The sequence below is a fragment of the Gammaproteobacteria bacterium genome, from assembly GCA_030949385.1.
Classification (GTDB): Bacteria; Pseudomonadota; Gammaproteobacteria; order JAUZRS01; family JAUZRS01; genus JAUZRS01.
On the sequence record JAUZSP010000007.1, the window covers coordinates 346029 to 399860 of the forward strand.

The following is a 53832-nucleotide window of genomic DNA, read 5'->3' on the forward strand; positions in this document are numbered from 1 at the left end:
TGTGTCAAGTCTGGATAATAACAATAAAAATCAACAAGATATTTTACAAAAGCTGGTTAACAACCTACGCGCCATTATTGTCGATACCGGCAGTACGGTGGAAAATAACAGCGACATCAACACCTTTCCTCATCAGACCGAAGTGATCGTTGAGAGTTTTATTGACACCATCATTCATCTGCAAAAAAACAACAATACGCTGCAAAAGCAAATTGATCAGGTCACACTAAAATTCAATGCAATCCAACAACTACTGCATCACGACAGCTCTGAAATCCCTCTCACCGAAGAGGTGTTTAAACATAAATTTTATCAAATCAACAGCACCGTCAAGGGCATACACAGCAACATCAATACGATTCGTTCACTGCTGAAAGAGCTCAACCAAACGGACATCACCATCATCAAAAAGGCACAACTGGACGTACACAGCATGTGGAATAAAACCAGCCAATTTAATCAAGAAATATCTGCCTATTCGCACAATCTCTCTCAACTCGGTGAAGAGATTCAACAACACATCCTCAACAGCGTCACTTCACTGCAATCGGAAGACGTCATCCTGCAACTAACCGAACACATGGTCAAACGATCACAGCAGATGGAAACCGCACTAAACAGCCTACAACGACTGCATCAAGCCGCAAAAAAATGACCCCTTTCCACAAAGCGAAGCAGAACGATTGGCCCGTTTTAAAAATTTGAGCTGCACTCTAAAACAAAATTTTTCCAAACTCACCAACAACCCTGTGGCGCAAAAAAACATGACCCCAGGCGAGATCGAGCTGTTTTAAACCCCCGCGATGTCACCCCAAAGGTATTTGTGCAGCTGAATCTGAAAACGCACATTAAGACGATCACGCACAATCCAATCGGCCAACTCGGTGGCCGACAGTTGCTCCGCCGAAGGCGAAAAAAGTACCTCACAGCGCTGATCCAAACCGTATTTTTCCACTTGTTTTTTTTGCCCACAGATAATCCGTTTCATCACAAAGAACAAATTTAAGCTGATCGTGTTGGGTCAAAAACTCAATGTTCTCATAGCGATTTTTTGACTCTTCACCCGATGCCGGTGTTTTCAGATCCATTACTCGACTGATGCGAGCATCCACCTTGCTGATGTCCAATGCACCACTGGTCTCCAAGGACACCAACAAACCGTGGTCAGCTAAACTCCGTAAAAAAGGCAAACAATTGGCTTGCGACAGTGGTTCACCGCCCGTGACGCACACCTGCTTCACACCATAAGAGAGCACGTTTTCCAACAACGCCTCCAGTCCATACCACTCACCACCTGTAAAAGCGTATTCTGTATCGCAATACGTGCAACGCAAAGGGCAGCCGGTCAGGCGAACAAACACCGTTGGTAACCCCGCACTGCGCGCCTCTCCTTGCAAAGATAAAAAAAGTTCACTGATTTTCAGACGTGCAGGTTTAACACGATTATTTGCTTTAGACATTCAGGAAGTGCTCAATAAAAAAAGTAAGCCTCACTCAGAAAAAGTGAGGCGATGTTTCATAACCGCAGAAATTTAATGCCCCGACTCACGAATCATCAACAGACGCTGTTCGGCCAAACGCACCACCGACGGCGTTGGGGCATCTTCGATCAGTTGACGCAACCACTTTTCTGCCTCAGACATCTCTTTCATTTCATAATAGGTGTAGGCTACTTTCAGACGGGCATCCGCTACCTTTGAGCTGTCGGGATAATTATTAATCACCGCGTTAAAATGCTCCAACGCTGCTGAAAAATGACGAATCACATAATTGGTTTCACCCAACCAATACTCCGCATTGTCCGCATAGGGCCCCGTTGGGTAGCGGCTCAAAAAGCTCTGAAAGGCTTCAATCGCACTCTCATAACGACCGTTTTTTAACTGCTCAAAAGCATCTTCGTAGTCACTTTTTTGCTTACGCTGCAACTCAGGCAACAGAGCTGTTTTTGTTTCAGCAGCCGCCACCGGTTGCAACACCGTGGCGCTAGCCGAACCCAACGCCGTCGCCGAGCGCCCCCCCAGCTCAGCCACTGACGCACCTTCTCCAGCATCAACCACCGCAGCTAAAGGCGGTGATGGCGCACCCAATTCCAGATCACGCAGACGACGATCACTGTCCTGATAAAGTTCACGCTGGCGTTTGCGCATGGACTGTAAAACATGATCCTGTTTTTCCAGCTCACCGCGCAAGGTACGCAGCTCACTTTTTAACAGATCCACATCTTGGTTTAGTTCTACCAAGACACGACTCTCTAACAAACGCTCCAGACGCGCCAAACGTTCTTCAAAGGTCAACGGTTTTATTTTCTGTTCTGCCATCAATGACGGTGAAAAAAAAGTACACCACAGGATGGGCCAAATAATTATCTGTCTCATGACAACTGCCTTCAACTCACTGTTAAGGTTTTTTATAAACCAACTCGACCCGACGATTTTGTTGCCACGCGGTTTCATTATGCGCGCCCGCTTGTGGCATCTCTTCACCGTAACTCAAAACCTGCAATTGACGGCTGTTCACACCCTCAAGCAACAACACTTTACGCACCGACTGTGCACGTCGTTCCGCCAAAGCGATATTATACTCTCGCGAACCACGCTCATCAGCATGACCGTCCAAACGGACTTTAATGTCAGGATAACCGGCTAGAAAACGCCCATGCACTCGCAATACTTGCATAAATTCTTCCGCTATCGCCGCCCGATCAAATTCAAAATAGATCAGCCGCTGCTGCAATACACTGTCAGGATCATCCAAAGCGGAACGCGACAGCTCACAAGGAGGCAAACAGCCCCCCGTCACCAACGGGGCAATCACTGCCGCACCCAACGGACTGTTGTCTTCCAAAGCTTGACCGCTATCAGGCCCGCTCGTCTGTGGTTGCAGTGGCTCACTTACATCGGATTTAACATTTTTTTTGCCGCACGCCAGCAAGGTCGATAACAGCAACAACAGCAGAGTCGCTTTAATCATCTCTCTCATGTTCATATTCCTTATTTTAAATAGGGTGACCAAGCCGGTTCACGCACATCGTTACCCGACAGGCTCAAGCGCTGTTTCATCCGGCCATCCAGAGATACCGCCCCCAACGTACCCCGCCCCCGATAATTTGAAGCGTATAAAATCATGCCACCGTTAGGCGAAAAACTGGGCGACTCGTCCAATGAGCCATCAGTCAAAATACGCAAAAAACCGCTTTTACGCTCCAGCACCGCAATTTGATACTTGCCCTGCTGACGATGCAACAGGGCAATATGCCGCCCATCAAAAGAGACCGCCGCACTGCTGTTGTAATTTCCCTCAAAGGTCAAACGTTTCGCCCGTCCGCCCGTTACCGCAATTTCATACAACTGCGGACCGCCACTGCGATCCGAGGTAAAAATAATGGACTTACCGTCGGGAGTCCACACCGGTTCGGTATCAATGGCGCTGTTACCGGTCAACTGCTGCAATTTTTTACTCTGCAAATCCAACAAATACACATCAGGGTTGCCCTTATAAGAGAGGGTTAACGCCAGTTTTTTACCATCGGGTGACCAAGAGGGCGCACCGTTAATGCCCTTAAACGCCGCCACCTGCTGACGCTCACCGCTGTTAATCTGCTGCACATAAACCGCTGCTTTGGCTTTTTCAAAGGAGACATAGGCCAATTGACGACCATCGGGCGACCAAGCCGGAGACATCAACGGCTCTTTCGAGCTGAGAATGGTCTTCGCTCCATAACCATCGGAATCCGCCACATGCAATTTAAAGCGACGATTTTTCGCGCTGCCTTCCGCAGAGATAAAACAGACCAAGGTATTAAACGCCCCCGGCATCCCCGTGATTTTTTCGTACACCAAATCACTGATGTTGTGTGCCACACGCCGCAGTTGCGAGGCTTGAATATTGGAAAAAAGCCGTCCTTCAAGCTGCTGACTCTGCTCTACATCGTAGAGGCGAAACTCCACTTGATAGCGATTCGAATCCGGCATAAAACGCAGCTTACCGATCAACAGATAATTCATGCCCAAGGCACGCCAATCGGCGAATCGAACCTCAAAAATCGAACCGGGTTGAGAGAGCATGTCCTCACGGTGCAGCGGTGAAAATTGACCGCTGCGCGCCAGATTGGCATCAACGATTTTAGCCAAATCCATGGGAACTTCGCCATCACCCTGCCAAGCAAATGGATTAACCGCAATCGGCAACCCTTGCACCCCTTGGGTAATATCAATTTCCAATACCGCCCACGCATTACCGCACAGCAACAGGCTCAATATCCACACTCGGCTTAAAACACGCATATTCAAACAACACACCTTCAATTAACCTTTAAACTTAAATTTAACTTCACGCTCAAACAACGACCGTTCTGGCGCGGGCGGCAAGGCCATTAAACGCCCCATAGCCGACTCAACAGAACGCCGAAACGCCGCATCGCCACGACAATTGGCCACCTGAAAATCAATAATAGTACCACTGGAGAGCTGCACCACGCTAACCTCACAACTCATACCGGCACTGCCACTGCTGGGCGGCACCCAATTACGCACCACCCGCTGCTGAATATCACGCATGTACTGCAATAACAGACGATTACGTCGCGCCTGCTGCGCAGAAGCCGCTTGACGCTTGGCCTCTGCCTCACGTTGGGACTTCTCTTGACGCGCTAATTCCAGCCGTTTCTGTTTATCCGCCTCTGCTTTACGCACCCGCTCCGCTTGGCGTCTCTTTTCTGCGGCGATTTTACGCTTCTCTGCCGTTTTTTTCTTTAATAGCGCCTGACGCTTCAACTCCGCTTGGCGCTCTTTTTCTGCCTGTTTTTTCGCCAACGCAGCCTTACGCTGCTGCTCCACCTCTTTTTTAACCTGCTCTTTACGCCGCTGTTCCGCTTGACGCTGTTTTAGCTCCTTAGCTTTGCGTTCAGCTACCTGCTTGCGTTGCTGTACTATTTTTTCCTGACGCAGCCGCTTTTGCTCCACTGCTCGACGTTCTTGTTGCTGCAACTGCGCCAAAGCCTGATCCAGCTGCTGCGCATCAACGGCAATCGCCTGCACTGGTTTAATCTCAGCACTGACCTTTGGCTTGGGGGTCGGACTGCCAGCAGAAAAAAACCACAATAGAAACAACACAAACAGATGAACAAAGAGAGAGATCAGCAACGATGATGATTTTTTCAACAGCTCTTTTAACATGACGATTACGGCTCCGCCGCTTCGGTCACCAATCCCACCTGCTGCGCACCACCCTGCTGCAAGAGAACCATGGCACGCACCACCAAACCGTAAGCGACGTTTTTATCCCCTCGCACCAAGACCTGACGCTTCGGCTGCAATCTCAACGCCTTCTCAACCAAGGCCAAAACCTGTTCTTCCGTCAACACCTGCTTTGGTTTTTGCGCAATGTTCAAATACAGAGAACCATCCAAACTGACGGTCAACAACAGCGGTTCGGTTTTCGTTTCTGGCATCACATTGGCCGTCGCTTGTGGCAAGCTTACCTCAACACCACTTTGCAACAGCGGCGCGGTGATCATAAAAATCACCAGTAAAACCAGCATCACATCAATATAAGGCACCACATTGATCTCTGCCATCGGCTTGCGGCGCTTGTCTCGCGAACGCGCCATTTATGCGTTGTTCTCGTGCGCGACACTGAGACTTTGACGGTGCAGCAAAGTGGCAAACTCTTCGATAAAATTATCGTAATCGTTAAGCAAACGATCGCTCTCGGTAACAAAACGGTTGTAGGCCACCACCGCAGGAATGGCGGCAAACAACCCCATCGCGGTGGCAATCAGCGCCTCTGCAATGCCAGGTGCGACCATCGCCAAAGTCGCTTGCTGCACCACCCCCAAGGCTCGAAACGAATTCATAATGCCCCAAACTGTACCAAACAGACCGACATAAGGGCTAATGGAACCCACCGTGGCCAAAAACGACAGATGCGCTTCGACCCGATCTGTCTCCCGTGACAGCACCACCCGCATCGCCCGCATCGCCCCAGCCAAGGTCTGATCTGGGTCGTGCGTTTGTTGGCGCAAACGGGCAAACTCTGAAAAACCCGCTTCAAAAATACGCTCCAAACCGTGCAAATTTTCACGCCGAGGCGCGAGATCTTTATACAGTGAGGAGAGCTCACCCCCAGACCAGAAGCGATCTTCAAAGCGTTCAAGTTGCTCCTTGTCTTGTTTTAACTGCTGCCACTTGCGGTAAATCAACGCCCAAGAAAAAATCGAGGCCAGCAACAACAGCAACATCACCAGTTGCACCAAAAAACTGGCACCACTCACCAGATGGAAAAAAGAAAGATCTGCGTTCACCGACGAAAAGCCTCCATTAAAGGTTCGGGAATGGGGCTAGGACGAAACGCCTTATGTGCGATGCAAACGACTTTTACCTCAGCCCGACAAAAAAGGTCGTCATTCTGAGCTGCCGACACCGTTTGTAGAAACGTCACGCTGACCCGCTGCAAACGCTGAATCTCAACGTCCACTTTCAGAAGGTCATCCAGCTTAGCGGGCTTTAAAAAATCAAGCTGCATAGAACGAACCGCAAACACCACTCCGCGCTGCATCAGATCACACTGCTCAAAACCCAGTTGACGCAGATATTCAGTACGTGCTCGCTCCATAAAACGCACGTAATTAGCGTGATAAACCACGCCTCCCGCATCGGTGTCTTCGTAATAAACCCGTACCGGCAACACAAAACGCTGCATAAAGAAGGTCAACTTAGCCGTTAAAGAGACGGCAGTATAAACGGCTCTGCGAAAAAAGACGCGATCACAATCACTTTTTGTTTAAGGTGGCAATCAATTGTGCTGCCGGTTGGTAGCCTGCGATCAGGGATCCATCGTCTAAAATAATCATCGGTGTACCCCGCAAACCCAATGCACGACCCACCGCCATGTGCTGCTTAACGGGATTATCACACTGACGAGCTTCGATTTTACCGCCCAATTTTGCCGTGGTTAACGCCGCTTTGGGGTCATCGGCGCACCACGCACTGACCATGGTGTTATAACTGTCTGAACCAACACCGGCACGGGAATAGAGCAGATAACGCACCTTCACCCCAGCCTTATTCAACTCAGCAATTTCTTTGTGCAGCTTACGACAGTAACCGCAGTCCACATCGGTAAAAACGGTGATCGTATGTTGGCTCTCTTTGGGGGAAAACACCAACATACGATCCTCTCCTACCGCCTCCAATGCTGCCAATCGCCCTTCAGAACGACGCACCTCGGTTAAATTTTCACTGGAGTGCAAATCCACCAAATCGCCATCAAACATGTAGCGGGCATCTTGACTAAGGTAGGCCACTTGCGAACCGTACAGCACCTCATAAATGCCTTTCACTGGTGTTTCGGCAATGCTTTTTACCGGCAAATTTGGCATTTTTTTCATCAAGGCAGCACGCAACAACGCCACTCCTTCAGCCTCTGGCTCCAACGACTCCGGCGGTTGAGCCTGTGCCAACGACAAAACAGTGGATAACAGCAAAACAGCGGTCAATATGGACGACTTCATAATATTTTTATTCTCTACAAATTCATTACACGAAATACGACACACCAACACATGTCGTTGGTGCATCGAAGTTGTTACAACAGGTTATTGCTTAAGCGTACGCAGCGGTTGATGAAAATGCCAACAACAGTAAAATAGCGATCACTATAGATTGCATCATAAGACTTTATTCCTCTTAAATTTCGGATTAAATACAACACAGCAACAAGGCCATTGCCTACCTCTAAGCACGCGGGTGATGCTGTGCGTGTAAACGCTTCAGACGCTCCCCAGCGATGTGACGATACATCTGGGTCGTCGTCAGGGTACTGTGACCCAATAACAGCTGCACAGTTCGCAAGTCAGCACCGTGATTAATCAAATGGGTGGCAAACGCATGGCGCAAGGTGTGTGGAGAGAGTGATTTTGTAATGCCCGTCTGTTTTGCATACCGTTTTATCAAATACCAAAACGCTTGTCGCGTCATGCCCTTACCCCGCCGTGTGACAAATAAAACATCCATAGAGTCATCAAAACCCGTCAATAACGCCTCACGACCTTGTTGCAAGTAACACTGCACCTTCTCTATGGCCTGTTCGCCCATGGGCAAAAGCCGTTTTTTACCATCAAGGCTTTCGATTAAGACCACCCCTTGCTGAAAATCCAATTGTGACAAACGCAGAGCAATCAGTTCTGAAACACGCAAACCACAAGCGTACAACAGCTCCAACATGGCTAAATCTCGCGCCCCCAATAACGTCTTTGGATCAGGAGCCAACAAGAGCGATTCAACCTCAGCCTCGGTCAAATGCACCGGCAACGTTAAACCCAATTTGACGCTTTGCAACAGCGCACTCGGCTCTTCAAGCAACCCCCCTTGGGCAAATTGATAACGATAAAAACGACGTAACGTTGACAACAAACGTGCCGCACTGCTGGCGCGGTTTTGCTGCTGTTTACGCTCCGCCAGATAATTTTGTAGATCTTCACGTTGAACAGCCACCAGCTCACAGGGTCTTTTCTCCAACCAGCGCGCCAAACCACGCAAGTCAGCAGCATAGGCCAACAACGTATTTTGGCTTAACGTACGCTCAGCTTTGATATGCCCAATAAAAGCAGCGATCACGCTCTCTTGACGCTCTTTAAATGACAGTGACACATTCACTCCCCCACAAAAAAGCGGCCACCAAGGCCGCTTTTTATCATCAGCTTACCCTCAGCTGAACTTACTTTTTAGTACGGCTCTTACGCTTAGCGGGCGTGGCAGTAATTTTTGCCATCTCCGCCTTTTCCCATTTTTTTGCAAAACGGCTGATCGCTGCTTCTTTCGCTTCACCCATCTTCAGCAAAGCTTTTTCACGTTTCAAAACCGCTCTCAACTCAGACTGTAGCTCTTTTACTTCAATTTTTAGCTCAGCAGCCTGTAGCTTGAATCTGTTAGGCCCCACAGTAACCGTTGTTGCTTTGGTAGTAGCCACTGCGGTAGTTGCGTTTTTCTTACCGGGGGGACGGCCACGTCTTTTCGGTTCAGCAGCCGGTGTCGCAACTGCGGTGGTTGCGTTTTTCTTACCGGGGGGACGACCGCGTCTTTTCGGTTCAGCAGCCGGTGTCGCAACTGCGGTGGTTGCGTTTTTCTTACCGGGGGGACGACCGCGTCTTTTCGGTTCAGCAGCCGGTGTCGCAACTGCGGTGGTTGCGTTTTTCTTACTGGGGGGACGACCGCGTCTTTTCGGTTCAGCAGCGGGTGTGGCCGCCTTAGTGGTTGCATTTTTCTTACCGGGGGGACGACCGCGTCTTTTTTTAACTACTGGGGTTGTTTCGTCAGCTGCGCTGACCTTATCTGTTTCAGCCATGTTCATACACTCCTAATCACAAAAAAGTAACCTGAATTATAGGTCTCTATAATCTGTTTGCAATTGTATTTCACCAAAAAAGTGAACTATTTTTGCATTTTCTTTATCATACCGCACCATGATAACCATTTAGATGCATAATATGAACAACAACGAACGTATTTTTCTCAGACAAAAATACATTACCGAACATAAAAGCACTCAAGCAACACAACACAACACAACACAACACAATACACTCCAATGCCAACCCCCAATACATCGACTGACATTCACTGTTAATGAGCGTTTATCCAAATAACATTGCACCCACACAAACGCTCCTATTCGTTTGACACTCACCTCACCACTGAGAAAAACAATGACTTTACTTCGCGCCAAAGAAAACTCTGCCTCCAAACTGGAAAACAACACTTCCCTTTTGTTTCTGCTCTCCATATCTCTTTTGATTTTACTGTCGTTCATTCTCTTTCTTTTTGCCCTACACCTAGATCAACTTGATCAAGCGGATTACTGGCATCTACAGGTCGAGACCTTTCTCAATCTAAATCACCTTTTATCCACTCAGTCGAACCTTTGGTTCAATTTGACTCAACTCGGTGATGCCTTTGTTCTGCTGCCGCTGTTCTCTTGTTTAATTATTTGGCGACCTCAAGCGTGGGCAGCCATTTTTGCCGCCGTACCGCTGGCGGCCTTTTTATCGTGGATCGGAAAACTGTTGGCCGCCATGCCTAGGCCTGCCGCCGTTTTAGATCACACACTTTTTAATATCGTTGGACCCACTTTAAGTTCATCCACCAGCTTACCGTCAGGTCACACCCTCACCCTGTTTGCCGTGATCACCGCTGTTAGCGTTATTTTACTGCCACAACTCCCCAAACGTTTTCAAACCACAGCTCTAATCAGCGCCCTCAGTCTCGCACTTTTTCTCTCCTTATCAAGAGTGGCTGTTGGCGCACACTGGCCGTTAGATCTTCTGGTTGGGGCAGCTTTGGGTATTATTTCAGGGGTTAGCGGCGCACTGTTGGTTCAAAAACAGACAAGGTGGCAGTGGCTGTGTGCGCCCAAACAGCCTATTTTAGCCTTCATTATGTTACTATGGGCTTTGGCCTTATTGTTTCACTCATTTCGCCTAATGCAGGAAAGCGTACTGATCATCTGGCCAGCGGCTCTCTCAGCGTTGTTCGTATCCGCGCATCTGTTTGGCCTACATGCACACCTATTTTCATCTTCCAAAAAACATCCATGAACAGATTTTCTACCGTGTTTTACCGCAGCACTCTACAAAAAATACAGCGTCTAAAGTGGCAACTCAGCGCCAGCCAATTTGTGCTGGCCATCACCGTGATAAATTTGGTGCTTTATCATTGGCCCCTCTATACCTTTATTCTCTCCGACCTCAACTTTTTTTCCAGCAATGGGTTTTGGACATTTTTTACTGTCGTATTGATTGCCTCCCTCGCTACCGTCCTTGCGATCTCACTCCTGACTCTTGTTTCATTTACCTTAGCCAAGGTGTTCTGTGGTTTGGTCGCCATTGTCAACGCCCTTGCCCTCTACTTTATGCTCACCTATCAGGTCATATTGGATAAAACCATGATGAGCAATGTGCTGAATACCCAAAGCACAGAAGCACTCGCTTACCTACACCCTAAAATGCTGGTCTATGTTTTTGTTTTCGGTCTACTGCCTGCCCTACTGCTGTTCAAAGTTCAAATCATCAAAAAAAGCCGCCTCCGCTTGCTTATACACAACCTCACCTTTCTATTAATCGCGCTTGTCTTGATCTACTTGAACTCCAGTAGCTGGCTCTGGTTGGACAAAAATTCCAAGATATTGGGCAGTAAAATAGTACCGTGGTCTTATCTCATCAACACGATACGCATTCAAAATTTACACCTTGACTCTTTGGATGAGCAGCATTTATTGCCCTCTGCTCACTTTAGCAATGATGAAAAAACCGTTGTGGTACTGGTCATCGGCGAGACCGCTCGGGCGCAAAATTTTTCTTTATACGGTTACAACAGAGCCACGAACCCTTTGCTCTCAAAACGACAAGACCTTACTGTTTTACCAAACGCCACCTCCTGCTCCACCTACACCACCGCTTCTTTACGCTGCATTCTATCGCACAAAGACAGTCCTGATTCCGATGAACCCTTACCCAGTTATCTACAAAGAATGGGGGTTGATGTCACATGGCGCACACGCAATTGGGGAGAGCCCCCCATACACGTCGCCCACTATCAGAAAAGACAAGAACTAAAAAAAATCTGTCAAGGAATCGGCTGTAATTACGATGAAGTGCTTTTAAGTGGTCTGAAACAACAGATTTTATCCTCCAGCAAAAAAAAGGTGTTTGTTGTTTTGCACCAAAAAGGCAGTCACGGCCCCTCCTATTACTTGGAATACCCCGAGCAATTTGAGGTTTTTAAACCCAGTTGTAAATCTGTGGAACTCAGCCAATGCAGTCAACAAGAACTCATCAACGCCTACGACAACACCCTATTGTATACAGACCATTTTCTAGCCCGCCTGATTCAACTGCTAGAAGGACTCAATAACACGTCAACCGTTATGCTCTACCTCTCCGATCACGGCGAATCTTTGGGTGAGTACGGCCTCTATCTGCATGGAACCCCTTATTCTATTGCGCCGGATGTGCAAAAAAAGATCCCTTTTTTAGTCTGGATGTCAAAACGGTTTCGTGACAGCAGAGGTCTGGAAAAAACCCTAACGCATAAAAAATATGAGCATTCCCACCACAATGTGTTTCATAGTATTATGGGTGCATTTGCTATGGTGGGAACAATTTACAATGAAGAACGTGATATTTTCCACAGCCCAAAAAATGAATTAAATTCTTTGCGAGATTTGGAGCAGCCATGACCTTGAAAAAATCAAACTCAGCCCCTCTCTTCATTCAGTCGGCTTTCGCACTTGTTTTCCTTTTGCCAATCGACGCATTTTGCACCCCCTTCGGCAGTTACGATGCCCGCACCATAGCGATGGGTAATGCCGGTGTGGCTGCCGCCAATCTCAGCGCAGCGGCTTTTTATAATCCCGCCATGCTCGCTCTACAAGAGAGTAATAAGAAAAAATTTCACATCACCCTACCAACCCTAGCAATCAATATTGCCGATCAACACGGTGTCATTGACGACCTGAAAAACTATCAAGCCGCTCCCAGCAACAGTGTGCAACGCACCGAAATTGCCAAACAGATGCTCAATAACCCTTTTTTTGCTGAAGTTCAACTCGGCACAGTGGCAGTCTTTAAAGAAAAATCATATTCACTGGCGCTGAATTACAGCCGCCATATCGGTGCCAGTATCAAAACCAGTGCCACCGATCTAGTGACCTATCTGGATACTAAATTAAACGTCATAGGACTGGACAGTCAAGAACTAGGATTCACTCTGGCAAAACGTTTCCACAATAATAAAAATCGTTTTTCTGTTGGCATTAACCCTAAGCTGGTCTCTGTCACTCCCTTTTCCAGTTCAACCTTAGCAACCAGTGTGAATACCAGCAATCTGGATTTCATCAACACCGACAGCAGCCAAAATAAACAAGAGTTTATCTCCCTCGACCTCGGCCTTGCCTATCAAATGGGTTCGCAATTTCGTGCCGGTTTGAGCATTCGTGATTTAATCAGTCAGCGCTACACCACCGCCGAAGGTGAGCGTATTCGCAGCACACCCAAAGCGCGTATTGGCGTTGCTTATGAAGGCCGTTTTTACACTGTTACCGCTGATTACGACCTGAGCAATAACGACCCGATTGCATTTGAAAACTCCAGTCGTTTTTTCTCCCTCGGCACAGAACTGCGTTTTTATACGATCGCAAAACTGCGTTTAGGCTATCTGCACAACAGCGCGGACAGCAGCAACCCTGTACAGATGTTTACTCTTGGTGCTGGTCTTAGCCTTTTTGGGGCGGTTCTGGATCTAACCGTCATCAGTGATCAAAAAAATTCGCTCTCAGCAGCCGTGCAGAGCGGCTTCTCTTTTTAACCCATTAAACAACACAGACAACACGTATGCCTACCGAACAATCCAATTGCACTCCCGCCCCCCTGCTGCGCCGCCTTGCGGCTCTGTTTTATGACCTGTTTCTGTTAATCGCCGTGCTGTTTTTTGCCTCTGCGCTGGCCGTTGCTATCAATCAAGCGCCCATTCCAAAGCAAAACCTCGGTTTTCAACTCTATCTATTATTGGTAACGTATATTTTCTTTGCTTGGTTTTGGACACACGGCGGGGAAACCTTGGGCATGAGAGCCTGGCGATTGCAGTTGCAATCCAGCCAAGGCGGTGCCATTACCTGGCGCATCAGTTTAATCCGTTTTATGGCCGCCATCCCCTCACTGCTTTTTTTCGGCTGCGGTTACTGGTGGGTACTCATCGACCCCAAAAAACGCAGCTGGCACGACCGACTCTCTCACAGTCAACTCTGTCTGCTGGAAAAAAAGCAGCGTTCATAACACACGGCGTAACAAGTACACACCCGCCCCGAGGAACAAGAGCAAAGGCAAAACAGCACTGATAAAAGGCGAAAGACCATAAACCAAACCCAAGTGACCAAAAAGACGCGCCAATAGAAAATAGCCCACGCCAATCAAGGTACCTAATAAAATTTTCTGACCTGCACCCGACGAACGTAACGAACCAAAGACAAATGGCATTGCCAACAACAACATCACCAAAGCCGAAAGGGGAGCCAATAAACTGCTCCAAAAAGCCAACTCATAACGAGACGCATCTAATTCGTTATTTCTCAAGTACTCAATATAATTGTACAACTCTCGCGCTGACATACTTTCCGGTTGCACAGACAACACATTAAACAGGTCTACGTTAATCAAATAAGGCCACTGCTGTTGTTTTAGTCTTTTAATCTCGACCCTATCTTCATTAAAGTAGCTGTAACGTAAACCCTTTAGCAACCAGTGATCCGTTTCATAATAGGCACTGACCGCCGACAACGAAAAACGTAACACCAAACCATCAAACTCATAAATCGTCACACCGCGTAAATGCAAATCGGGCAATACCGTCCTAACATTGATATAACGGCCTCCATCTTTAACCCAAAGGCCATTAGCACCTGTCAATGAAACCCGCTTTTCCAAAGCCGTGGAGCGCAGCTCTTCCGCACGTCGATCTCCCACGGGAGCCAACCACTCGCCAATCACCGCCATCATCACTGCCAACAACAACCCCACCTGCAAAACAGAACGAATAATGCGTTTTGGTGAGACCCCCGCCGAACGCATCACAATCAACTCAGAATTAGCAGCCATAGCCCCCAAACTCAACAAACTGCCGATCAACACCGAGCTGGCAAAATAATCGTGCATTCGTCTTGGAATCGTGTAAACAATGTAAAGAGCAGCATGGGTCAAGTCGTAATCCTGTTTTCCCACTGAGGAAAGCTCATTAATCAAAGCAAACACCGCATCCACCGAGGTAATCAACAACAACACCATCAATGAGCCAGCAATGACCGCACGAGCAATATAACGATCTAAAATCATCTACGAACTGCGCCTCAACAGGATCTGTTTTGCCCAAGCAAAACCGTGCATATTTAAAATCAGTAACAAGACCAGCGAGAACATCAATAACTGCAACCACCACATCCCCAAATAAGGTGCGGTCACACCCTCAACCATCCAATTTTTGGATAACACCAAAAAATTGGAATAAGGCACATAGAACAACACCGCCACCACCAGTTTTCCATAACGCCCTTTGCGGGGTGTGGTGCGACTCAAAGGCACAGCCAACAACGCCAAAATCAACGCGACAAGCGGTAAATTCAGACGCCACTGCAATTCCGCTCGGTCGGCTAATTGATCCGAAGACCACAGTTCAGTGGTGGTTTTTGCTGCCCGTTTTAATGCCTGTTGCACCACCGGATTATCCATCACTACGATGCCATGCTGTTCAAACTCGGTGACTTCGTAATCAGCCTGACCAGGTTGGCCGACGTAACGCCTGCCCCGTTCGAATAAAATATGCGCACGCTGATTTTTATCGCCTCGGACAAAGGTCGCCTGCTCAGCAACCTCTAAACTTAAACGACCATCGGCCGTTTTAGCGTGAACAAAGACATCCTCTAGAACCGTGCCATCAGCACTCACCTGTTTAACAAACAAAACACTTTTGCCATCACGGGATTCATTAAATCGCCCCGCACTGATGTTATTCAACTCCGAACGCTGCTCAAGATTGGCTTTGAGTTTCTGCTCGATCCGAGCCGCCCACGGCGAAGCCCATAAAGTCAAACAGACGATAATCAACACCGCCAAACCAGCACAGGCCAAAACGGGGCGAAACAACTCACGACTGCCGATGCCACAGGCGTTCATAGCTGACATTTCACTGTCTTTATAAAGTCGACCCAAACTCAACATCACACCTAAATAAAGCCCCAAGGGAATCAAGGTGACCAAAAAACCAATAACATAGGTAAAAAACAGCGGCACCACAGCGTCGCTCGGCAAAGAGCCCCCCACCGCTTTGCTCAAAATCAACACCAAAGAGTTGCTTACTAAAATCAGCAGTAATACCAATGTCACCGCAAACCAAGCCTGCAAAATCTCTTTAATCAAATAACGATCAATAATAGTCAGCAACAGCATCTCTTCCGTTGTTTAAATTTCCATCTAAAAAAAGCATTCACACTTAAAATCTGCTGCATCATAGCGGTTTTTTGCCTAGAATGGGGCACTTTGCAGTATAGGCAAGGTCACTCTCCTGTGACGCTCTAGCAGCCGTCAGTTGATAAATCACAACGACAAATAAAGCAGAGCAGACTACGCTTACGCAACAACACGTGGAACAGAGCCGAATAACATAGGAAATAATATGGAAATCAGCGTCAAAAGTGGCAACCCAGAAAAACAACGTACCGCTTGTATTGTATTGGGCGTCTACCAAACCCGAAAGTTAACCCACTCCGCCGAAGAAGTTGATAAAGCCAGCGATGGCTATCTTAGCAGCCTGATTCGACGAGGCGATATGGAAGGTGAGTTGGGGCAACATCTGATGCTGCACAACGTACCCAACACCCTCTGTGATCGGGTTTTATTGGTCGGCTGCGGCAAAGAACGCAAACTCAACGAAAGCGTTTATAAAACCATTCAAGCCAATTGCGCCAAGCGCCTCGACCAGAGCGGCGCATCCGAAGCGGTCTCTTTCTTAACCGAGCTGCACGTTAAAACCCGCGAGATACACTGGAAAGTACGCACCGCCGCCGAAGAGAGCCAAAAAGCCCTCTACCGTTTTGACCAGCTGAAAAGCAGCAAAAACCTGCCCCGCCGCCCACTGAAAAAAATCACCTTCAGTGTGCCGTCCCGCCGCAACCTCAGCGACGGTGAAGAGGCGGTGCGCGAAGCGATGGCCATCGCCTCTGGGATTCATTTTGCTCGTGATCTGAGCAACATGCCCGCCAACGTCTGCACCCCCACCTACTTGGCCAAACAAGGTCAACAACTCAGTCAGCAATACCCTGGAATCAAAACCAAAATTTTAGAAGAGAGTGACATGGAGCAGCTCGGCATGGGCGCGTTTCTCTCCGTCAGCCGTGGCAGCTCAGAACCGGCCAAATTGATCGTAATGGAGTACCTCAACGGCGATCCTGACGACCAACCCGTGGTACTGGTGGGCAAAGGCGTCACCTTTGACAGCGGCGGCATCTCCCTCAAAGCCGGTGCGGGCATGGATGAGATGAAATTCGATATGTGCGGAGCCGCCAGCGTTTTTGGCACCCTACGCAGCATTGCCGAACTGCAACTGCCGATCAATTTGGTCTGCGTTGTCGGCGCCACAGAAAACATGCCCGTCCCCGATGCCACCCGTCCTGGCGACATCGTTACCACCATGTCAGGTCAAACCGTAGAAATTCTCAACACCGATGCCGAAGGCCGTTTGGTGCTCTGTGATGCCCTCACTTATGTGGAAAAATACGATCCCGATGTGGTGATTGACATCGCCACCCTCACCGGAGCCTGCATCGTCGCTTTGGGTCACGAACCCTCCGGCCTGTTCAGCAACCACAGTCCACTGGCCAACGACCTGCAAAACGCTGGACGCACCAGCGGTGACCGCTGCTGGGAACTGCCCCTATGGGACGAATATCAAGAACAGCTGCAAAGTAATTTTGCCGACATGGCCAACATCGGTGGCCGCAGTGCAGGCAGCATCACCGCCGCCTGTTTTCTGTCACGCTTCAGTAAAAAGTTCCACTGGGCGCATCTCGACATCGCCGGTACCGCCTGGCACAGCGGCAAAAACAAAGGGGCAACCGGTCGCCCTGTGGGTCTGTTAAGTCAATACTTGCTTGACTACCAACAGGATAAAAAGGCGTAAGAGTTCATGACCCACGTTGATTTTTATCTGCTCAGCGACGAAAGCCGCAGTGAACGGCTGCGTTTTGTCTGTCGATTGGTGGAAAAAATCCACAACGTGGGGCAAGGCATTTACATTCATTGCTCATCGGAAGCGGAACAAAACAGCCTTGATGATCAGCTCTGGACCTTTAAGGCCAACGCCTTTATTGCCCATCAAATCGTCACAGCCAACGCCTATAAAAATGCTGATGCTTCGATTTGGTTGGGCATGAATTTTGAACCCGATGGCAAAGAACCGATTCTGATCAACCTTGGCATTGAAATCCCACCTTTTTTCAGCCGTTTTGAGCGGGTCTTAGAGGTGGTCAATCAAGAACAAACGTTGCGTCAGCACGGACGTGAAAAATATCGCTTTTATCAACAACGTGGTTATCTGTTACGCCACCACCCACTCTAAAAAGGGCTAAATACCGTGAAAAACAGAAAAACACAACAGAGAATACCGATCCTACAAGACATCGTTGATAAGAATCTTGCCAGTTCAGCAAAGATCAGAAGCGAACATCAAGAGCCAAAAATTGATGAACGCCCCAACAGCGCCGCCGTCGAGATGATCGTTAACCGCGTGTTATTAAAGTACCTGCCCAAAATTCGCCAAGAGTTGATTACCGAACTCAGCCAGCTCAACATCAAAGAAAAACCATCGGAGTGACGATACAGAGAGCAACCCTCAACACAGTGAAATTCTCTTATGTCTCCTACACACCTTGTCCTAATCAGCCTACTCACCAGCCTGATGAGCACCACCAGCAACGCTGAAGCCCCAGCCACTGAAAACAGACCTGACCCTATTTACGTCAGTATGCATCCGCACTTTATCGTCAACTTAGCCGACGATCCGCGCCATTTCATCCAAATGAAGGCCAAAGCCCAAGTCGAAGACAAAGCCACCCGCGAGGACCTGCGTCTGCACATGCCCGCCGTACACCACAATTTGATCTTACTGCTCAGCCAACTGACCCAAGCCGACATGGCCAGCGTAAAGAAAAAAGAGTTGATGCGTAAAAACGTCACCGAGTCGATTCGCAAAACCCTAGAGCAGTACGCCGAACACCACGCGGTGAAAAACTTCTTTATTACCAGCCTGATTGTTCAATAAGCCCACTCCTTTTCCTCTGATGCCCCCAATAACTCAAATCGGGCTTGGGGTCATGCCCGCATTCAGGCAAAATAAGCTCCTTTTTATCACCCCACGCCTGTTGAGAGATCATGGACAAAACCTATAACCCGCACGCCCTTGAACAACGTTGGTACCAAACCTGGGAAAACAACGGCCACTTCAGCCCCAAAACCGAGGGTGACGAGAGCTACTGCATCATGATCCCACCGCCCAACGTCACCGGCAGCCTGCACATGGGGCACGGGTTTAACAACACCATCATGGACACCTTGATCCGTTTTCAACGCATGTCAGGCAAAAACACCCTTTGGCAAGCGGGCAGCGACCATGCGGGCATCGCCACCCAAATGGTGGTGGAGCGACAACTGGAAGCGGAGGGCAAAACCCGCCACGATCTGGGACGCGAAGCCTTCATCGAACGCATCTGGAAATGGCGCGAAGAGTCTGGCAGCAACATCACCCGCCAGCAGCGCCGCCTCGGCTCTTCGCTCGATTGGCAAAACGAACGTTTCACTATGGACGACGGTCTCTCCGAAGCAGTGCGTGAGGTCTTTGTGCGCCTGCACGAAGAGGGCTTGATCTACCGTGGTAAACGGCTGGTGAACTGGGACACCCAACTGCACACCGCCGTCTCCGATCTGGAAGTGATCTCCACAGAAGAGAACGGCCACATGTGGCACATGCGCTACCCGCTGAGCAACGGCCAAGGCCACCTCACCGTCGCCACCACCCGCCCTGAAACTCTGCTTGGCGATTGCGCCGTAGCGGTCAATCCCAAGGACGAACGCTACCAACATCTGATCGGTGAGCTGCTGGAGCTGCCGCTCACTGGGCGTAAAATCCCCATCATCGCCGACGAAGAGCACGTCGATCCCGAATTTGGCACCGGCTGCGTCAAGATCACCCCCGCCCACGACTTCAACGATTACGCTGTCTGGCAACGTCACCGCGACGAACTGCCCATTAGCGAGCAGCCCCACGGTGGTCTGATCAACATCTTTACCATCGACGCCGCCATTCGCGCCAACGACCTCGAAGCCAACGAAGGCCAACTGCTGCCCGAGGCCTACATCGGTCTGGATCGTTACGTCGCTCGCAAACAGATGGTGGCCGATCTGGAAGCCGCTGGCCTACTGGAAAAAATCGACGATCACAAATTGATGGTGCCACGAGGGGATCGCTCCAACAGCGTCATCGAACCCTTTCTCACCGATCAATGGTACGTCAAAGTGGCTCCGCTGGCCGGGCCGGCCATCGACGCGGTCAAAAGCGGCGAAATCAAATTTGTACCCGACAACTGGAAAAACACCTATTTTGAGTGGATGAACAACATTCAAGATTGGTGTATCAGCCGTCAAATCTGGTGGGGGCACCGCATCCCCGCTTGGTACGATGACGACGACAACGTCTATGTGGGACGCAACGAAGCGGAGGTGCGCAGCAAACACAACCTGTCTGCCGACTACCCCTTACGCCAAGACGAAGACGTTCTGGACACCTGGTTCAGCTCTGCTCTGTGGCCGTTTTCCACCCTTGGCTGGCCCAACGACACCGAACGCTTGCAGGAATTTTACCCCACCAACGTTTTAGTCACCGGCTTTGACATCATCTTCTTCTGGGTGGCGCGGATGATCATGATGGGGAAAAAATTCATGGGCGGCGCGGTACCCTTCAAAGAGGTCTACGTACACGGTCTGGTGCGCGACAGCCACGGCGATAAAATGTCCAAATCCAAGGGAAACGTACTCGACCCCATCGACCTGATCGACGGCATTGACCTAGAGAGCTTGGTACAAAAACGCACCCAAGGCATGATGCAGCCCAAGCTGGCGAAAAAGATCGAAAAACAGACCCGCAAAGAGTTTCCCGATGGCATCGCCAGCTTTGGCACCGATGCGCTGCGTTTCACCTTCGCCGCCCTCGCCTCTACTGGGCGCGACATCAAGTTCGACATGGGACGCATCGAAGGCTATCGCAATTTTTGCAACAAGCTCTGGAACGCCTCCCGTTACGTGCTGATGAACAGCGAAGGCCACGACTGCGGCCAAAACGGCGGCGAGATTGAATTCTCCAGCGCCGACCGTTGGATTCTCTCCCAGCTGCAACAAACCAGCAGCACCGTGGGCAGCGCCCTCGAAGGCTACCGTTTTGACCACGCCGCCCAAGCGATTTACGACTTCACTTGGCATCACTACTGTGACTGGTATCTGGAGCTGACCAAAACCGTACTCACCAGCGAAACGGCCTCCGCCGCTGCCAAACGCGGCACGCGCCAAACGCTGCTGCGGGTGTTGGAAAGCCTGCTGCGCCTGAGTCACCCCATCATGCCCTTTATCACAGAAGAGATCTGGCAAACCGTGGCTCCGCTGGCCGGTGTTGAAGGCGACACCATTATGTTGCAAGCCTTCCCCAAATCCGATGAAAAGCTGATTGATCCAGAGGCCAGCAAAGAGATGGAGTGGGTGATGGCCTTTATTCTCGGTGTGCGCCGCATCAAAGGCGAGATGAACATCGCGCCAAGCAAAACCATCCCTGTTCTACTGGCCAACGCCTCCGAGCAAGATCAGAGTTGGGCAGAAAAAGCCCGCCCCTATCTGGACTTTCTGGCCAAAACCGAGTCACTCACTGTTCTCTCTGCCGACGACGAGGAGCCTGAGTCCGCCATTGCTCTGATCGGTGAGATGAAAATCTTGATCCCCTTAGCCGGTCTGATCGACAAAGAAGCGGAATTACAGCGGCTGCAAAAAGAGATTGGCAAACTGGAAAAAGAAGCAGCGCGCATCGGTGGCAAACTCAACAACGACAAATTTGTTGCTAAAGCACCCGCCGCCGTAGTGGAAAAAGAGCGCACCAAATTGGCCGAGGTGAACTCCGCACTGGGTAATCTACAACAACAAGCGAACAAAATCAGTGCCCTATAAAAAGGAAACAACATGAATGATCTCCCCAGTCGTGAGCAACAAGTGCTCGCCGTACATGCGGAATTTATTATTAAAGTGGTGCAGTGCAGCCAAGATTTCAGCCGTCACAGCGAGCTGGATGAGCTGTTCAACTTTGCCCAAAAAAACGGCTGGGGTGATTTGGTCGCAGTGCTCCGAAAAATCACTGCTGGCCAGAGAGAGACAAGTCTGCTGCTAACACTGGATAAAGAGGACAGCCTGATCGCCACGGCCATTCTGCGCGGTCTGCAAGACCCCAATACGCTGCCCACACTGCAAGCCCCAGCCGATGCAGGGGTGGCCGCCCCTGGTCTGGCGGCCATGATCCATGCCGCAGCCAAGGGGGATGTGCAAGCACTGGAGATTCTGGGCAATATGGCCCAACAGATGCAGCAAGCGGGCGGGGATATGAAAAACATGGGGGGATTGTTACGCCGCTTGATCAACGGCGAACGGAATTACGATCAATTGGGTAAAAAGCTGGGTAAACAGGCCGAAAGCCTGCTGACCTCTTTATTGGCTGAATTGGGTAAACTGGAGGCGCATTAAAAGTGAACCATAAGCTTTAAAACAAACGCAACTCCACTCGGCGATTGGCTTTACGCCCCTCTGCCGTTGAGTTATCTGCAATGGGATTGCTGTCACCGTACCCCTCTGCGGTCAAACGATCCCCATCAACACCCAACGAGATCAAGTAATCTCGCACCGACTCCGCTCGCTGTTGAGCCAGTTGTTGATTTAACTCTTCTGAACCACTGCTGTCGGTGTAACCCGCAAGCTCTGCATGCAGATCGGGGGAGTCAATCAGACGATCAGCCACCTTTTCCCAAGCCTGTTTTGCCGACTCTGACAACAGTTGAAACCCGTAGGCTTCAAACGAAGTTTCCACCTTGTCCGAAGAAAGGTCTTGAGAATTATTTTTACACGATTCGGGTAAATCGTTGTCAACAGAAATCTGTTTTAGCGCTTGAACCAGATGCGCTTCAACACGGCGATTTTGGCTACGCCCTTCATCCAAATCGTTGCTCGCAATAGGAGCAGACTCACCATAGGCTTTGATGCGTAACTGATCGGCGTGAACCCCATGTGCCATTAAAAACCGCTGCACTGACTGAGAACGTTTTAATGAAAGACGCTGATTAAACTCATCCGTCCCTTTACTGTCCGTATGGCCAGACAATTCAACCACCACATTCGGAAATTGTTGAATCTGAGCCGCAATTTTACTCCATATTTTTTCACCAACGTCAGACAGTTCGGCAGACGCAAATTCAAACGGTACCGCACTGCGACTCAAATCAATTTCAATCAGCGCACAACCATCGACACCCACCGATTTACCCAGTGCGGTATTGGGACAACAATCTTGCTCATCCAAAACACCATCACCGTCGCCGTCAGATATAATTTCACGATTTTGAACAGCCATTGTTTTTTTAATCTGACAACCGTCATCATCGACCACCACACCTGCCGGTGTGTTGACACAAAGATCAATCAGATTATAAACGCCGTCACCATCACTGTCAGAAGGCGGCGTTATTTTAACCTGAGGTTTAGGCTGTGGCTGGAGCTCTATCCGTGGTTCGGGTTTAGACGGATTAAACAGCTGGTAACGCAGACCAGCCGAAGCCACGAACGCATCCTTACCATAACTGCTCATGTCCACCAGTAAGCGCCAGTCGTTACTGAATTTCCATGCCGCTCCCAAACCAAGGTGGGCATTCAGCTGTAAATTTTGATCAAACTTAATCCGTGGATCCGTAACAGAGTGTTGTGTTGTATGCACACCTGCTTTCAAATAAGGAGAAATAACATTTCTGGCCGAAAAAGGCATCCAAGAAAGGCTGCTACCATAATATTGATAACTCAAGTCTCCCAACAGCCCTGACCCACCAGAAACCTCAGCGGCTCCCGCATCCAGATAAAAACCACTGAATAAAAACTTCTCTCTCCAAAGGTAATCGAGTGACAGAGAAAATCCACTTGACTGTTTATTGCTGACGCTTAAACCACTGCCATTTTCTTGTGGAGAAAGAAGGCTGGCTCCCACCAAACCACTCACAGACCAAGGTGAGGATGCTTCTTCAGCGCTCAGTGTGTTTTGCCCTGCTGACAACGCCAGCAAAGTAAAAACAAACAAACGATTGTGGTTAAAACGCCGACATTTCATCATAAAAATTCATCCTTTCAGCGGCTATAAAGCACCACTCTGCGGTTCTTTTTTCGTCCTTCTGGAGTCAAGTTGTCCGCAATGGGGTTGCTCTCTCCGTAGCCTTTAGCCGTTAATTGTTGTTCACCTTACACCTAGCAGAAATCAAATAATCTCGTACCGTCTCAGCGCGCTGCTGAGAAAGTTGCAAATTAAGTTCTGCGGCACCACTGCTGTCAGTGTAACCAGCCAATTCAACTTTTAACTGAGGATTCTGTTTTAATTGCTCTGCCACCCCACTCCAAGCCCGTTTGGCTGACTCGGATAACACCTGAAAGCCATAAGCCTCAAAAGACGTCTCTACCTCTTCCAATACGGGCAGTTGAAAACGCTGCTTGCAAACAGCGGGCAATTCATCCACAGAAATCATTTTCAATTTCTGCACGATATGCGCTTCCACTCGCCGATTGCTGCGCCGCCCCTCTTCCGTACGGTTATCCGCTATGGGTTGTGACTCGCCATAGCCTTGGACACGCAACTGTTTTTCTTGCACCCCTTTCGAGGTCAAAAATGCTTCCACTGTTTTTGCACGTTTAAGAGAGAATTTTTGATTAAAAGTAGCGGATCCTTTGCTGTCCGTGTGGCCACCAAGCTCCACGATCACATTAGGAAACTGTTTGATTTGTTTGGCAATGTTCGCCCAAATTTTTTCTCCTATTAAAGACAGTTTCTCAGAACCAAATTCAAACGGAACCTCACTGTTACTCAAATCAATTTCTATAATGGCACAACCGTATTCATCCACCGTCTTACCCAACGCGGTATTCGGGCAGCAATCACGACTATCAGGCACACCGTCACCGTCTCTGTCCAAGACAACAACACAGCCTTTCGCATCCACTTTGCTATTGGCCGCACTGTTTTCACAGCGGTCTTGAGCGTCAGGAATACCGTCACCGTCGCTGTCCAAGACAACAACACAGCCTTTCACATCCACTTCACTATTGGCCGCACTGTTTTCACAGCGGTCTTGAGCATCAGGAATACCGTCCAAGTCCGTATCAAGCACACCAGTCGATTTTTTATTAAACAATTGGTAACGCAAGCCAAGCGAGGCAAAATAAGCATCTTTGCCATAAGTGGTCAAATCCAATAAAGCACGCCAATCATCACTGAACCTCCAGCTCGTACCCAAACCAAAATGGCTGTTCACTGCATTGTCTTTTGTGTATTTTATTTTCGGATTGCTAACACTGTTTTGTGTCGAATGCAGCCCTGCCTTTAAATATGGAGAAAAATTATTTCGTACAGAAAAAGGCGACCAAGAAAGACTTCCCCCCACATATTGATAATCAAGATCACCCAATACCTGAGAACCACTGGAAACCTCGGAGGCTCCTGCATTCAGATAAAAACCACTGAGCAACAGTTGCTCATGCCAACGATAATCCAAAGCAACACCATAACCACTGGATTGTTTTGTACTGATCCATAAACCACTGTTATTTTCTTGCGGTGAGAGAGCACTTACACCCACCGTCGCACTGACAGACCAGGGTGATAACTGAGGCGTCTCTGTCAACACATTGGACTCAATGGCCAACACCTGAGAAGGCAGCAAGACCAAGGCACTACAAACAGAGAGATAAAGAGAGTTCGGATGTAAGCATCGATATTTCGTCATAAAAATTTTCTGCACCGCGAAACATCCTGTTTCAACGAAAAGCTCCAAAAACGGGCCAACATCAATGTGACCATAAAAAATAAAAACAGACTGCTTTGACTGCCCGCACCAAAAACAGCCGTATCCAAAACACTCGATTTCAAACACGCCTCACTATCAACACCTGGCCGACAGGAATTTAAGTTATCAAGATCCGCTTGATCGCTCAAACCATCCCCATCAGCGTCGATCAGATTCGATTCCAGCGCATCAATAACGCCATCCCCGTCCGTGTCCGTCGGGGTGAGGCCTGTACCCACCTCAAGATTATCTGGAATACCATCACTGTCGCTGTCGCCGTTGTTCGGGTTCGTTCCCAATTGAAGTTCAACCCCATCACTGAGGCCATCACCATCACTGTCACACGCGGCGACCAAATTGGAGGGCAAACAGGCATTATTGTTGTCCGCATCCAGTTGATCCACCACACCGTCACCATCTGTGTCGATAACATTGGACTCCAAGGCATCAATGATTCCATCCCCATCCGTATCAATCGCGCTGGCCGGATTCGCACCCACCTCAACCCCGTCATCAATACCATCGCCGTCGCTATCAGCAAGGTTAGGGTCGGTTCCCGCTTGAGCCTCTTGCGTATTAGTCAGACCATCACCATCGGCATCACAAATGCCCACCGTGGCATCAGGGTTACAGGCGTCATTGTTGGCCGGATCGAGCTGATCCACCACCCCGTCACCATCGCTGTCCAACAGGTTGGAGTCCAACGCATCAATGATTCCATCACCATCGCCGTCCAGAGCCGCCACAGTGGGGTAATTGGCACCCACCTCAACACCGTCATCAATACCATCGCCGTCGCTGTCCGCGTTGTTCGAATTAGTGCCTAAGGCCACTTCTTGTACGTCGCTCAGACCGTCACCGTCCGCATCGCTTAAGGCCAAACAAACGATACTGAGTGCATTAGGCAAACAGGGGTCGGCATTGGCGTTGTCTTGCTGATTGCTGAACAGATCACCGTCGTCATCGAGAAGATCCGACTCCAGCGCATCAATAATGCCATCGTTATCCGTGTCGATGGCCGCTAAAGCGGGGTAAGTCAAACCCACTTCAACACCGTCTTGCACCCCATCGCCATCACTGTCCGCGTTGTGGGGATCGGTGCCTAACACCACTTCATCGCTGTCTTTTAGACCGTCCGCATCGCTGTCCAGTGGGCGAAAAAATAAGGGCTTCAACGACTGCTGAAAAGGCACACCAAGAGGAACAATCGCACCGGTACCCACATAAAAGAGCTGAGCATAAACGGTATAATTGCCCGCCAAAGCGGCATTGAAAGGGAAATTAATCAAATCAATAGGCCGATTAATAATCGTATTGGCCACTGCGGTGAATGGAATTCGGATCACCATTGGCGAATTACCTTTCGGATCAATGACCGAATACTCCAGCAAGTAATTACCCGCCTGCACAATGTTCAAGTTTGTCTGCACTTTCAGGTCGATATTGCCCCCGACCGTATTGGCACTGACCACATTCAAAGCCGTAATCTGCCCCTGTGCGCCTGCACCGCCATCAATCACCAGCTGACCGGCGGTGACGATCACCGCCCAACTGCTGCCTTTCACCACAGAAGGCTGAATCACCACCGTGTTATTACCCACCACCACACTGCCCAATGGGATCTTAAACACGCTGGTGCTGTAACTGGCGTTAAAACCGGTCAAATAACTGCCCTGATTAATCGGCACATTGGCGCGATCAACAAAGCCAGTCGGCACTCCTGACCCCAGTAAAACACCGTTGAAAGTCACTGTATCCAACTCAGGAAAAGTGGGATTAGCAGGGTCATCTTCGTCCACATCAAAGGCGGTGAGGGTTAAATAGGCCGTCTGCTGTGGCAAAGCGCCGGTGACGTTGATATTGAACTCAATCGGCCCTGCTTGCTGAATACCAAAGGGTACCGCCAAGGCGTGCACCACCGGCTGTCCTCCATTGCCTTGGGCGTTACTGGTAAAAACCAGATCACCATCAGGAATAGGGGTCACCCCGTCTTGAGCTAAGTTGTCCGCAAAGGTAATGTAGGTGTTGCCCGCATATGCCGACGGCGCACAGACAACAGCAAGCAGCAGCACGCCTCGTTTCAACCGATCACAACCCAAACTCAAAAATAATTTCCATATCATGATAAAAAACATCCTTAAAAAAAGAATTAAATTAAGTTGCACCAGTGTAAGTAAATAGACTGATCTATTTCTAAAGAGTCTTACTCATGAAGAATCAAAACCAGCCACTCAAAGACAAGAATAGGATCTAACGATCCTCTCTCAAGCGCCAAATGGACAAACCACTCAAAAGCAACAAAAACAGCGTACTTTGACTGCCCGCGCCAAACACAGCGGTATCCAAACTGCTGGCTTGACGACACGCATTATTATCGAGGCTCGGCAGGCAGGGATCCAAATTGGCCGAATCCGCTTGATCATTCAGGCCATCACCGTCACTGTCCAACAACGACGACTCCAAAGCACTGATGCGTTGATCTCCATCGACATTACTCGGCGAACCAATCAAACCCACTTCAATAAAATCACTCATTCCGTCGCCATCGCTGTCAGCGTTATTCGGATCGGTACCCAATTGAAGTTCAACCCCGTCACTGAGGCCATCGCCATCGCTGTCACAAGCCGCAACCAAATTACTCGGCAAACAGGCGTTGTTATTATTTGGGTCATTTTGATCGCTGATGCCATCGCCATCTCTGTCGATCAGGTCGGACTCCGCCACATCGGGTATGCCATCGCCGTCCGTGTCTCTTGGACTCAAGCCGGTACCGATTTCAAGATTATCGGCAATGCCATCACCGTCGGTGTCGTTGTTGGTCGGGTTGCTGCCCAAACTGATCTCTAGACCATCGCTGATGCCATCACCATCACTGTCACAGGCGGCCACCAAATTAGAAGGTAAGCAGGGGTTATTACTGTCGGCATCCAGAGCATTCACCACTCCATCGCCGTCACTGTCGCTTAGATTGGACTCCAGCGCATCAATAATGCCGTCACCGTCGCTGTCTAATGGAGTCGCTTGGTTAGCACCCACCTCAACACCGTCGTTAATACCGTCGCCGTCGCTGTCGGCCAGATTAGGGTTGGTGCCTATGCTGATCTCAAAACCGTCGCTGAGGCCATCGCCATCGCTGTCACAGGCGGAGACTAAATTGGAGGGCAGACAGGCGTTGTTATTATTTTTATCCAGTTGATCCACCACACCGTCGTTGTCGCTGTCCGTAATATTCGACTCCAGCGCATCAATAATGCCATCATTATCTGTATCAATCGGGCTGGCAGGATTGGCACCCACTTCCACACCGTCATTAATGCCATCGCCGTCACTGTCGGCCAGATTCGGGTTTGTCCCCGCCAAAGCTTCTTGCGCGTTTGTCAGACCATCGCCATCGACATCACAAGCAGCCACGGTATTGTCAGGATTGCATACGTCGTTATTGGCAGGGTCTAATTGATCATTGATGCCATCGCCATCTGCATCGTTCAAGCTGGACTCCAAAGCGTCGATAAGGCCATCGCCGTCGCTGTCCGTTGGATTAGCGGCATCCACACCCACTTCAACGCCATCATTCACTCCATCACCATCGCTGTCGGCGATGTTTACATCTGTTCCCGCCTGCGCCTCTTGGGCGTTTGTCAGGCCATCAGCATCGGCATCACAGACACCAATGGTATTGTCAGGATTACAAGCGTCGTTATTGGCGGGGTCTAATTGATCGTTAACACCATCGCCATCGCTGTCCAAAAGATTGGAATCCAGCGCATCAATAACTCCATCGCCGTCGCCGTCCAGAGCCGCCACAGTGGGGTAATTGGCACCCACTTCCGCACCGTCATCAATGCCATCAGCGTCACTGTCGGCCACATTAGGGTTCGTTCCCAAAGCCGCTTCTTGCGCGTTGCTGAGACCATCGCCGTCGGTATCGGTCAAGGCCAAACAGGCAGTACTGAGTGCGTTGGGAATACAAGAATCTAGATTATCCGAATCCTCATGATTCATAAATCCATCAGCGTCCGTATCAATAATATTCGACTCCAGCGCATCAATGCCTCCCGTGCCATCGGTATCAAGAGCCGCTACGGTAGGGTAGGTCAACCCCACTTCAACGCCGTCTTGAATACCATCGCCATCACTGTCGGCGTTGTGTGGATCGGTGCCTAAAACCACTTCATCCGTGTCTTTCAGACCGTCTGCATCGCTGTCCAGTGGACGAAATAATAATGGGTTTAACGACTGCTGAAAGGGCACTCCAACCGGTACTGTTACCGTACCACTCAGATAAAAAAGTTGAGCATAAATCGTATAGTTGCCTGTTAAGGCCGCGTTATAAGGAAAGGGCAGCGTATCAACCAGACGGGTAAAAACAGAGTTGGCAGGCAGAGTAAAAGGAATATTAACCACCATAGGTGAATTGCCATTGGGATCAATGACCGAATACTCCAGCTCGTAATTGCCTGCTTGTATAATATTAAACGCAGTCTGTACCTGCAGGTTCAGGTTAGCCCCTGCTGGATTCGCACTAATAACATCAAAAGCTGTGATCTGCCCCTGCGCACCTGCGCCGCCATCAATCACCAAATGACCACCATAAACGATCACAGCCCAAGTCGAATTATTTACAACGGAAGGATTGATGACCACCGTGTTATTACCCGCCACCACACTGGCCAATGGCAATTTAAAAACACTGGTACTGTTAACACCATTAATGCCCGTCAGATAACTGCCCTGTTTAATTGGCAGCCCCGCAGCAGTAAAAAAGGCGGTATTAATCGCGCCACCCAAAGGCACACCATTAAACTCGACTGTATCCAACTCTGGAAATGCCGGAAAGGCAGGATTATCTTCATCCACATCAAAAGCAGTAAGGGTTAAATAAACCGACTGCTGAGGTAGCGCACCCGTGACATTAATATTAAATTCAACAGGTCCTTTCTGCTGAGTTGCCGTAGGTACATTTAGTGGGTTTACCACCGCAACACCCAGATCATTATCAGCTACGGGTAAACCACCTTGGCCTAAATTATCAACAAAGGTAAGGTAAGTCGATCCTGCATAAACGGGCTGAATAAAAAAAGTGAATATAAAAATAGCCACAATTTTTAGATAAAAATCAGCTCGAATCCATATTTTTTCTATATTCACGACATCCATCCTTGGCACAGTAATCAGAAGTTTAATCGACATCAAGAATCATGCGGCTCAACATCAGAACCACACCCTGCCCAATAAGGGGTTATTTAGTCCACCTAGAACGCCCCATCATTAAGCCACTCAACAACAATAAAAATAGGGTGTTTTGACTGCCCGCGCCAAACACAGCGGTATCCAAACTGCTGGCTCGCAGACACGCATTGTTCTCAAGACTGGGCCGACAAGGATCCAAGTTAGCCAGATCCGCTTGATCACTCAAGCCATCACCGTCACTGTCCAATAAAGAGGACTCCAAGGCACTGATGCGCTGATCACCATCAATATTGCCAGGCGAACCGATCAGACCCACTTCAATAAAATCACTCATTCCGTCGCCATCGCTGTCAGCGTTATTCGGATCGGTGCCTAATTGACGTTCAATCCCATCGCTGAGGCCATCGCCATCGCTGTCACAGGCCGCTGCGCTGTCGCTTGGCAGGCAAGCGTTGTTATTATTTGGGTCATTTTGATCACTGACGCCATCACCGTCGCTGTCGATCAGGTCGGATTCCGCCACATCGGCAATACCATCGCCGTCCGTATCGGTCGGGCGTAAGACCCGTGCCGATTTCAAGATTATCGGCAATGCCATCACCGTCGGTGTCGTTGTTATTCGGGTTGCTGCCCAAGCTGATCTCCAAACCATCGCTGATGCCATCACCATCACTGTCACAAGCAGCCACTAAATTAGAAGGCAGACAGACGTTGTTGTTATTGCTATCCAGCTGATCCACCACGCCGTCACCATCGGCATCGTTTGTATTAGACTCTAAGGCATCAATAACGCCGTCACCGTCGCTGTCCAGTGGTGTGGCGTGATTGGCTCCCACTTCAACACCGTCGTTAATACCGTCGCCGTCGCTGTCGGCCACGTTAGGGTTGCTGCCTATGCTGATCTCAAAACCGTCGCTGAGGCCATCGCCATCGCTGTCACAGGCGGAGACTAAATTGGAGGGCAGACAGGCGTTGTTATTATTCGCATCCAGTTGATCCACCACACCGTCGTTGTCGGTGTCCGTAATGTTCGACTCCAGCGCGTCAATAATGCCATCATTATCTGTATCAATCGGGCTGGCAGGATTGGCACCCACTTCCACACCGTCGTTAATGCCATCGCCGTCACTGTCGGCCAAATTAGGATCCGTTCCCGCTTGCGCCTCTTGCGTATTAGTCAAGCCATCGCCATCGGCATCACAGGCATGCCTACGCGTACTGTCAGGGTTGCACACGTCATTGTTGGCCGGATCGAGTTGATCCACCACACCGTCACCATCTGTGTCGATAACATTGGACTCCAAGGCATCAATGATTCCATCCTTGTCGGTGTCTGTTGGCTTGGCCACATCAGCCCCCACCTCGGCACCATCAAGAACGCCATCGCCGTCGCTGTCGGCAATGTTTGCATCTGTTCCCGCTTGCGCCTCTTGGGCGTTACTCAAACCATCACCATCGGCATCACAAACACCAATGGTGCTGTCGGGATTACAGGCATCGTTATTGGCGGGGTCTAATTGATCGTTAACACCATCGCCATCCGTATCCGTACTATTGGACTCCAACGCATCAATGATTCCATCGCCATCGGTATCAATCGGGCTGGCGAGATTGGCACCCACTTCCACCCCGTCATCGATGCCATCGCCGTCACTGTCGGCCACATTAGGGTCGGTTCCCAAGGTTGCTTCTTGCGCGTTGCTGAGACCATCGCCATCGGCATCGGTCAAGGCCAAACACACATTGCTAAGCGGGTTTGGCAAACAAGGATCGGCGTTGGCGCTGTCTTGTTGGTTACTGAACAGATCACCGTCGTCATCGAGAATGTCCGACTCCAGCGCATCAATAAGCTCCGTCGTTATCGCTGTCGATGGCCGCCAAGGCTGGGTAGGTCAAGCCTACTTCAACGCCATCTTGCACCCCATCGCCATCGCTGTCGGCGTTGTGTGGATCGGTGCCTAAAACCACCTCATCTGTGTCTTTCAGGCCATCGGCATCGCTGTCCAGAGGACGAAAGGCCAACAAACTCAAGGACTGCTGAAAAGGCACCCCCACCGGCACAATCGTACCGGCTCCCACATAGAAGAGCTGAGCATAGACGGTGTAGTTTCCTGCCAAAGCGGCATTAAAAGGAAAGCTAACCAGATCAATAGGGCGGTTGATAATCGTATTGGCTGCTGCCACAAAAGGAAGATTGATCACCATTGGCGAATTGCCATTGGGATCAATCACCGAATATTCCAACAAATAATTACCCGCCTGCACAATGTTTAGGCTGGTCTGAACTTGAAGATCAACGTTAGGTACTGCCGTATTGGCACTAACCACATTCAAAGCCGTAAGCTGCCCCTGCGCACCAGCACCGCCATCAATCACCAATTGCCCAGCGGTAACGATCACCGCCCAAGTAGAGTTTTTTACCATAGAAGGGTGAATTACCACGGTGTTATTGCCCGCCACCACGCTGGCCAACGGGATCTGAAACACACTGGTGCTGTAACTGGCGTTAAAACCGGTCAGATAGCTGCCTTGATTGATGGGCAAATTAGCTCTGTCCACAAACCCCGTTGGCACTGCTGTTCCTAGCGGCACTCCGTTAAAGGTCACCGTATCCAATTCAGGAAAGGCAGGGAAAGCAGGGTCATCTTCGTCCACATCAAAGGCGGTGAGGGTTAAATAGGCCGTCCGCTGTGGCAAAGCCCCAGTAACGTTGATATTGAATTCAATCGGCCCTGCTTGCTGAATGCCAAAGGGTACCGCCAAGGCGTTCACCACCGGTTGTCCTCCATTGCCTTGGGCGTTACTGGTAAAAACCAGATCACCATCAGGAATAGGAGTCACCCCGTCTTGAGCTAAGTTGTCCGCAAAGGTAATGTAGGTATTGCCCGCATATGCCGACGGCATTAGAAACAAAGAAGACAGCATTCCAATTCTTAAAAAACCGTACCCCAAATTCAGCCAACGTTTCCATTCCATCACAACAGACACCCTTAAATAAGAATTAAATTAAGTTGCGCTAGAATAAGTGAAGTCAGCTAACATATTTCTAATGTTTTGCCGTTTGTCCCCTTAATCAATCACTCAAAACACAAAAACCAACCCCCCATCAAACTACAGATAGAAATATTAATACAATCTTAAGCTTTACCCCATGCGATGCAGCACATAAACTGTGGTCGCTTTGCGCTCTTAAGAGCAAAACAATCATCAACCACTGGAATTTTGCATGAATCCACAACTTTTACGGCTCATTTTACCCCTGATAAAAAAATTATTTGGCAGCAAAGGCGGCTTCTTGACGCTGCTCATCGGCGGCGGTGGCGGCTACTTCGGCCTCGATCATCTGCAACAGGGATCAATGTCCTATGCCGGGGTTCCCAAAGCAGAATCCTTCTCTCTTAATACCTTCACGCGCAACTTCCGCAGTGAAGGTTTTATGGTCGGCTACTCTGAATGGCGACAAAACCCACTCTGGGTTACTTACCACCTCACCCCGATTCGTAAAAGCAAAAAGCTCAAACGCCCTTCTGGCTTCAAAGTGGATGAGCGCAGCCTGCGCCGTGTAAAACACAACGACTACCTGCACAGCGGTTACGACCGTGGTCACATGGCACCTAACTACGCCATCTCCAATCTGTACGGCAGAAAAGGCCAGCTCGACACCTTTGTGATGACCAACATCACCCCACAAAAACCCAAGCTGAACCAAAAGTTGTGGCAGCGGTTGGAAGATGTGGAAGCAAACAAATTTGCCAAGTGGTTTAAGGACATGTGGGTGATCACCGGACCGATTTTTGACGATAAGATCACCAAGCTGAAATCGGGCGTGGAGATCCCCGATGCCTTTTACAAAATCTACATAAGACCGGCGAAGAAAAAAGGCGATGCGCCCAAAGTGTTGAGTTTTATTATGCCGCAGAAGGTCAAAGGCAACGAATCACTGGCCAAATTCACCAGCAGCATTGATGAGATTGAAAAACGCACCGGCTTGGATTTTCTCTCCAAACTGGATGACAAGATCGAGAGTAAAATTGAAGCGTCTAAATCCACCTCCGGCTGGCGCTTGAAAGAGGTGGCTACCCTGCCCTCGCGTTATTAACTGATGTTACGCACGTCATTCTCGCGCAGGCGAGAATGACGTGCAAAAAATAAATCTCCCCTAACTCCTCTTCGATTGAAGAGGGAAAACCAGATCGTGTTGTTTGAAGCTTGCTCTGAAGTCAGTGCTTGGGCTTCCCACTTTGACAAAGGGGGATTGAGGGGGATTTGCTCTAAAGCAAGCCAATAATCTTGCCTTGATAAAGGGAATGATTAACCGTTTTCAAAATAACATCAGCCAAGCAAAATCTAACACGAATAATCCATCAGCACCCAACGCTCCACATCCTCCGCCAGACCCAAGCGTTTGAAGGTCGAATAATCACCTTCATTGACCTCAACCATTGCAGTCGAAGCCGTATTACCGGCCAGATTCAGAATCAAAAATGCCGCTTCCGATGCCACACGGCTCAGACGAAAGCTCGCCTCTCGGCGCTCAGAGTTGGTGGTTTTCTCCAGCACCGCATCAAAGTCAGCGTTATTCAACCAACAGCGTTTTATCTGCGCCTCAATGAAGCGTTCCGCCTGCGTCACATCCCCTTTGTAAAGATGTGTATTAATCAATTTAGGTGCTTCAACAGAACAAGCCGAAAGCAGCACGTTCAAACCGAGCAACACCAGCAGAACGCGTTTATTAACACGCATAATAAGACTCCAAAAATCAGCAGAAACTCAGCTTGAGCGGCCTCAATGGTGACTCAAATCGCCTTCATGACTGTCACTGAACAACGCCTCAACGTCCACCACATCAAAGGCATAACGGGCACTGCAAAACTCACAGGTGATCGCCACCTCCGGCTCTTGCAGCAGCAGTTGACGCAGCTCATTCAAACCCAAAGAACGCAACATATTTTCACTGCGCTGCTGCGAACAACTGCACGCAAACCGCTGCGCTTGCGGCTCAAACAGACGCACCTCCTCCTCATGAAAAAGGCGATGCAACACCTCCACCGCAGGCAATTGCAACAACTCCACCGGCTTCACCGTCGCCGCCAGATGAACGGCACGCTGCCAGCTCTCATCCTCTGCGTCGGCTCCCGCCAAGCGCTGCAACAGCAGACCCGCCACCCCCTCCTCATCGGCACACAGCCAAAAACGAGTGGGCAACTGTTCTGAACGGATAAAATAAGTTTGCAGCGCGTCTGCCAATCCTTGCCCCTGCAACTCCACCACCCCTTGGTACTGCTCTTGTCCCTCACCGGGATCAATGGTCATCACCATCTGTGCCTGCGCGCCAAACAGTTTATCCAGCGACGCCTCCGGTACCTCATCGCGCCACTTAGCCATGCCCCGCAGACCACCATCGGCCTTGGCTTGAATCACCAGCAACGAAACCGGCCCGTCACCCCCACTGACCTGCAGAGTCAAACCGCCGCCACTCATTTTGAGGGTCGCGGCCATCAACGCCGTAGCCGCCAACGCCTCCCCCAACAGCCGCTTTAAATTGAGCGGATAATCGGCACGCGCCAACAACCCCTGCCAACTCTCATCCAACTGCACCAATTCACCGCGCACCGCCGAGCCATCAAGGGTAAAGCGGTGCAATTTATCTCCGTCGTGCATCGCCACTCACCCTTTCAGCTTGGATTTTAAGAGCTGATTCACCTGCCCAGGATTGGCTTTGCCTTTGGAGGCTTTCATCACCTGACCAACAAAAAAGCCCATCAGCTTCTCTTTGCCGTCACGGTACTGCGCCAATTGATTCGGGTTATTGGCAATCACCTCATCAATAATGCCTTCGATGGCACCGCTGTCGGTGATCTGTTTCAGACCTTTTTTGGCAATGATCTCATCGGCACTGCCCTCACCGTTCCAGATCGCTTCAAAGACCTCTTTGGCGATTTTACCGGAAATGGTCTTATCCACGATGCGCTGCAACATGCCACCGAGCATCTGCGCCGAAACGGGGCTTTCGCCGATCTCTTTGCCCTCTTTGTTCAGCAGGCCGGAAAGATCGCCCATCACCCAGTTGACCGCCAATTTTGGCTCGCCACAGACGGCGTTGACCTCTTCATAATAGGCCGCCAACTCACGACTGGCGGTGAGCACGCCGGCATCGTAGGCCGACAGAGAAAATTCCTCGATAAAACGGGCTTTTTTCTCATCGGGCAGCTCCGGCAAATCGGCACGCACCGCTTCGATAAAGCTGTCCTCGATCACCACCGGCAGCAAGTCGGGGTCGGGGAAGTAACGATAATCGTTCGCTTCTTCTTTGCTGCGCATGGAGCGGGTTTCGTTTTTATTCGCATCGTAAAGGCGGGTCTCTTGCGCCACCGTGCCACCGGATTCAATCAGATCAATTTGGCGCTCCACCTCGAAGTTGATCGCCCGCTCCAAGAAGCGGAACGAGTTGACGTTTTTCACCTCAGCGCGGGTGCCGTACTCTTTCTGCCCCACAGGGCGCACAGAGACATTCGCATCACAGCGGAAAGAGCCTTCCTGCATGTTGCCGTCGCAAATTTCCAAATAACGCACCAAAGAGTGAATCTTTTTCGCGTAAACCACCGCCTCTTTAGCGGAACGCAGATCCGGCTCCGAGACAATCTCCAGCAACGGCGTACCGGCGCGGTTCAAATCAATGCCCGACTGACCGTGAAAATCGTCGTGCAGGGATTTACCCGCATCCTCTTCCAGATGAGCGCGGGTGATGCCGATGGTTTTGCTCTCCCCCTCCAGCTCAATTTGCAACTCACCCACGCCGACGATGGGCAGATCCATCTGCGAAATCTGATAGCCCTTGGGCAGATCGGGGTAGAAGTAGTTTTTACGCGCAAACACCGAACGGCTGTCCAGCTTGGCACCGATGGCAACACCAAACTTAACCGCCATGCGTACCGTCTCTTTGTTCAGCACCGGCAACACCCCGGGCAGACCCAGATCCACCGCACAGGCTTGGGTGTTGGGTTCAGCACCGTAAGCGGTAGCCGCGCCAGAGAAAATTTTTGTTTTGGTGGCCAGTTGAGCGTGAATCTCAAGGCCGATTACTGTTTCCCACTGCATACTCTCTACCTCACTCAATTCCGGTCGGAGTCTGTTGGTGCCACGTCGTCTCTTGTTGGAAACGGTGGGCGATGTTCAACAGGCGCGCTTCATCAAAATAGTTGCCAATCAACTGCAAACCCACGGGCATCTGCTGAGCAAAACCCGCAGGGATCGACATCCCTGGCAAACCGGCCAAATTGGTGGCGATGGTGTAGATGTCCGACAGATACATGGAGATCGGATCTTTGCTCTTCTCACCGACTTTAAAAGCAGTGGTGGGTGCCGTTGGCCCCCATAATCACATCCACCTCTTTAAAGGCCGCTTTAAAATCGTCGCTGATCAAGTGGCGAATTTGCTGCGCTTTGATGTAATACGCGTCGTAATAACCGGCAGAGAGCGCGTACGCCCCAATCAGTATGCGGCGCTTGACCTCCTCGCCAAAACCTTCACCGCGAGAACGGCTATAAAGATCATCAAGATTTTTCGGATTCTCACAACGATGGCCAAAACGCACCCCATCCATGCGTGACAAGTTAGACGAACACTCCGCCGGAGCCACCACATAATAAACCGGCACCGCCAAATGAGTGTTGGGCAAGGAGATCTCTTTCACCGTTGCACCCAGCGCCTTGTAGCCTTCGATGGCCGTCTCGATCACTTTGGCGACCTCGGGATCCAGCCCCTCACCAAAATACTCTTTTGGCAGACCGATACGCAGCCCCTCAAGAGAATTATTTAAATCTTGACTGTAATCCGGCACTTCATTTTCCAGCGAAGTGGAGTCGCGCTCATCAAAACCGGCCATCAACTGCAACATCAAGGCGCAATCTTCGGCACTGCGTGCCATCGGCCCCGCTTGATCCAAGCTCGAAGCAAAAGCGATCATGCCGTAACGAGAAACCCGCCCGTAGGTGGGTTTCAAACCGGTGATGCCACACAAGCTGGCGGGCTGACGAATCGAGCCGCCGGTATCGGTGCCGGTGGCCATCGGTGCCAAACGCGCTGCCACCGCCGCTGCCGAACCCCCAGAAGAACCGCCCGGAACACGCTCTTTATCCCACGGGTTTTTCACCGGCCCGTAGAAGCTGGTTTCGTTGCTCGAACCCATCGCGAACTCGTCCATGTTGGTTTTACCCAACATCACCATGCCTGCGGCCTTCATCTTCGAGACCACAGCGGCATCGTAAGGCGAAATGAAATTATCCAACATCTTAGAGCCGCAGGCGGTTTTCACCCCCTCGGTGCAAAAGATGTCTTTGTGGGCAAACGGCACGCCGGTCAACGGCCCTGCGCTGCCTTCGGCACGGGCGGCATCGGCGGCGGCGGCATCGGCCAACGCTTGCTCGGCGGTGACGGTAACAAAGCTGTTCAGCTCGGGGTCAAGGCGCTTGATGCGCGCCAAAAAATGTTCGGTCAACGCAACGCTGCTCACCTCTCCCGAGGCCAGCGCAGCGGACAGTTCAGCAATGGTCTTATTGTGCATAATGATCCTGCATTCGGTTTGAATCCACGGTCAGACTGGCGCAGCCTCAAAGAGACCGACCAGGGAACGACACGGTGAAGGGCTTATTCGATAACTTGAGGTACCAAGAAGAGACCCGCTTCCACAGCGGGCGCATTGGCTTGCAATTTTTCGCGCTGATTTGACTCGCTAACCACATCCTCACGCAGACGTTGCACCGCCTCTTGAGGGTGTGCCATCGGCTCCACGCCGGAGGTGTCCACCGCATCCATCTGCTCGACCAAACCCAAGATGCTGGAGATGCTCTCGGCATAGCCCGCCACATCCTCTTCACGAATGGCTATACGAGCCAAATGGGCAATTTTTTTCACCTCTGATGCTTCCAGAGACATGCTGCTCCCCTTCTTAAATAAGTGACTAAATAACCGCTACGGAAAACGCGCCACGGTAACATATTTTCAGGCCACCTGCCCAGCAGACCAGCCAGAAGCCCACGCCCATTGGAAATTAAATCCCCCCAAATGGCCAGTCACATCCACCGTCTCGCCGACAAAAAACAGCCCCGCCACCTTTTTTGCCTCCAAGGTCTTAGAAGAGAGTTCATCACAGACCACCCCACCACTGGCCACCTCAGCGGTACGCATCCCCTCAGTGCCCGACGGCCAGAGCGGCCAGCCGTTGAGCAATTGGGCTATGTTCAGCACAGAAGCCCCATCGTATTGGCACAGCGGTTTGGAGCTGAAATCATGCAGACAGAGGCGCTGCACCAGCCGTTTGGGTAGCACCTCAGCCAAAACGGTTTTCAGCTCTTTTTTTGGCTGCTGGCGCTGCTGCTCCAGTAGCCAGACTTCCGCATCCAGATCCGGCAACAGATTCACTTCAATGCAATCGCCTTTGTGCCAATAGGAGGATATCTGCAACACCACCGGCCCACTGACACCACGGTGAGTGATCAACATCTGTTCACGAAAAAAGTGGCCGTTACAGCCGATCTGCACCGGCAAGGAGATGCCCGACAGTTCGGTGAAATAGCGTTTTAGAATCTCTTGAGGGAAGGTAAAAGGCACCAAAGCCGGTTTAAAGGGCAGGCTTTTCAGGCCAAACTGTTTGGCGATGCGAACACCAAAATCCGTCGCACCCATTTTTGGAATAGAGGGCCCACCTGTAGCGATCACCAGCCTTTCAGCGACAAAACGCCCTACGGAACTGCGAACCTCAAATTGCTGCGGTTTTTGAATCGCTTCAATCTCGGCATGGCAGATCAGCGTCACCCCCACCTCAGCGCATTCGTTCAGCAGCAGATCAACAATCGCACCCGCGCCCTGCTCACAAAAGAGCTGACCGTGTTCACGCTCCTCCCAACTGAGCTGATACTCCTCCATCAGCGCCATAAAATCCCACTGGCTGTAACGCGCCAGTGCCGATTTACAAAAATGCGGGTTATCTGAGAGGTAGTTTTCGGGAGTCACGTCCAGATTGGTAAAATTGCTTTTACCGCCACCGGAGATCAAAATCTTACGACCGGCTTTTTTGGCTTTGTCCAGCACCAGCACCCGCCGCCCGCGCTTGCCCGCTTCGATGGCGCACATCAGACCAGCGGCACCGGCTCCGATAATGACCACATCGAAGCGGTTGTTGTTTGTTTTTTTAAATGAATTCAACGCAAATAACCGTTAATGCAAACCAAATATTTAATAGAGCATATCAGTATAACCCCAAACCCAATGTCGGAACATCTGGCTGGTGTGTAGATAGATTTACTATGCCACGACACAAAAAAAGGCCGGTTAAAAACCGACCCATTTAAACAAACGAACAGCACAGAACTTACTTCAAATAAGCAGGCAGCCCCACATCTTTTTGTGCCATCGCCTGTTTATAGCCCTCTTCGCCTTGCCATTTGGCTTTTTTCGCCAACTTCATGGCTTTTTTCATTTTGCCTTTTTTAGCGGCTTTTTTGGCTTTCTTAAGAAACTTACCAATGTCGCGCCATTCACCACCCACTGAAGCGGCTTTTTTCTTTGCCGCAGTCGCCTCTGCTACTGCTTTTTTCAAAGCACCATCATCATCACCATGATGTTTATCATCGTCACCTGCGTTCACAGCAACAAACGGGGTCACCAACAACAACCCAGCAAACAGGGTACTGATTAATTTTGCCTTCATTATCTTATCCACCTATTTGATCTTTGGGTTATTTACGCGCACTGGGGCCATTCAGCTCCAAACCGTTGCTCATGTAGGTCAGGAAATATTCCAAGTTACGATACTCTTGACCTTGTGGTTTAAACGGTTTCGCTCGAACCTGTTTGTTACAGCCTTTGAAACGACGATGCAAGGTACCCACCGTACCCCATTTAGAACGGTAAACAGGAAAGCCGGTGGTGTGACCCAAAGCAGGACTCAAAATATCGGAACGGATGTAGTTACCCGAATTTTGCATGTGGCATGAAGCACACGAGAAATTCAGTTGGCCACGACGAGCAAAATAGAACTGTTTACCCTCTTCGTAGGCCGCCATTGCACGCGGATCATCACTGGGAATCATAACATTGGTTTTATTACCACGAGAATTGTAGGTCATAAAAGAAAGTATGTCGTTGATTGATCCCTTAGCGTATTTCAACGGTTTTTCACCATTGGCTTTCAGGCAATTATTAATCGCCAAGGGCAAGGTCATCACCATGCCCTTCTCTTTATCCCAATGAGGATATTTATGTGCTACGCCTGGCCCATCAGCAAAACAATCTTTATAACCTTTACCATTGGCAAAGGCTGTGTTCCACATCTCTTCACCTGCATCAATGAAAGTCTCGTAAGGAGGAAATTCTTCAATCGCTTCCCAACTTTCACGACTGACTTTATCAATAGCGTAAACGCCATTACCAAAATCATTCAACTCCACTTTAGGAAATTTTTTGGCAAAATAACCACGGATTGTACTTGTATCACCTTCAGGGCTGGCTATAGCGCTGCTCATCATGGCCAATGGTAGAGCCATTGCAACCACAGCTGTTAATATTCGTTTCATAAAAATCTCTTCACTCTATAATTTCAGTATGACGACTGGGTTACAGGTTCCAGATAAAATCAACAACAGCATCAAGCTCTTTGTCGTTCAAGATTTTATGCTTACCAAAAGGAGGCATTGGAGATTCAGGGTTTTTAACCGTAGCGTCCCAAATTTGTGCTTTTAACACTTCTCTTTTAGGGAAACGCGCTTTCATAGCTATTAAGGCTGGGCCAATATTACCGGCATTGGTACCACCCGAAATCATATGACAGGCAAGGCAATTACCCTTTTTACGGGTAAAGGCCAACTCTTTGCCATCTTCATCAGCCAACGCCAATTGGGATGTTCCCAACAGCGCCACCGAAGCCGCAGCTAACAGAGTCTTTCGCATCAAAGACGTGGATTTACTCATTGACATGTGCTTCTCTCCTCCAGGATATTTTGACTACTTACTTAATTTTGACAACCACACTCCATCGCAGAACCGGACTTACACTACTACAAAATTCTCAGGATGTCGCCCCATTATCCAAACAGTGAGTCAACAATGAAATTAGCAAAAACAGCTGTTCTTCCTATGGTTTGCCTTAGTTTCGCTGCAACGAAAGCATGATGCGCATCAGCTCCGAGAGCGATTTTACTTCCATTTTTTCCATCACCCGTGCTCGATGCGCCTCCACGGTAGAAAGGCTTACCTTTAACTCCACCGCAATCACTTTATTACGCAAACCGGCAACCACATGCTCCAACACCTGACTCTCTCTTGGGGTCAAACGTATCAAGCGCTCACTGATTTCTGCCAAACGAGACGCCTCACCACGCTGCTGGGCATCCTTTTCAATGGCACGATGAACGCTGTCCAATAACAACTGATCACTGAAGGGCTTTTCAATAAAATCCAAAGCACCGGCTTTCACCGCTCGCACCGCCATCGGCACATCACCGTGACCGGTCACCATAACAATGGGAGGGTGCAAGGGTTTTGCATTCAAAATCGATTGCAACTCCAAACCACTCATTCCTGGCATCCGAATATCCAGAACCAAACACCCTGCTTGACGAGGATCAAACTGATCCAAGTAGTGCAGCGCAGACTCAAACACAGCCGTCTGCAAACCGATAGAACCCATCAACAACTGCAAAGCTGCTCGTACCTCACAGTCATCATCCACAATGAATACCGTAGGCTCACTCATTCTTTTTCACCTTTTTCCAACTCCGCAATCGGCAAGATAACAACAAAAGTAACGCCCTCGGTATGACTCACCACAGAGAGCGTGCCACCGTGGTGCTCGATAATACTGTGACTGATCGACAAACCCAAGCCCATACCCTTCTCTTTGGTGGTCACAAAAGGATCAAACAACTGCCCCTCAATAAGGTGACTCAAACCAGGACCGCTGTCTCGAACCGACAATTCGACCTGTTGAGAATTTCTCATTCTCACCCGAATCAGCAGCCGTTTGTTTTCCAACAATTCATCCGACATCGCCTCAATGGCATTACGCGCAAGGTTCAATATCACCTGCTCAATTTGAATCCGCTGGGCATTGATCAAGGCCACGGCACCTAACTGCAACTCCAACTTAATCCCCGCTTGATGAATTTCAGTAGAGAAAAGCAGTGTCGCTTCTCGCACCACCTGAGACAAATCAATTAAGAGCAATTGTGGCGGTTCTTTGCGCACAAAACTACGCAGCTCTCGAATCACCTCACCGGCATGAGTCGCTTGATTAACAATTCGCTCCATCACATCGACAAATTGTTCTAACCCTGTTTGCCCAGACTCCACACAACGAATCAAGGCCTGCGCATTGGTGGCAATGGCCGTCAATGGTTGGTTAATCTCATGAGCAATACCCGAAACCATCTCCCCCATGGTGCTCAAACGCGCCACATGAGCCAACTCCTGTTGATGTTGGCGCAGCTCTGCCTCTACCCCTTTGCGCAGACTGATGTCCCGAAATACCACCACGCTGCCCACGGTTTTACCCTGCTCATCTTTGAGTGGGGTACTGCTGTACTCAACAGAAAAACAGCTGCCATCTTTTTTCCAAAACGTATCGTCGGCAATAAAACGCGGTTGATTGTCTTTATAGGTCTGATAAACAGGGCATTCATCATCTGGAAAATGACTCCCATCCGCATGAGTGTGATGCAAGATTTGATGCTGGTTTTTGCCAATCAAGTCCTCAGCGTTCCAGCCGGTAATGCGCTCCATGGCCCGATTTAAAAAGGTTGAATTACCCTCTAAATCGACCCCATAAATACCGTCACTGACCGAATCAAGAATCAACTCGTGTTGATGTTGTAACCGTGATTGCGCCACTTTCAGAGCACGATTCAGACGCAGCACCCACAGGATCATCACCACCATAAAGAGCAAAAACAGGAGACCGATAAGCAACCAATGCCAATATTGGCGCACCGCATCCCAAATGGTAAATTTCCCCATAGAATCGTAAGGTGCCAAGTGCAACTCTTTAAAGAGATCGTGTACCGGCTGATAATTGAGTGGAAACGTCCAGCCGGTGTAGTGTCCTGTTTGGCTGGCACGGTGCCCCAAAGGCATGTTCAACAACGCCAGCGCCACCCGCTGCGCCAACTCAGCTGAGGTGTGATTTACCTTACTAAAAGGCCATTCAGGATAGAGGCTGCTGCTGTGAACATAGAGAAAATGTTCGTGATGTTGTGAATGAATGATTCGAAATTGATCCAGTTGAATCAAACCGTCCGCCGCCATTCTCTCTAAAATATCCGTACGCACCGTACCCACATCAACCTCACCCGCCAGCACCGCCTGCACCACTCGATCATGAATACCGGCAAAACGAACCTCAGCCAGATCCTGATAGGGGTTAATCCCCTGCTGTTGCAGCTCACGCCAAGCCATCTGAAACCCACCCAAAGAGGTCTTATCCACCGCCATTAAACGCTTGCCAACCAAGTCAGAAAGCCGCTTAATATCCTCACGATCAGCTCGGGTGAAAATCACCCCACCAAAGACATTATAAGGCACCCCACTGCCTTGATTATTCAAAGTGGCAATGCGTGAAACCCGGTAGCGCACTTCCAAATTGACATAAATACCTGGGTTGACCAAGACAAAATCCACAGTACCACTGGCCACCGCCGGATCCACTTGAGAAAAATTCAGTGGCACAATCTCAAAACGATAACCCTTAATAGCGTGAGTCAAATAATCCGCAGTCGGCGACCAAGTAGCACGAGTTGCTGCCTCACCGCGATGGCTCAACACACCAATTTTAATATCAGCTTCATCAGCTAGAAGTGAACAACTAAACAGCAGAAAACAAAAAAAACCTATGGATAATAATGTTTTCATGGAAAGGAATACTTAACGAAAGGCGTTGAAAACTCAAGCATTATGACGTGGCAAAACAACACTAAAACAAGCCCCCTCAGCAAGTTCACTGCGGACATTAATCACTCCATTGTGAGCCATCACAATCTGTTTCGTCAGCGCCAAACCCAACCCCAAACCAAACTCACCCTCAGTCGGCTTTGTACTCAGACAATGCAAGGTAGAAAACAGCTGAGCTTGTTCTTCCTTAGATATGCCTTCACCCTGATCCTGCACAGAAAAAACAACCTCCTCTGAGGTTGTGAATAAACGCACATCAATTCGACTGCTACAGGGGGAAAATTTAATCGCATTGCTCAGCAGTTGATCGACCACCAGTCGCATACGCACAAGATCCAGCTGCAACGACAGCTGAAACGAAGAACTGGAATTTAAAAAAATGTTTTTTTTCTGCGCCCGTTTTTCAAAACTCAGCAGGCGTTCATTGATCACTTGATCCATGAACACCGTCGAGAGATCCAGCACTAAACCAGTAGAGGCTATTTTCGAATAATCCACCAAATTACGAAATTGCTGCAACAGCTCAATACTGAGTTGATTTATTTTTTCAGAGAAATTGCGACGGTGATCCAGATCAAGATCAGGCATCAACAGCAGCTCACTAAAACCCTGAATCGCAGCAATGTGATTACCCAGATCATGGGCTGCTCCAGCGAGCAAAGCCGCTTCAGAGGGAATGTCTTGTTGTTCCAACTCTGATAATGCCATATCTACCACCCCACACAGACTCGAAACTGCATTTTAGCACGTCAAACCGCTCGCAATAATTGATCAATATCGCACATTTAGGCATAAAAACACCACCGCAAGGGTGGCATCTTTAAAACAACAAACCCAGAATCTTACATCAACTCTCCGCTTGCGGTTTACGCACCCGAATGTGCAGATCCGCCAACTGCTGCAACGGCACACTGGCCGGTGCACTGGTCAAGGGACAACTGGCCGTTTGCGTTTTCGGGAAGGCCATCACGTCTCGGATTGAGCTGGCACCGCTCATCAACATGATCAGACGATCCAGACCAAAAGCCATGCCGCCGTGAGGAGGACAACCGTATTTCAACGCTTCCAACAAGAAACCAAACTTATCCTGCGCCTCTTCATCCTCAATGCCTAAAATGCCAAACACCGCCTGCTGCATCGCACTGTCGTGAATACGGATCGAACCACCACCAATTTCGCTGCCGTTCAAAACCATATCGTAAGCACGAGACAAGGCCGTTCCAGGATCGTTTTTCATCGCTTCAACGTCACCAGAAGGCGCAGTAAAGGGGTGATGCAATGCATTCCAGCGACCGGCTTTTTCATCGTAATCGAACATGGGGAAATCCACCACCCAGACCGGTTTCCAGCCCTCGGCCACCAGACCCAAATCCTGCGCCACCTTGACCCGCAGCGCGCCCAAAGACTCGTTTACCACCTTGGTTTTATCCGCGCCAAAGAAAAGAAGATCGCCGTCCTGCGCGCCGCAACGTTCAATAATCGCGCTCAAGACCTCATCAGGCAAAAACTTCACAATCGGTGACTGTAAGCCCTCACGACCGGCAGCAATTTCATTGCACTTGATGTAAGCCAAACCTTTTGCACCGTAACGACCGACGTATTTGGTGTAGGCATCAATCTTTTTACGGCTCAAAGCGTTGCCACCCGGAACACGCAACACCGCCACCCGACCGTCATCGCTGTTGGCTGGTGCGGAAAAGACCTTGAAATCCACCTCCGCCATCAAATCCGAGACCGTCACCAGCTCCAGATCAATGCGCAGATCAGGGCGATCATTGCCGTAACGCTGCATGGATTCGGCGTAGGTGATGTGCGGAAAAGTCTCCGGCAACGCCACATCCAGCTCATCGGCAAACAGATTACGAATCATGGTCTCCATCATGCCCATGATCTGCGTCTCATCCATAAAAGAGGTCTCAACGTCGAGCTGAGTGAACTCCGGTTGACGGTCGGCACGCAGATCTTCATCACGAAAACAACGCACCACCTGATAATAACGATCCATGCCCGACATCATCAGCAGTTGCTTGAAGAGCTGCGGTGATTGCGGCAACGCAAAAAAATCACCCGGATGGGTGCGGCTTGGCACCAAATAATCCCGCGCCCCTTCGGGGGTCGCTTTGGTCAACATCGGCGTTTCAATGTCCAAGAAACCTTCGCCATCCAAATAAGCCCGTACCTGACGAGTGACGTTGGCGCGCAAACGCATCCGCTGCTGCATCTCGGTACGGCGCAGATCAATGTAACGGTAGCGCAAACGCAGCTCCTCGTTAATGTTGTCATCGTCCAACTGGAACGGCGGGGTTTCAGCGCGGTTGAGAATTTCGATCTCTAAACCCAACATCTCCACCTCGCCGGTACGCATGTCGGAATTTTCCGTGCCTTCTGGGCGACGACGCACACGGCCTTTGATGCGCAAGACAAACTCACTGCGCACCTCTTCCGCGATGCGAAAATTCTCTACTCGGTCGGGGTCAAACACCACCTGCACCACCCCTTCGCGGTCACGCAGATCAATAAAGATCACCCCGCCGTGGTCGCGGCGACGGTTAACCCAGCCACTCAATTCAACCTCTTGATCCAACAATGAGGCATCAACCTCACCACAATAGTGACTACGCATGGTATTAATCCTGAACGGTAATGGCTCAAAAAAAGCCGATAAAAGGAGCGGATGGTTAGGGGCGCTGATCTTACGGATTTAGAGTCAAATTGGCAATTGTTTCGCAGTCCAATCGGCGTACAATCATTCCCACTACCACGATAAAAAGCCCCAATATGGACTCTGCACAAAAAGCCATTTTAATCACCGGCTGCTCCAGCGGCATCGGCCTCTGCGTCGCCAAAGGCCTACAACAGCGCGGTTACCGCGTCTTTGCCACCGTCCGCAATGCAGAAGACGTAAAACGCCTCCAGACAGAAGAGCAGCTAGAGGCTCTGCAACTGGATCTGGACAATTCAGACTCCATTCAAAACACCGTCAACGAGGTGTTACAGCGCTGCAATGGCAAACTGTTTGCCCTGTTCAATAACGGTGCGTACGGCCAACCGGGTGCCATTGAAGACCTCAGCCGAGAGACGTTGCGCGCCCAACTGGAAACCAATCTGCTCGGCTGGCTGGAGTTGACCAACCTCATTATCCCGCAGATGCGCCACCACGGCGAAGGTCGCATCATTCAAAACAGCTCAGTACTCGGCTTTGTCGCCATGCCCTATCGCGGCGCGTACAACATCAGCAAATACGCCCTAGAGGGGCTAACCGATACCCTGCGGCTGGAGCTGCACGGCAGCGGCATTCAGGTCAGCTTGATTGAACCTGGCCCCATCGAGAGCCGTTTTCGGCACAATGCCCAGCTGGCTTTTTTAAAGTACATTGACGCGCCTAACAGCCCACACGCCGACAACTATCACTCCATGTTGAAACGGCTGAACAAACCTGGCCCTGCTGCACCCTTCACGCTGCCACCTGAGGCGGTGCTAAAAAGAGTCATTCACGCACTGGAGAGCCGTCGCCCAAAAATACGCTATCCCGTCACCGTGCCTACCTACCTGTTTGCCTGTTTAAAACGCATCAGCTCCGCGCGTTTTTTGGATCGCATCTTGAAACGCGCTTCGGGCAATGGCAAAAACTAACCCCAAAGGAGTCACCATGAGCGAACATCTGATCTCTCTTTTTTGTCCTGACCGTCCCGGCCTGATCTCTGCGATCAGCGGCTGCCTTTTTGATCTCGACCTCAATATCGGCGACAGTAACTTTTCCATTTTGGGCAGCGGTGCTAAATTCACCGCTGTCTGCACTCTGCCGGAAACGCTCAGCGCCGAAACCTTACACACTCAACTGCAACACCTGCCACAGCTGAATGAGGCGAAAATCAGCATCACCCCCTACGCCTTGGCTCGCCCCAGCAGCTCCGCTCACATCAGCCATCAGATCACCCTCCAAGGGCGCGACCAACCCGGACTGGTAACACGGCTCACCGAAGTGTTTGCGGAGTTTGAGGCCAACATCGTCCACCTCAACACCAAAAGTTTTCCGCAGGCGGACATGGATCACTACCTGATTCGCATCTCTGTCGCCATTCCCAAAAAACGCACCTCTGCCTGTCTGGCCACCATCGAAAACACCGCCAGCAGCATGCAGATGGAATGCCTCTGTGAGACAGAACAGAGTGCAACCGAGCTTGATCCGATTTAAATGGGTTGCATGGATTAATAATCCCTGTCAGACAGACAACCAAACAACCGAGACAGTAAAACAGACCGTGCCAATCACACTGCATTTTCAGAAACAAGGTCATGGCGAAGCCGTTATTATTTTACACGGCCTGTTTGGCTCCCATGAAAACTGGTTGTCACAAGCCAAACTGCTGGCGCGCAACTTCACCCTTTACACCCCTGATCTGCGCAACCACGGCCGATCCCCGCACAGCGACGAGATCAATTACAGCCTCATGGCCGCCGATGTGTTGCACTTTATGGATCAACATGATTTACCCAGTGTGCATCTGATCGGCCACTCGATGGGCGGCAAGGTGGCGATGCAGATCGCCCTCAACCACCCTGAACGACTTAAATCCCTAATCGTGGTGGACATTGCCCCCAAGGTCTACCCCACCCATCATGACGAGACCATTCAAGCCCTTGCGGCACTTAAAATCGATAAAATTCGTTCTCGGCGTGAAGCCGATGCCACATTAGCCCAACACATTCCACAACGAGACGTACGCCTGTTTTTGCTCAAAAATCTACAACGAGATAACAATGGCCACTACCAGTGGCGCATGAACCTCAAAGCCCTGAAAAAGCAGCAACACGACATCGCTGCCGCACCCAACGGCGGCCAAAGTTACCCTCAAGCGTGCCTGTTTATTCGCGGCAGCCGTTCCGACTACATTCAACTCGACGACACCGCTCAAGTGCTGCGCTGGTTTCCCAAAGCGCAAGCCAAAACCATCGACAACGCCGGACACTGGCCCCACATCGAAAAACCAGCGCTGTTTACCAAGCTGGTACTCGACTACCTCAAACAACACAGCGAAAAATAAAATTGATCGCGGTAAAAAAGTCAGAATAGATGCGGCTGCGTGCAAAAGCCGATATGATACGCGCCCTTAAGGAATAAGCCGCCGGAGTGAACAGCACGGTTCTACTCGATTGGGTGAGCGCAGATAAAAAAAGGTGAAACGAACAGTATGGCTTCCACTTCGGTACACGACAAAAAATTACGTTCACGCGTCAAACTCTTCGGCATTTTGCTCGGTGAAGTGCTCAACGAACACGCAGGCAGCGATGTTTACAACGCCGTTGAAACCCTTCGCAAGGGCTTTTTAGCTCTGCGTGAGCAAGAAAATGCGGAACAACGCGCTGAATTAATGGCCTACATCGCCCAACTCGACAGCGACACGTTGAGTGAAGTCACCCGCGCCTTTGGCATTTATTTCAGTCTGGTCAACATTGCCGAAGAGAGCAATTTGCATCGTCGCCGTCGCGTTGAAGTACGCCGTGGCCGCACACTCTGGGAAGGCTCTTTTGATCACACCCTGCGCGAATTTTTTAATGACGGCGTTACCCCAGAGCAACTGCAACAGCTGCTCAACAAACTCAGCTACACCCCCGTCATCACCGCTCACCCCACGGAGTCCAAACGCCGTGCTGTGATGAGCGTGTTGCGCAACATCTTCACCACCGCCTACGAGCTAGAACAGCCGTTGGGTCAAGAACAGCGCGACGATGTCAGCGCCAAGCTGAAAAGCCTGATTCAAGTCTTGTGGCGCACCGATGAAGTGCGCGTCAACCGCCTGCAAGTACGCGACGAGATCAAAAACGGTCTGTTCTATTTTAAAGAAAGCCTGTTTGAAGCGATCCCCGAAAGTTACCGCTACCTGCAAAAAGCGATCAAACGCACCTACGGTGATGCCGTAGCGGAACAGATCAAGCTGCCTAACTATTTACACTTCGGCTCTTGGATCGGCGGCGACCGTGATGGCAACCCCTTTGTTAAACCCGCCACCACCCGCTTGGCGCTGCGGATGCAAAGCGAAACCATTCTTGAAGAGTATTTGGAGCAGTTGGATCAACTCTCCCATCAGTTGACCCACACCCGCACCATGATCACACCATCAGCGGCGTTTCAGCAGGCACAAGAAGCCGATGCTCAACTGCATGAAGCCTGTTTTGATGATCGTGCCGCACGTTACCAACACGAGCCGTATCGCCTCAAACTGCGCAGCATGGCGCACCGCATCCAATTCAATTTGCACGGTGTGCAACACGCACTGGAAACGGACGATCCCGCTGCAAAATCAGAACACGCCTACCAAAATGAGAGCCAATTTCTCGCCGATTTGAACCTAATCCGTGACTCTCTGATCTCCCACGGCGATTCGATGGTCGCCAACAGCCAATTGTTAGATCTGATCCGACTGGTAGAAACCTTTGGTTTCTACTTGATGCAGTTGGACATTCGCCAAGAATCCACCCGCCACAGCTCGGCGGTCAGTGAGCTGTGCAAACGTCTGCCTGCAGCCATCGACTACGATGCGCTAAATGAAGAAGCACGGATGGCAACCTTGCAGTCTCTACTGGAAAACCCCGTCAGCCTTGATACCTCTGCCGACGACTTGAGTGAACACACCCTTGAAACCATGGATGTGTTGCGCGTCATGAGCCAGATGCGTAAAGAGATCAGCCCCAACGCCTTTGGCGATTACATCATCTCCATGACCCACACCGCCTCCCACATCATGGAAGTGATTTGGCTTGCCAGCTTGACCGGTTTGGTAGGCAAAAAAGACAACGAATGGTTCTGTCATCTGCGAGTGGGGCCGCTGTTTGAAACCATCGAAGATCTCGGTCACATCTCCGAAGTGCTTAACGCTCTGCTCGACAATCCCGTTTACGCTCAACTGCTAAAATGCTCCGGCAATCAGCAAGAAGTGATGCTCGGTTATTCTGATTCCTGCAAAGACGGCGGCATCTTGGCTTCCAGCTGGAACCTCTACCGCGCCCAGCAGAAGGTCATCGAACTGACCCGCCAACGCAGTGTTGAGTGCCGCATGTTCCACGGTCGCGGTGGCACCATCGGTCGCGGCGGCGGCCCAACCCATCAAGCCATTTTATCCCAACCGGCGGATACGGTTCACGGCCAGATCAAATTCACCGAGCAAGGTGAGGTGCTGTCGAGCAAATACAGCAACTCCGAAACGGCCATTTATGAGCTGAACATGGGCGTGACCGGCTTGATGAAAGCCAGCCTCTGTCTGATTAAACCGGTGACGGCCACCAGCGGTAATTGCAGCGCCTTTATGCAAGAGCTCACCCCCATCGGCGAGCAGCACTACCGCACCTTGACCGAAGATGTGCCTGGTTTTATGGACTATTTCTATGAAGCCACGCCAGCGAATGAAATTGCGTTGATGAACATCGGCTCACGCCCCTCACATCGCAGCAAGGCGGATCGTTCCAAATACTCCATTCGTGCCATCGCCTGGGTCTTCAGTTGGGCGCAAGCGCGCCACACGATCCCCGCTTGGTACGGCATCGGCACCGCTCTGGAGAGCTGGCGCAACTCGTCTCCCGGTAATCTGGAGAATCTGCGCAGCATGTACCGAGAGTGGCCTTACTTCCAAGCACTGGTCAGTAATACCCAGATGGCGCTGATGAAAGCGGACATGCGCATTGCAGAAGAGTATGTAGAGTTGTGTGAAAACCGCGAACAGGCCATGGGCATCTACGCCATGATCCGCGACGAGTACCAACGCACCATGCAGCAGATCACCGAAATCAGCGAAAACAACGCCCTGTTATCCGACAACCCCACACTGGAACTGTCACTGCAACGCCGTGCGCCGTACCTTGACCCGATGGGACACATTCAGCTTTCGCTGTTGAAACGCTTCCGCGATCCCAAACTCTCGGAAGAAGAGCGTCAAACGTGGCTCAGCCCACTGCTGCGCAGCATCAACGGCATCGCTGCTGGAATGCGCAAT

General features: G+C 50.2%; 47 protein-coding genes and 2 pseudogenes (1 of these 49 cut by a window edge). 16 read left to right on the forward strand and 33 right to left on the reverse strand.

The window, feature by feature from the left end:
- Positions 1-655, forward strand: partial view of a hypothetical protein gene (locus Q9O24_11135; GenBank protein ID MDQ7075679.1) — the 3' portion only. 317 nt of this gene lie to the left of the window's left edge; 655 of the gene's 972 nt are visible here — the last part of the coding sequence; its start codon lies beyond the left edge, outside the window; the stop codon is at positions 653-655.
- 135 nt (positions 656-790) lie between these two features.
- On the opposite strand, the pseudogene queE reads toward Q9O24_11135, so the two are convergent.
- The 11 genes and pseudogenes from queE to Q9O24_11190 form a co-directional block, all read right to left on the reverse strand.
- Positions 791-1460, reverse strand: a pseudogene (gene queE, locus Q9O24_11140) (7-carboxy-7-deazaguanine synthase QueE).
- Between the two features lie 72 nt (positions 1461-1532).
- Positions 1533-2375 (reverse strand): tol-pal system protein YbgF, encoded by an 843-nt coding sequence (gene ybgF / locus Q9O24_11145; protein MDQ7075680.1) that lies wholly within the window; start codon positions 2373-2375, stop codon positions 1533-1535.
- 22 nt (positions 2376-2397) lie between these two features.
- Complete coding sequence (pal, locus tag Q9O24_11150) at positions 2398-2979, reverse strand: peptidoglycan-associated lipoprotein Pal (protein MDQ7075681.1); 582 nt, start codon at positions 2977-2979, stop codon at positions 2398-2400.
- 11 nt (positions 2980-2990) lie between these two features.
- On the reverse strand, positions 2991-4283 hold the full coding sequence (gene tolB, locus Q9O24_11155; GenBank protein ID MDQ7075682.1) for a Tol-Pal system beta propeller repeat protein TolB: 1293 nt from the start codon (positions 4281-4283) through the stop codon (positions 2991-2993).
- Positions 4284-4304: 21 nt separating this feature from the next.
- The gene (gene tolA, locus Q9O24_11160) at positions 4305-5174 is read right to left on the reverse strand and encodes a cell envelope integrity protein TolA (protein MDQ7075683.1); all 870 of its coding nucleotides are present in this window, start codon (positions 5172-5174) and stop codon (positions 4305-4307) included.
- Between the two features lie 5 nt (positions 5175-5179).
- Entirely contained in the window at positions 5180-5608 is a 429-nt protein-coding gene (gene tolR / locus Q9O24_11165; GenBank protein MDQ7075684.1) for a protein TolR, read from the reverse strand.
- Entirely contained in the window at positions 5609-6301 is a 693-nt protein-coding gene (tolQ, locus tag Q9O24_11170) for a protein TolQ (protein ID MDQ7075685.1), read from the reverse strand. It lies immediately after the preceding gene.
- Positions 6298-6699: a tol-pal system-associated acyl-CoA thioesterase gene (ybgC, locus tag Q9O24_11175; protein MDQ7075686.1), complete on the reverse strand. Its 402-nt coding sequence runs from the start codon at positions 6697-6699 to the stop codon at positions 6298-6300. Before ybgC ends, tolQ begins: the two co-directional genes overlap by 4 nt.
- A 70-nt stretch (positions 6700-6769) precedes the next feature.
- Complete coding sequence (locus tag Q9O24_11180; GenBank protein ID MDQ7075687.1) at positions 6770-7510, reverse strand: DsbC family protein; 741 nt, start codon at positions 7508-7510, stop codon at positions 6770-6772.
- A gap of 223 nt (positions 7511-7733) precedes the next feature.
- Positions 7734-8648, reverse strand: coding sequence for a site-specific tyrosine recombinase XerD (xerD, locus tag Q9O24_11185; protein MDQ7075688.1), 915 nt, complete (start codon positions 8646-8648; stop codon positions 7734-7736).
- A gap of 67 nt (positions 8649-8715) precedes the next feature.
- Entirely contained in the window at positions 8716-9342 is a 627-nt protein-coding gene (locus tag Q9O24_11190; GenBank protein MDQ7075689.1) for a hypothetical protein, read from the reverse strand.
- Positions 9343-9703: 361 nt separating this feature from the next.
- Here Q9O24_11190 and Q9O24_11195 point away from each other — a divergent pair, with 361 nt between their 5' ends.
- From Q9O24_11195 to Q9O24_11210, 4 genes are all read left to right on the forward strand, one after another.
- Positions 9704-10591 carry a phosphatase PAP2 family protein gene (locus Q9O24_11195; GenBank protein MDQ7075690.1) on the forward strand — a complete coding sequence of 296 codons (888 nt, stop codon included), beginning with the start codon at positions 9704-9706 and terminating at the stop codon, positions 10589-10591.
- Positions 10588-12231 carry a phosphoethanolamine--lipid A transferase EptA gene (gene eptA / locus Q9O24_11200; protein ID MDQ7075691.1) on the forward strand — a complete coding sequence of 548 codons (1644 nt, stop codon included), beginning with the start codon at positions 10588-10590 and terminating at the stop codon, positions 12229-12231. The genes Q9O24_11195 and eptA overlap by 4 nt, the downstream gene beginning before the upstream one ends.
- Positions 12232-12293: 62 nt before the next feature.
- The gene (traF, locus tag Q9O24_11205; GenBank protein MDQ7075692.1) at positions 12294-13358 is read left to right on the forward strand and encodes a conjugal transfer protein TraF; all 1065 of its coding nucleotides are present in this window, start codon (positions 12294-12296) and stop codon (positions 13356-13358) included.
- 26 nt (positions 13359-13384) lie between these two features.
- Positions 13385-13825, forward strand: a complete 441-nt coding sequence (locus Q9O24_11210; GenBank protein ID MDQ7075693.1) for an RDD family protein — start codon at positions 13385-13387, stop codon at positions 13823-13825.
- On the opposite strand, the gene lptG is transcribed toward Q9O24_11210, so the two are convergent.
- Both lptG and lptF read right to left on the reverse strand, forming a co-directional pair.
- Complete coding sequence (lptG, locus tag Q9O24_11215) at positions 13820-14878, reverse strand: LPS export ABC transporter permease LptG (protein MDQ7075694.1); 1059 nt, start codon at positions 14876-14878, stop codon at positions 13820-13822. The two genes, Q9O24_11210 and lptG, sit on opposite strands and share 6 nt — an antisense overlap.
- Positions 14879-15988, reverse strand: a complete 1110-nt coding sequence (gene lptF, locus Q9O24_11220) for an LPS export ABC transporter permease LptF (GenBank protein MDQ7075695.1) — start codon at positions 15986-15988, stop codon at positions 14879-14881. It lies immediately after the preceding gene.
- A gap of 226 nt (positions 15989-16214) precedes the next feature.
- Here lptF and Q9O24_11225 point away from each other — a divergent pair, with 226 nt between their 5' ends.
- The 6 genes from Q9O24_11225 to Q9O24_11250 all read left to right on the forward strand — a co-directional run bounded on the left by Q9O24_11225 (position 16215) and on the right by Q9O24_11250 (position 22366).
- Positions 16215-17717, forward strand: a complete 1503-nt coding sequence (locus tag Q9O24_11225) for a leucyl aminopeptidase (GenBank protein ID MDQ7075696.1) — start codon at positions 16215-16217, stop codon at positions 17715-17717.
- Positions 17718-17723: 6 nt separating this feature from the next.
- The gene (locus Q9O24_11230; GenBank protein MDQ7075697.1) at positions 17724-18155 is read left to right on the forward strand and encodes a DNA polymerase III subunit chi; all 432 of its coding nucleotides are present in this window, start codon (positions 17724-17726) and stop codon (positions 18153-18155) included.
- Positions 18156-18170: 15 nt separating this feature from the next.
- Positions 18171-18410: a hypothetical protein gene (locus Q9O24_11235; GenBank protein ID MDQ7075698.1), complete on the forward strand. Its 240-nt coding sequence runs from the start codon at positions 18171-18173 to the stop codon at positions 18408-18410.
- A gap of 39 nt (positions 18411-18449) precedes the next feature.
- The gene (locus Q9O24_11240; protein ID MDQ7075699.1) at positions 18450-18857 is read left to right on the forward strand and encodes a flagellar basal body-associated FliL family protein; all 408 of its coding nucleotides are present in this window, start codon (positions 18450-18452) and stop codon (positions 18855-18857) included.
- Positions 18858-18967: 110 nt separating this feature from the next.
- Positions 18968-21799, forward strand: coding sequence for a valine--tRNA ligase (locus Q9O24_11245; GenBank protein ID MDQ7075700.1), 2832 nt, complete (start codon positions 18968-18970; stop codon positions 21797-21799).
- A gap of 12 nt (positions 21800-21811) precedes the next feature.
- Positions 21812-22366, forward strand: coding sequence for a hypothetical protein (locus tag Q9O24_11250; GenBank protein ID MDQ7075701.1), 555 nt, complete (start codon positions 21812-21814; stop codon positions 22364-22366).
- 16 nt (positions 22367-22382) lie between these two features.
- On the opposite strand, the gene Q9O24_11255 is transcribed toward Q9O24_11250, so the two are convergent.
- The 7 genes from Q9O24_11255 to Q9O24_11285 form a co-directional block, all read right to left on the reverse strand.
- Complete coding sequence (locus tag Q9O24_11255) at positions 22383-23993, reverse strand: OmpA family protein (protein ID MDQ7075702.1); 1611 nt, start codon at positions 23991-23993, stop codon at positions 22383-22385.
- 109 nt (positions 23994-24102) lie between these two features.
- Positions 24103-25653, reverse strand: coding sequence for an OmpA family protein (locus tag Q9O24_11260; GenBank protein ID MDQ7075703.1), 1551 nt, complete (start codon positions 25651-25653; stop codon positions 24103-24105).
- The gene (locus Q9O24_11265; GenBank protein MDQ7075704.1) at positions 25650-27836 is read right to left on the reverse strand and encodes a hypothetical protein; all 2187 of its coding nucleotides are present in this window, start codon (positions 27834-27836) and stop codon (positions 25650-25652) included. Before Q9O24_11265 ends, Q9O24_11260 begins: the two co-directional genes overlap by 4 nt.
- Positions 27837-27963: 127 nt before the next feature.
- Positions 27964-30861 carry a hypothetical protein gene (locus Q9O24_11270; protein MDQ7075705.1) on the reverse strand — a complete coding sequence of 966 codons (2898 nt, stop codon included), beginning with the start codon at positions 30859-30861 and terminating at the stop codon, positions 27964-27966.
- 91 nt (positions 30862-30952) lie between these two features.
- Entirely contained in the window at positions 30953-31483 is a 531-nt protein-coding gene (locus Q9O24_11275) for a hypothetical protein (protein MDQ7075706.1), read from the reverse strand.
- Positions 31392-32666 carry a hypothetical protein gene (locus Q9O24_11280; GenBank protein ID MDQ7075707.1) on the reverse strand — a complete coding sequence of 425 codons (1275 nt, stop codon included), beginning with the start codon at positions 32664-32666 and terminating at the stop codon, positions 31392-31394. Before Q9O24_11280 ends, Q9O24_11275 begins: the two co-directional genes overlap by 92 nt.
- A gap of 79 nt (positions 32667-32745) precedes the next feature.
- The gene (locus Q9O24_11285; GenBank protein MDQ7075708.1) at positions 32746-33879 is read right to left on the reverse strand and encodes a hypothetical protein; all 1134 of its coding nucleotides are present in this window, start codon (positions 33877-33879) and stop codon (positions 32746-32748) included.
- A 250-nt stretch (positions 33880-34129) separates the two neighbouring features.
- On the opposite strand from Q9O24_11285, the gene Q9O24_11290 reads away from it, so the two are divergent.
- Positions 34130-35002 (forward strand): DNA/RNA non-specific endonuclease, encoded by an 873-nt coding sequence (locus Q9O24_11290; protein MDQ7075709.1) that lies wholly within the window; start codon positions 34130-34132, stop codon positions 35000-35002.
- A 248-nt stretch (positions 35003-35250) separates the two neighbouring features.
- Here Q9O24_11290 and Q9O24_11295 read toward each other — a convergent pair whose 3' ends face one another.
- The 13 genes and pseudogenes from Q9O24_11295 to aspS all read right to left on the reverse strand — a co-directional run bounded on the left by Q9O24_11295 (position 35251) and on the right by aspS (position 48467).
- Positions 35251-35646 (reverse strand): hypothetical protein, encoded by a 396-nt coding sequence (locus Q9O24_11295; GenBank protein MDQ7075710.1) that lies wholly within the window; start codon positions 35644-35646, stop codon positions 35251-35253.
- A gap of 42 nt (positions 35647-35688) precedes the next feature.
- Complete coding sequence (gene hslO / locus Q9O24_11300; GenBank protein ID MDQ7075711.1) at positions 35689-36564, reverse strand: Hsp33 family molecular chaperone HslO; 876 nt, start codon at positions 36562-36564, stop codon at positions 35689-35691.
- Positions 36565-36570: 6 nt separating this feature from the next.
- Positions 36571-38001, reverse strand: a complete 1431-nt coding sequence (gatB, locus tag Q9O24_11305; protein ID MDQ7075712.1) for an Asp-tRNA(Asn)/Glu-tRNA(Gln) amidotransferase subunit GatB — start codon at positions 37999-38001, stop codon at positions 36571-36573.
- Between the two features lie 10 nt (positions 38002-38011).
- Positions 38012-39467, reverse strand: a pseudogene (gatA, locus tag Q9O24_11310) (Asp-tRNA(Asn)/Glu-tRNA(Gln) amidotransferase subunit GatA).
- A gap of 83 nt (positions 39468-39550) precedes the next feature.
- The gene (gene gatC, locus Q9O24_11315) at positions 39551-39838 is read right to left on the reverse strand and encodes an Asp-tRNA(Asn)/Glu-tRNA(Gln) amidotransferase subunit GatC (GenBank protein MDQ7075713.1); all 288 of its coding nucleotides are present in this window, start codon (positions 39836-39838) and stop codon (positions 39551-39553) included.
- Positions 39839-39904: 66 nt separating this feature from the next.
- Positions 39905-41107: an NAD(P)/FAD-dependent oxidoreductase gene (locus Q9O24_11320; GenBank protein MDQ7075714.1), complete on the reverse strand. Its 1203-nt coding sequence runs from the start codon at positions 41105-41107 to the stop codon at positions 39905-39907.
- Between the two features lie 166 nt (positions 41108-41273).
- On the reverse strand, positions 41274-41612 hold the full coding sequence (locus Q9O24_11325; protein ID MDQ7075715.1) for a SoxXA-binding protein: 339 nt from the start codon (positions 41610-41612) through the stop codon (positions 41274-41276).
- A gap of 28 nt (positions 41613-41640) precedes the next feature.
- Entirely contained in the window at positions 41641-42477 is an 837-nt protein-coding gene (gene soxA, locus Q9O24_11330; protein ID MDQ7075716.1) for a sulfur oxidation c-type cytochrome SoxA, read from the reverse strand.
- A 40-nt stretch (positions 42478-42517) separates the two neighbouring features.
- Positions 42518-42877 carry a sulfur oxidation c-type cytochrome SoxX gene (soxX, locus tag Q9O24_11335; protein MDQ7075717.1) on the reverse strand — a complete coding sequence of 120 codons (360 nt, stop codon included), beginning with the start codon at positions 42875-42877 and terminating at the stop codon, positions 42518-42520.
- A 169-nt stretch (positions 42878-43046) separates the two neighbouring features.
- Positions 43047-43655: a response regulator gene (locus Q9O24_11340; protein ID MDQ7075718.1), complete on the reverse strand. Its 609-nt coding sequence runs from the start codon at positions 43653-43655 to the stop codon at positions 43047-43049.
- Entirely contained in the window at positions 43652-45805 is a 2154-nt protein-coding gene (locus tag Q9O24_11345) for a PhnD/SsuA/transferrin family substrate-binding protein (GenBank protein ID MDQ7075719.1), read from the reverse strand. The genes Q9O24_11340 and Q9O24_11345 overlap by 4 nt, the downstream gene beginning before the upstream one ends.
- A gap of 33 nt (positions 45806-45838) precedes the next feature.
- Positions 45839-46552 carry a HAMP domain-containing sensor histidine kinase gene (locus Q9O24_11350; protein ID MDQ7075720.1) on the reverse strand — a complete coding sequence of 238 codons (714 nt, stop codon included), beginning with the start codon at positions 46550-46552 and terminating at the stop codon, positions 45839-45841.
- A gap of 139 nt (positions 46553-46691) precedes the next feature.
- Positions 46692-48467, reverse strand: a complete 1776-nt coding sequence (gene aspS, locus Q9O24_11355; GenBank protein ID MDQ7075721.1) for an aspartate--tRNA ligase — start codon at positions 48465-48467, stop codon at positions 46692-46694.
- A 155-nt stretch (positions 48468-48622) separates the two neighbouring features.
- On the opposite strand from aspS, the gene Q9O24_11360 reads away from it, so the two are divergent.
- From Q9O24_11360 to ppc, 4 genes are all read left to right on the forward strand, one after another.
- Complete coding sequence (locus tag Q9O24_11360; protein ID MDQ7075722.1) at positions 48623-49477, forward strand: SDR family oxidoreductase; 855 nt, start codon at positions 48623-48625, stop codon at positions 49475-49477.
- A 16-nt stretch (positions 49478-49493) separates the two neighbouring features.
- Positions 49494-50039: an ACT domain-containing protein gene (locus Q9O24_11365; protein MDQ7075723.1), complete on the forward strand. Its 546-nt coding sequence runs from the start codon at positions 49494-49496 to the stop codon at positions 50037-50039.
- Positions 49999-50889, forward strand: a complete 891-nt coding sequence (locus tag Q9O24_11370) for an alpha/beta fold hydrolase (GenBank protein MDQ7075724.1) — start codon at positions 49999-50001, stop codon at positions 50887-50889. The genes Q9O24_11365 and Q9O24_11370 overlap by 41 nt, the downstream gene beginning before the upstream one ends.
- A 147-nt stretch (positions 50890-51036) precedes the next feature.
- Positions 51037-53832: phosphoenolpyruvate carboxylase (gene ppc, locus Q9O24_11375; protein MDQ7075725.1), on the forward strand; the 2796-nt coding region annotated here is incomplete at its 3' end.

Coding starts and splice junctions, on each gene's coding strand:
- ybgF (MDQ7075680.1), bottom strand. CDS start 2,375: ATGAGACAGATAATTATTTGGCCCATCCTGTGGTGTACTTTTTTTTCA.
- pal (MDQ7075681.1), bottom strand. CDS start 2,979: ATGAGAGAGATGATTAAAGCGACTCTGCTGTTGTTGCTGTTATCGACC.
- tolB (MDQ7075682.1), bottom strand. CDS start 4,283: ATGCGTGTTTTAAGCCGAGTGTGGATATTGAGCCTGTTGCTGTGCGGT.
- tolA (MDQ7075683.1), bottom strand. CDS start 5,174: ATGTTAAAAGAGCTGTTGAAAAAATCATCATCGTTGCTGATCTCTCTC.
- tolR (MDQ7075684.1), bottom strand. CDS start 5,608: ATGGCGCGTTCGCGAGACAAGCGCCGCAAGCCGATGGCAGAGATCAAT.
- ybgC (MDQ7075686.1), bottom strand. CDS start 6,699: ATGCAGCGTTTTGTGTTGCCGGTACGGGTTTATTACGAAGACACCGAT.
- Q9O24_11180 (MDQ7075687.1), bottom strand. CDS start 7,510: ATGAAGTCGTCCATATTGACCGCTGTTTTGCTGTTATCCACTGTTTTG.
- Q9O24_11190 (MDQ7075689.1), bottom strand. CDS start 9,342: ATGGCTGAAACAGATAAGGTCAGCGCAGCTGACGAAACAACCCCAGTA.
- Q9O24_11195 (MDQ7075690.1), top strand. CDS start 9,704: ATGACTTTACTTCGCGCCAAAGAAAACTCTGCCTCCAAACTGGAAAAC.
- eptA (MDQ7075691.1), top strand. CDS start 10,588: ATGAACAGATTTTCTACCGTGTTTTACCGCAGCACTCTACAAAAAATA.
- Q9O24_11210 (MDQ7075693.1), top strand. CDS start 13,385: ATGCCTACCGAACAATCCAATTGCACTCCCGCCCCCCTGCTGCGCCGC.
- lptG (MDQ7075694.1), bottom strand. CDS start 14,878: ATGATTTTAGATCGTTATATTGCTCGTGCGGTCATTGCTGGCTCATTG.
- lptF (MDQ7075695.1), bottom strand. CDS start 15,988: ATGCTGTTGCTGACTATTATTGATCGTTATTTGATTAAAGAGATTTTG.
- Q9O24_11225 (MDQ7075696.1), top strand. CDS start 16,215: ATGGAAATCAGCGTCAAAAGTGGCAACCCAGAAAAACAACGTACCGCT.
- Q9O24_11230 (MDQ7075697.1), top strand. CDS start 17,724: ATGACCCACGTTGATTTTTATCTGCTCAGCGACGAAAGCCGCAGTGAA.
- Q9O24_11240 (MDQ7075699.1), top strand. CDS start 18,450: ATGTCTCCTACACACCTTGTCCTAATCAGCCTACTCACCAGCCTGATG.
- Q9O24_11245 (MDQ7075700.1), top strand. CDS start 18,968: ATGGACAAAACCTATAACCCGCACGCCCTTGAACAACGTTGGTACCAA.
- Q9O24_11250 (MDQ7075701.1), top strand. CDS start 21,812: ATGAATGATCTCCCCAGTCGTGAGCAACAAGTGCTCGCCGTACATGCG.
- Q9O24_11255 (MDQ7075702.1), bottom strand. CDS start 23,993: ATGATGAAATGTCGGCGTTTTAACCACAATCGTTTGTTTGTTTTTACT.
- Q9O24_11260 (MDQ7075703.1), bottom strand. CDS start 25,653: ATGACGAAATATCGATGCTTACATCCGAACTCTCTTTATCTCTCTGTT.
- Q9O24_11265 (MDQ7075704.1), bottom strand. CDS start 27,836: ATGATATGGAAATTATTTTTGAGTTTGGGTTGTGATCGGTTGAAACGA.
- Q9O24_11285 (MDQ7075708.1), bottom strand. CDS start 33,879: ATGGAATGGAAACGTTGGCTGAATTTGGGGTACGGTTTTTTAAGAATT.
- Q9O24_11290 (MDQ7075709.1), top strand. CDS start 34,130: ATGAATCCACAACTTTTACGGCTCATTTTACCCCTGATAAAAAAATTA.
- Q9O24_11295 (MDQ7075710.1), bottom strand. CDS start 35,646: ATGCGTGTTAATAAACGCGTTCTGCTGGTGTTGCTCGGTTTGAACGTG.
- hslO (MDQ7075711.1), bottom strand. CDS start 36,564: ATGCACGACGGAGATAAATTGCACCGCTTTACCCTTGATGGCTCGGCG.
- gatB (MDQ7075712.1), bottom strand. CDS start 38,001: ATGCAGTGGGAAACAGTAATCGGCCTTGAGATTCACGCTCAACTGGCC.
- gatC (MDQ7075713.1), bottom strand. CDS start 39,838: ATGTCTCTGGAAGCATCAGAGGTGAAAAAAATTGCCCATTTGGCTCGT.
- Q9O24_11325 (MDQ7075715.1), bottom strand. CDS start 41,612: ATGAAGGCAAAATTAATCAGTACCCTGTTTGCTGGGTTGTTGTTGGTG.
- soxA (MDQ7075716.1), bottom strand. CDS start 42,477: ATGAAACGAATATTAACAGCTGTGGTTGCAATGGCTCTACCATTGGCC.
- soxX (MDQ7075717.1), bottom strand. CDS start 42,877: ATGTCAATGAGTAAATCCACGTCTTTGATGCGAAAGACTCTGTTAGCT.
- Q9O24_11340 (MDQ7075718.1), bottom strand. CDS start 43,655: ATGAGTGAGCCTACGGTATTCATTGTGGATGATGACTGTGAGGTACGA.
- Q9O24_11345 (MDQ7075719.1), bottom strand. CDS start 45,805: ATGAAAACATTATTATCCATAGGTTTTTTTTGTTTTCTGCTGTTTAGT.
- Q9O24_11350 (MDQ7075720.1), bottom strand. CDS start 46,552: ATGGCATTATCAGAGTTGGAACAACAAGACATTCCCTCTGAAGCGGCT.
- aspS (MDQ7075721.1), bottom strand. CDS start 48,467: ATGCGTAGTCACTATTGTGGTGAGGTTGATGCCTCATTGTTGGATCAA.
- Q9O24_11360 (MDQ7075722.1), top strand. CDS start 48,623: ATGGACTCTGCACAAAAAGCCATTTTAATCACCGGCTGCTCCAGCGGC.
- Q9O24_11365 (MDQ7075723.1), top strand. CDS start 49,494: ATGAGCGAACATCTGATCTCTCTTTTTTGTCCTGACCGTCCCGGCCTG.